A 40,539-nucleotide genomic window follows, 5' to 3' on the forward strand; every position below is an offset into this window, starting at 1 on the left:
CGGTCACCGGGGACACCGCGTGGCTCCAGGCCATGCTGGACGCGGAGGCGGCGCTGGCGCGAGTCCAGGCCGGGCCCGACGGGTGCGGCGGGCCTCGCCGCCCGCGGACTCGCCCTCGGCACGGGTGCCGCGCGGGGCGCCGGAGCGGGTGCCCTGGGCGTTCTCGGTGCGGGCGGCGCGGGGGGCGCCGGAGCGGGCACCGCGGGAGCCGTTGCCGCGGGAGCGGGCCGGGCGGGCCGGGGCGGCCTGCTGCGGGACCTCGATGACCACCGGCACGCCGGAGGGCTCGCGGGCCCCGGTCAGGCGGGCCAGCTCCTCGTCGGAGGACTTCACCTGGGCGCTGCGCGGGGAGATCCCGGCGTCCGACATCAGACGGCCGACCTCGCGCTTCTGCTCGGGGAGGACCAGGGTGACCACGGAGCCGGACTCGCCGGCACGGGCGGTGCGGCCGCCGCGGTGCAGGTAGTCCTTGTGGTCGGTGGGCGGGTCCACGTTGACCACGAGGTCGAGGTCGTCGATGTGGATGCCGCGGGCCGCGACGTTGGTCGCGATCAGCGCGGTGACCTGGCCGTTCTTGAACTGGTCCAGGGTGCGGTTGCGCTGCGGCTGGGAACGGCCGCCGTGCAGGCCGGAGGCCCGGACGCCGCTGGCCAGCAGGCGCTTGACCAGGCGGTCCACGGAGCGCTTGGTGTCCAGGAACATGATCACGCGGCCGTCGCGGGCGGCGATGCGCGCGGTGACGGCCTTCTTGTCGGTCTCGTCCTGGACGTAGAGCACGTGGTGCTCCATGGTGACCACCGCGCCCGCGGAGGGGTCCACGGAGTGCGTGACGGGGTCCGTCAGGAACTGCTTGACCAGCTTGTCGACGTTCTTGTCGAGGGTGGCCGAGAACAGCAGCCGCTGGCCGCCGGGCTGCACCTGCTTGATGAGGGCCGTGACCTGGGGCAGGAAGCCCATGTCGGTCATCTGGTCGGCCTCGTCGAGGACGGTGATGGCGACCTGGTCGAGGGAGACGTCACCGCGGTCGATGAGGTCCTTCAGGCGACCGGGGGTGGCCACGAGGACCTCGGCGCCGCGACCGAGCGCGTTGGACTGGCGGTTGATCGACATGCCGCCGACCACGGTGGCGATGCGCAGGTGGACCGCGGTCGCGTACGGGGTGAGGGCGTCGGTGACCTGCTGGGCCAGCTCGCGGGTCGGGACGAGGACCAGGGCCAGCGGGGCGCGGCCCTCGGCGCGGCGGCCGGCGGTACGGGCCAGCAGGGCGAGGCCGAAGGCGAGGGTCTTGCCGGAGCCGGTGCGCCCGCGGCCGAGGAGGTCGCGGCCCGCGAGGGAGTTCGGCAGGGTGGCGGCCTGGATCGGGAAGGGCTCGGTGACGCCCTGCGCGGTCAGCGTCTTCAGGAGCGCGGCCGGCATGTCGAGGTCGGCGAACGCGGCGACCGGCGGCAGCGCCGGGGTGAGGGTCTCCGGCATGGTGAATTCCTGCGGCCGCGCCACGGCCTTGGGGCGGCCCGCGGCGGCCTTGGGACGCCCGGCGGAGGCGCCGCGGCCACGGGCCGGGCGGCGCTGAGCGCGGGCGGGGGTGGAGCTGGACATGCGGGACGCCCTCCTGGAACCGGCGGTAGAGACGGGACAGCGCACGGCCGGGGCCCGCACCGTGTGGTGCGGACCCCGGCCGGGCCTGAAACAGATCAGGCGGGGAGGATGTTCTCCGCCTGCGGGCCCTTCTGGCCCTGGGTGACGTCGAAGGTCACGCGCTGGCCCTCGGTGAGCTCACGGAAGCCCTGGGTGGCGATGTTCGAGTAGTGGGCGAAGACGTCCGGGCCGCCGCCGTCCTGCTCGATGAAGCCGAAGCCCTTTTCCGAGTTGAACCACTTCACGGTGCCGTTGGCCATGTGAATCTCCTGAATAGGTGAGGGGCCCCATCCGGAGATGCCGGGAAAACAAATGATGCGCCTGAAGGAACATTCCCGTCAGGCGCACATAAAGTTCATGGGTACCACAACTGCAACTCGACAAAGCTAGCACACGGCTCCGCCGGCGGCTCGTCGAAGGGGACGCCGGCCGGGCGCGGCCCGCGTCGGGACCCCGGCGCGGGCCGGCGCCGGGGCCGCGCGGGCGGGCGCCTCAGAGCCGTTCGATGATCGTCACGTTGGCCTGGCCACCGCCCTCGCACATGGTCTGGAGCCCGTAGCGGCCGCCGGTGCGCTCCAGCTCGTGCAGGAGGGTGGTCATCAGGCGGACCCCGGTGGCCCCCAACGGATGTCCGAGGGCGATGGCGCCGCCGTTGACGTTGACGCGGTCCGGATCGGCGCCGGTCTCCTTCAGCCAGGCGAGGACCACCGGGGCGAAGGCCTCGTTGATCTCGACCAGGTCGACGGCGTCGAGGGTGAGGCCGGTCTTCTTCAGGGCGTGGGCGGTGGCCGGGATGGGGGCGGAGAGCATCCGGATGGGGTCCTCGCCGCGGACCGACAGGTGGTGGATCCGGGCCCGGGGAGTGAGGCCGTGTTCGCGGACGGCCCGTTCGGAGGCGAGGAGCATGGCGGCGGCCCCGTCGGACACCTGAGAGGAGACGGCGGCGGTGATGGTGCCGCCCTCGACCACGGGCCGGAGGGCGGCCATCTTCGCGGCGGTGGTGTCCCGGCGGGGCCCCTCGTCCCGGGTGACGGACCCGTACGGGACGGTCTCGCGGTCGAAGCGGCCCTCGTCGAAGGCGCGGACGGCCCGGCGGTGCGAGCGGAGGGCGTACTCCTCCATGTCCGCGCGGGTGATGCCCCACTTGCGGGCGATCAGTTCGGCGCCGTGGAACTGGTTGACGGGGGCGTCGCCGTAGCGGGCCCGCCAGCCTTCGGAGCCGAGGTACGGGCCCTCGGTGAGGCCGAGGGGTTCGGCGGCCTGCCGGGAGGCGAAGGCGATGGGGATCATCGACATGTTCTGGGTGCCGCCCGCGACCACCAGGTCCTGGGTGCCGGAGAGCACGCCCTGCGCGGCGAAGTGCACGGCCTGCTGGGAGGAGCCGCACTGGCGGTCCACGGTGACCCCGGGGACCTCCTCGGGGAGCCCGGCGGCCAGCCAGGCGGTCCGCGCGATGTCCCCGGCCTGCGGGCCGACGGTGTCCAGGCAGCCGAAGACCACGTCCTCCACGGCGGCCGGGTCGACGTCCGCGCGCGCGACGAGGGCCTTCAGGACGTGGGCGCCGAGGTCGGCCGGGTGCGCCCCGGCGAGTCCTCCCCCGCGGCGGCCCACCGGGGTGCGGACCGCTTCGACGATGAATGCCTCGGGCATGACGGCTCCTTGGTGGGGTCAGGTGCGGAGGGCGATCCCGTCCAGCACCATCGACAGGTACTGCCGGGCGATCTCCTCCGGGCTGTGGTGGCCGCCGGGCCGGTACCAGGAGGCCGCGACCCAGACGGTGTCGCGGACGAACCGGTAGGTGAGGCGGATGTCCAGGTCGGCCCGGAAGACCTTGGCGGCGACCCCCCGCTCCAGCGTGCCCAGCCATGCCTTCTCGAACTTCTGCTGGGAGTCGGCGAGGTAGTGGAAGCGCGGCTGCGCGGAGAGGTGCCGGGATTCCTTCTGGTAGATCGCGACGGCGGCGCGGTGCCGGTCGATCTCCCGGAAGGACTCGGTGACGAGGGCCTCGATGGTCTCCCGTGGGCCGAGCCCGGCGGCGAGCACGGCGTCGTAGCCGGCCCACAGCTCGTCCAGGAAGGCGGAGAGGATCTCGTCGAGCATCGATTCCTTGGAATCGAAGTGGTAGTAGAGGCTGCCGGCGAGCATGCCGGCCTCGTCGGCGATCTTGCGGACGGTGGTGGCGTTGTAGCCCTGGGCGGCGAACACCTCGGCGGCGAGGGCGAGGAGTTCGCGGCGGCGCTCGGGCGAGGGGGTCACCTGGGGCTTCTTCTTCGTTGGCACCCGCCCATTGTCGGTGCTCGCCTCAGGCCCGCTGGCTGCTGACGGACACCGTCTCGCCGGTCATGTAGGAGGAGTAGTCACCGGCCAGGAAGACGATGACGTTGGCCACCTCCCAGGGTTCGGCGTACCGGCCGAAGGCCTCCCGGGCGGTCAGTTCGGCGAGCAGTTCCTCGCTGGTGACCTTGGCCAGGTGCGGGTGCATGGCCAGGCTGGGGGCGACGGCGTTGACCCGGACCCCGAAGGCCGCCGCCTCCAGGGCCGCGCAGCGTGTCAGGGCCATCACCCCGGCCTTGGCGGCGGCGTAGTGGGCCTGGCCGGTCTGGGCTCGCCAGCCCACCACCGAGGCGTTGTTGACGACGACCCCGCCGTGCCCGGCGTCCCGCAGGTGGCGCAGGGCGGCCCGGGTGCAGCGGAAGGTGCCGCCGAGGGTGACGTCGAGGACCTTGTCCCACTGCTCGTCGGTCATGTCGACCAGGTCGGCGGTGCCGCCGAGACCGGCGTTGTTGACGACGACGTCCAGCCGTCCGTAGGTCCGGTCCGCGTGCGCGAACAGGGCCCGCACCTGGGTCTCGTCGGTGACGTCGCAGGGCAGGGAGGTGACCCGGTCGGGTCCGAACTCGGCGGCGAGCTGCTCCTCGGTCTCCTTCAGGCGGCGGGCGTGGGCGTCCCCGAGGACGACGCGGGCGCCCTCCTCCAGGAAGCGGCGGGCGGTCGCGCCGCCGATGCCGGCGCCGGCGGCGGCCGTGATCAGAGCGGTGCGGCCGTCGAGCAGGGCGTGCCCGGTGACGTACGCCGGTGCGCTCATGCCGGTGCCTCCTGGGGTCGGCGGTGGATCGGAGGGTGCGGGTGGGGAGGGGCGGCGGGCCGGGCGGTGGCGTCTCCCCGTTCCTCGACGGTGCTCGTGCCGGTACGTTAACCTACCAAACACTTGTTAGGGAAGGTTCGGACCACCGCGGGCCCCGGCCCCCCGGGCGGCCCGACGCGCCGGACGGCCCCGCCGCCCGGCGCCGTCCGAAGGAGACGACTGCCCGATGGAGCTCACGCACTCCCCCGCCACCGAGGCCCTGCGGGCCGAGGCCCGCGCCTGGCTGCGGGACCACGTGCCCGCGGAGCCGCTGCCCTCCCTGGAGACCCGGGAGGGCTTCGCCGCGCACCGGGAGTGGGAGGCCCGGCTCGCCGCGGACCGCTGGGCGACGGTGTCCTGGCCGGCCCGGTACGGGGGCCGGGACGCGGACCTGTACGCCTGGCTCGCCTTCGAGGAGGAGTACTGGGCGGCGGGCGCCCCCGGCCGGGTCTCGCAGAACGGCATCAGCCTGCTCGCCCCGACCCTCTTCGCCCACGGGACGCCGGAGCAGCGGGACCGGGTGCTGCCGGACATGGCCGCCGGACGGACCGTCTGGGCGCAGGCGTGGTCGGAGCCGGAGGCCGGATCGGACCTGGCGGCGCTGCGGTCCCGGGCGGTGCGCACCAGCGGCGGCTGGCTGCTGTCGGGACAGAAGACCTGGTCCTCGCGGGCCGCCTTCGCCGACCGGGCCTTCGGGCTGTTCCGGTCCGACCCGGGCGCGGACCGGCCGCACCGGGGCCTGACCTATCTGATGTTCGACCTGCGGGCACCGGGCGTGACGGTCCGGCCGATCGGACGGCTGGACGGCAAACCGGCCTTCGCGGAGCTGTTCCTGGACGAGGTGTTCGTCCCCGACGAGGACGTGATCGGCGAGCCCGGCCAGGGCTGGCGGATCGCGATGGCCGCCACCGGCGACGAGCGGGGTCTCACCCTGCGGTCCCCCGGCCGCTTCCTCGCCTCCGCGGACCGGCTCGCGGCGCTGTGGCGGAGCACGGCGGACGGGGCGGAGGGCGGTGCCGGGGTGGATCCGGCGCTGCGGGACCGGGTCGCGGACGCCCTCGTCGGGGCGCGGGCCTACCAGCTCTTCACCTGGAGCGCCGCCGCGCGGATCGCCGAGGGCGGCACCCTGGGCGCCGAGTCCAGCCTCAACAAGGTCTTCTGGTCCGAGTACGACCTCGCCCTCCACGAGACCGCCCTGGACCTGCTGGGGCCGGAGGCCGAGCGGGCCGACGGGGAATGGGCCGAGCCGTGGGTCTTCTCCCTGGCCGGGCCGGTGTACGCGGGCACCAACGAGATCCAGCGCGACATCATCGCCGAGCGGCTGCTCGGCCTGCCGAAGGGACGCCGCTGATGCGCCTGCTGCCCACCGCCGAGCAGGCGGCCTTCGCCGCCTCCCTGGACTCCCTGCTGGCCGCGTCCGACGTGCCGGGGGCGGTCCGGGCCCGGGCCGCCGGGGATCCGGCCCCCTCCGCCGCCCTGGCGGCCCGGCTGGCGGAGGCCGGGGTGCCCGCGCTCGCCGTGCCCGAGGCCCACGACGGGCTGGGCCCGCTCCCCACGGCGGCCGTGGTGGCCTTCACCGAGCTGGGCCGGCACGCGGTGCCCGGCCCGTGGGTGGAGGGCGCGGCCGCGGCGGTGCTGCTGGCCGGGGCCGGGGAGGAGGCCCTCGCGAAGCGGTTCCTGCCGGGGCTGGCCGGGGGCACCGCGCCGGCCACCCTGACCCTGCCCGGCGCTGGCCCCTACGCCCCGGACGCCGACACCGTCCGGCACTGCTTCACCGTGTCCGCCGCCGGTGAGCTGCGGCTGTCCCCCGGGCACGGCGACCCGCTGCCCTCCCTCGACCCGGCCCGACGGCTCTTCCGTCCCGACCCTGGCGGGGAACTCCTCGCGGACGGGCCCCGGGTGCTCGCCGCCGCCGCGGACGCCGCCCTCTGGGCCCGGCTGCTCACCGCCGCCCAGTGCGTGGGACTCGCCGAGGCCCTGCTCGCGCGGACCGTGGCGTACGTGCGGGAGCGGCGGCAGTTCGGCGTGCCGATCGGCTCCTTCCAGGCTGTCAAGCACCGGCTGGCGGACACCCTGATCGCGATCGAGTTCGCGAGGCCGCTGGTGTGGGGGGCGGCGGTGACCCTGGACCCGCGGGACGTGGCCGCCGCGAAGCTGGCGGCGGGCGGGGCCGCCCACGGAGCGGCGGCGACCGCCCTGCAGTCGCACGGGGCGATCGGCTACACCGAGGAGTTGGCGCTGTCGCTGTGGCTCCGCAAGGCGAGGCCCTTGCGCGAGGCGTGGGGCGGGCCCGGGGCGTGCCGGGCGGCCGTGCTGGCCTGACCGGACCGACCGCCGCGCGGGACCCGCACCCCGACCGCCCGCGCACGACGCGCCGGGTCGGGCCGGGCCGGGCCGGATCGGATCGGGCCACGGCCGGACGGCCGGACCGGCACACCGGCCCGGCCCGGCCCGGCGATTGGGCACCGTTCGGCAGCGGCACCGCGCCACGATGGGAGGCATGACGAACCCTTTCCGCGCCCGCTCGTTCGATTCCGCCGCCGCCCGGTACGCCACGCACCGGCCGAGCTACCCCGACGCCCTGTTCAGCACGCTGGAGTCGCTGACGGGGCACCCGCTCCGCGACGCGGACGTCGCGGACGTCGGAGCCGGCACCGGTATCGCGACGGCCCTGTTGCACGCCCGGGGCGCCCGGGTCCTCGGGGTGGAACCCGGACCGGGCATGGGGGCGGAGTTCCGCCGCCGGCTGCCCGGCGTCCCCCTGGTCCGCGGCGACGGCAACCGGCTCCCCCTGGCCTCCGGCTCCCTGGACCTGATCACGTACGCCCAGTCCTTCCACTGGACCGACCCGGCCCGGTCCGTCCCCGAGGCGCTGCGCGTCCTGCGACCGGGCGGGGCGCTGGCCCTGTTCTGGAACGAGCCGGACGTGTCCGTGCCCTGGACCGCCGCCCAGGACGCCCGGCTGCGCGCCCGGTTCGGGGACGGCTGGTACGCCTCGGACCACACCCTGCCGGACACCGGGACGGCATTCACCGACCGCTGGATCCGCTGGTCCCGGCGCATCAGCGTCGCGGACCACCTGGCGAAGCTGTCCACGCACTCGCTGTTCCTCGTCCCCGACCAGGAGGGCACCGCGGACTTCCTGGAGTCCGAACGGAGCGTCCTGGAGCGGGAGTTCCCGGACGGCTTCCTCGAAGAGCGGTACGTGGTCACGCTCCGGCTCGCCGTACGGTGAACGGATGACCGGCACCGCGCCCACCGACGGCGCCCCCACCGACCCCACTGCCCCGGACTGCTACACCTGCGCCCAGGAGGCCCGGTACCCGGAGCTGCCGCCCCGCGAGCGGATCGCCCTCGACGCCCACTGGCGGGTGGCGCACGCCGTGGGGACAGCCCTGCCCGGGTGGGTGGTGCTGGTGCCGCGCCGCCACGTGACGGCCGTGCACGAGCTGACCGACGCGGAGGCGGCCGCCCTGGGGCACTGGCAGGTGCGGCTGTCCCGGGCGCTGCGCGCGGAGACGGGCTGCGCGAAGACGTACGTGGTGCAGTTCGCCGAGGCCGAGGGCTTCTCGCACGTCCACTTCCACCTGGTGCCCCGGATGCCGGACCAGCCCGCCGAGTACCGGGGCCCGGCCGTCTTCGGGCTGCTGCGCCGTCCGGCGGAGGAGCGGGTCACGGACGTCGCGGCGGACGCGCTGGCCGGTCGGCTCGGCGCCCGCCTCGCCGCGGACGGCCCGGCGGCTCCGGGCGGGGCCGCCGGTCAGAGCAGCGGATCGTAATAGCTGGGGTCCTCCGTGGGCGGGGCGTGCTCGATGTCGCGGTAGCGGCGGGACCACAGGTGCCAGGCCCTGCTGCCCGCCACCCAGTGGGACATCGCGTCCAGGCAGCGCTCCAGGTAGGCGGTGGAGACCGGGGACTCGGCCAGGGCCCGCCGCGCCGCCAGGTAGTCCTGGGTGCGGACCGCCACCAGTCCGGCGGCCCGTTCCGCCGCCTCCGGCCAGCTCAGGGCGTGCGCGTGGCGGAGCACGGCCACGATGTTGTTCATGTCCCCGCGCGCGTACTCCTTGTTGAAGGAGACGATGTCGTTGGTCCAGCAGATGACGTCGGCGGCGGCCTCCCGCACGGCCCGGCACAGGGCGTGCCCGGCCACCGGCTCCGGCAGGCTCTCGCCCTGCGCCGCCTCGATCATGTCCCAGCAGGCGTCGGAGGCGCCGACCACCCGCCGGAAGGGCAGGTACTCCTCGAAGGAGGGCGGCGTCCCGAACCGGCGCTGGGACAACTCGGTGCCGTACACGGCCACGTAGGAGCACAGGTTGGCGGTGAACCGCTCCCGCCAGCCGACGCTCATCTGGCGGGCGGTACGCGGCCACATGTCGGCGAGGGCGGCGGTCAGCGGGTTCGAGGGGCGGACCGGGGGCGGCCGCAGGTCGGGGGTGAGCACGGCCCGGACCTCGGCGAGCACCCCGCCCACGAGGGCGCCGCGGTCCTGGGGGCGGCCCGCTTCGTCGAACTCGTCGTCGAAGACGAAGAACCAGGCCGCCCACTCCGCGCGCAGCTCGATGTCGCAGGCGGTGGGCGAGGTGCGGGCCGCGAACAGGCCGTACCCGGCCCGGTCGAAGCGCTCCTCCGAAGCGCTGGTGTTCACCAACCCGAACCTGCGCCCGTAGTAGCGGACGTGGGCCTCGGCCAGCTCGGCCGCCGGATGGACCAGCGCGGGGAACGGGCAGGGGATCGGCGGCAGGTGCGGCAGGACGGACCGGCCCTCGTACTCCATGGCGTGCCCCCCCCGGTTCGCTCGCTGCACCCAGTCATACCCGGCGGGACGGGGGCCCGTAACCCGGAGCGCGGGCCACCGCTCGGCCGGGCCCGCCGGACGGGCCGGTCGCACGCGCCCGGCCGGCCGGTGGTCGTCGGGGGGCGGTCGGCGGACCGTCGGCGGCCGGTCGGCGCGGCCGGTCAGCGCGTGGTCATGCCCCCGTCCACGGTGAACTCGGCGCCGGTGATGTAGGAGGCGGCGTCCGAGCAGAGGAACACCACCAGCCCGCCGACCTCCTCGGGGCGGCCGACCCGGCCCAGCGGTACGTGCGACCAGTCCCGGTTCCCGCGCCCGGTGACGACCGCCGTCATCGGCGTGTCGATGGCCCCGGGATGGACGGAGTTGACCCGGATCCCGGACCCGGCGAGGTCGAGGGCGGCGGAGCGGGTCAGCCCGCGCAGTCCGAACTTGGCGGAGCCGTAGGCCGCGTGGCCGGGGATCCCGACGAGTCCGGCGGTGGAGGAGATGTTGACGACCGAGCCGCCGCCCGCGGCCCGCAGCGTCGGAGCCACCGCGCGGATCCCCAGGAAGGGGCCCAACAGGTTGACTCGGAGCAGGAGTTCGAAGTTCTCCTCCGTCTCGCGCTCCACCGGGGCGGTGCGCCACAGGGCCGCGTTGTTGACGAGGGCGTCCAGACGACCGAAGGTGCCGAGCGCGGTCCGGACGACGGCCTCCCAGCCCTCGGCGCGGGACACGTCGTGGGCCACGAAGGCCCCCTGCTCCCCCAGTCCGGCGGCCACCGCGCGGCCCTCCTCCTCCCGCAGGTCCGTGACCAGCACCCGGGCCCCGGCCTCGGCGCAGAGCCGGGCCTCCACCGCCCCCTGCCCACGGGCCGCCCCGGTGATGACCACCACCTTGCCGTCGAGGACTCCGGGGGCGGAGGGGGTGGCGGCGAGCGGGCCGGGCGCCGGTCCCGGGGCGGGTTCCGGGGCGGATTCCGGGACGGGTTCCTGTTCGGGAACCGGCTGCGGGACGAAACGGCGGTGCGGGTGCGGATCTCCGGTTCGGGGGCGTGAGTCGCGGTGCGGGTCCGGTTGCACGGTGGGGCCTCCGCTCGGCTCGGCAGGGCGACGGGCCGGCCGGGACCGGGGCGCGCGAGGGGCAGGCGCTCCGGTATGCCGATCCGACACAGGTCCGGTCCGGCCCAGGTGTAGCAGTCGGATCCTGACGGAGGAAGGGGCACGGGGCGGGTCCGACCGTAGACTGCGGCCCGTGGCGGACAGGGCGGAAGACGCGGCGGCGGCTGACACGGCGGAGAACGCGGGAAGGGCCCCGTCGGGAGGCTCGACCGAGGGCCCGGGCGGGGGCACGGCCGAGGGCGCGGGCGGCGGACGCCCGCTCCCCGCGACGGGCTGGGCCGTCCTCGGACTGCTCTCCTTCGGGGAGGAACTCTCCGGCTACGACCTGAAGAAGTGGTCCGACGCCTCCCTCGGCTTCTTCTACTGGAGCCCCTCCTTCAGCCAGATCTACGGGGAGCTCAAGCGCCTGGAGGCCGCGGGCTACGCCTCCTCACGGCTGGTGGCCCCCGAGGCGGGCAGCCGGGACAAGCGGGTCTACCGGATCACGGAGTCCGGAACGGCGGCGGTGCGCGCCTGGGCCCGGGAGGCCCCCGTGGACCCGCCGGTCCTCAAGCACGGCCCGATGCTCCGGCTGTGGCTGGGCCACCTCCTGGACCCGCCGCGACTGCGTGAACTCCTCGACGGGCAGCGGGAGTACGCCGAGGGGATGCGGGTCCGGGCCGCCGCCGACGCCGAAGCGGCGCGGGCCGGGGAGCAGTGGGCGTACCCGGCGCTGACCCTGCGGTGGGCGGAGCGGTACTACGCCGCCCAACGGGACCTGGCCGAGTCGATGCTGGCGGACCTGCCGGAGGCGGCCGGGGACGAACCCCGGCACTGAGCCCCACCCGAACCGGAACCGGAACCGGACCTCGCCCAGGACCCCGAACCGGAACCCGCCCAGCAACCCGCGCCGAGCCCCGCACCGGACGGGCCCGCACCCCTCCCCCGGGCCCGACCCCGAACCGGAGATCCACCTTCCGGAACCCGCCCCGCCCCGGAACCCGCTGCCGTACCCTCGCCCCCATGACCCGAAGCGCCATCAGCCTCACCAAACTGACCGAAACCGCCCCGGGGCTGCGGGAGTCCTACGAGCGGGCCGGGGTCAGCCTGCGCAAGCGGGGTCTGGAAGGGCTGCGGGCGGCGGTGTACCTGGTCCTGGACCGGTCCGGCTCCATGCGCCCGTACTACGCGGACGGCAGCGTGCAGGCCCTCGCGGACCGGGTGCTGGGCCTCTCCGCGCACCTGGACGACGACGGCACGGTCCCGGTCGTCTTCTTCTCCACGGAGGTGGACGCCGTGGCCGAGGTCCCCCTGGCCCGGCACGAGGGGGCGGTGCGCCGCATCGAGGAGGGGCTCGGGCACCGGGGCCGCACCTCCTACCACGCGGCGATGGACGCCGTCCTGGACCACTACCTCGACAGCGGCTCCCGGGAGCCGGCCCTCGTGGTCTTCCAGACAGACGGCGGACCGGAGAGCCGGACGGCCGCGGAACGCCACCTCTGCAAGGCGGCCCGGCTGCCGCTGTTCTGGCAGTTCGTGGGCTTCGGGGACACGCACAGCACGCAGTTCGACTTCCTGCGGAAGCTGGACGACCTGCCGGTGCCGGCCCGGCGCCCCGTGGACAACGCCGGGTACTTCCACGCCGGAGCCGACCCCCGGACCGTCCCGGACGCCGTGCTGTACGACCGCCTCCTCGGGGAGTTCCCCGCCTGGCTGACCGCCGCCCGCGCGGCCGGCATCCTCCCCGCCCCCGAATGACCCGCGGGCCGCGACGCGCGTCCGGGGACCGGCCGGGGGCGATCCTGGACCGTCCGGAGGCCGACCCGGCTCCGTCCGGGGGCCGGTCCGGTCCGGTTCGGGGAGCATGAGGAGCATGACGAGGACGAACAACTGGGCCGCCTTCGAGGCGGTGGAGCCCGCCTTCGCGGAGGTCGCCCGGAGCCGCTTCGCCCGCCACCCCCACCAGGTCCTGGCCACGCTCCGCCGGGACGGCTCCCCCCGGGTGTCCGGCCAGACCGTCGAGATCCGCGGCGGGGAGCTGTGGCTCGGCATGATGCAGGGCTCCCGCAAGGCCCGGGACCTGCGGCACGACCCCCGGTTCGCGCTGCACTGCAATCCGGGTCCGGACGACCGGATGCCCGAGGGTGACGTACGGATCTCCGGACGGGCCCTGGAGGTGGTCGACCCTCCCGAGCTGCACCGCTTCGCGGAGGAGGCCGAGGAGCCGCACCCGTACCACCTGTTCCGGGTGGAGCTGGGCGAGGTGGTCCGCGTCGAGGTGTCCGGGGACGAGCTGCTCCTCACGGTCTGGCACCCGGGCGGCCCCGTACGCACCCTCCGCCGCGGGGACGACGACGAACCGCCCCGCGAAGCCTGATCCCCCGGCGGCCCGGGCGGCGGATCCGGCTCCGGGAATCCGGTTGACGGGCGGGCGCCGCTCCGGGTCTGCTGTCCCCGTGCCCCCGACCGATCATGAACGCCAGGCCCCCGCGCCCGCCCTGACCGTGCACCGCCCGGAGGACGAGCGCGCGCTCGCCGACTGGCGACACGTGCACAACGCGGTGATCCCGGCCCACCCGCTCTCCGCCGAGGAGGTCCGGGAGCGCGCCGGGCGCAACCACCTGGAGGTCGCCCACCTGGACGGGGTCCTGGTGGGCTGCACGACGGTCCGCCCACCCGCACCCGCAGCCCCCGGGAACGACGACGACACCGGTGACGGCGCGGGCGGGACGGCCACGGTCATCGCCCGGATCCTCCCCGAGCACCGTGGTCGGGGCCTCGGCACGCTCCTCTACGACCGGAGCCTGGCCCTCGCCCGCTCCCTGGGCGCGCGGGAGATCGAGACGGTCGTCCTCTCCTCCAACCCCGACGGCCTGCGCTTCGCCCTCCGCCAGGGCTTCACCGAGACGGAGCGGTACCTCCTGCCCGGCGACACGGTCCCCTGGATCGACCTCCGCCTGACCGACCCCCCGGCCCCCCGCCCCGCGCCTCCCGCCGATCCCACCCCTCCCGCCTGACCCACCCGGCCCGCCCGCCTCGCGGCGGGCCCCGGACGGGGCGAGAATCCGGCCATGGGACAGACGAGCGAGGTGTGGGTGGACCGCGAGATCGCGGCGCCCGCGGCGACCGTGTGGCGGATCCTGACCGACCTGGCCGGCTCCCCGCGACACCTGAGCGGCCTGGAGTCCGTGGAGGTGCTCACCCCGGGCGCCTTCGGCGTGGGCACCCGGTGGCGGGAGACCCGCCGCATGTTCGGCAAGTCCGCCACCGAGGAGATGTGGGTGACGGCCTGCGAGGCCCCCCACCGGTACGTCTGCGAGGCCGAGAACTCCGGCATGCACTACGTCACCGAGTTCCGCCTCACCGAGGACGCCCCGGACCGCACCACCGTCCGCATGACCTTCGGCGCGACCCCCCAGCACGGCGAGAAGCTCCCCCTGGCCGTCCGCCTCCTCGGCCCCCTCGGCACCCGGGCCGTCCGCAAGGCCATCACCAAGGACCTGGACGACGTGGCCCGAGCCGCCGAATCCCCCACGCCCTCCTGACCCACCCCACCCGGCCTCAACCGACCGGGCAGGTTTCAACAGGACGGCCGGGGCGCCCCCGCGTCCCGATCGGGCATCGCACCCTTGAAGGTGGCCCAGACCGACTTGCCCACCGCCTCGTCCAGGACCCCGAAGGCATCGGCGAGTCGACTGACGATCCACAGCCCCCTACCGGCGACATCCTGCGGTCCCACCCTTCGGAACTCGGGCATCGACCGTCCGCTGTCCCGCACTTCGACGACGACGCGGTCTCCCGAGCAAGAGATGCGGACCTGGAAGTCCCGACCGTCAGGGACTCCGTGACGCACGGCGTTGGCCGCGAGCTCGGACACGCACAGCCGGATGTCGTCCCACCTGTCCAGCGCCCTCCAGCCCGCGAGGACATCACCGGTGAACTGTCTGGCCGCACGCACGGACGCTGCCGACTTGGGGAACCGTTGCTCCCGAACACTGCACATGCGCACTCCAACTGACGAGCCGAAAGTGAGCAGAACCATATCGCTATTCGCGAATAGCGATGAGGTTTTCCCTGGAATGCACCCCACCGGTCGCATACCGTGGTCCCGCAGCGGCGCCGAGGGCAGGGAGGCAAGGGTGAGTGACCGAAGCTGGATCAGCAGTTCGTTGCCGTACGTGACCCCGCAGGCCGCGGGGGCCGCCGACGCCTGGACCCAGGAGGCCGCGGCCGGCGGGCGACGCGGCGGGCAGCGCGTCCTGTACGCGGGCGAGGAGCCCGCCCCGCCCGCGGCGGCGGCCCTGCTCGGCCTGGAGCCCGGCACCCTGGTGGTCGTACGCCGCCGCCTCATCGAGCTGGACGGGGAACCGGTCGAACTGACCGACACCCACTACCCCGCCGAGATCGCCGCCGGCACCGCCCTCGCCGCCACGGCGAAGATCCGCGGCGGCGCCGTCACCTTGCTCGCCGCCCTGGGCCACCGCCCCGCCCGCATCGTCGAAGAGGTCACCGCCCGCCTCCCCGACCCCACGGAGCAGGCCCTCCTGGCCCTCTCCGCCACCGACCCGGTCCTCCTGATCAGCCGCACCACCCACGGCCCCGACGGCCGCCCCTACCAGGCAGACCTGATGACCATGCCCGCCCACCGCCAACGCCTCCGCTACGAGACGACGATCGGATGACCTTGCCCACCTCCGGCCCGGACCCCATCGACCACCGGCCGCTGCACCAGCGGATCGCCGCCGATCTCCGCGAGGAGATCATGAACGGCGACCTCGCACCGGGCACGAACCTGCCGTCGACCACCCACCTCCGGACCCGGTTCGAGGCCTCCGCCGCCACCATCCAGAAGGCCCTGCACCTGCTGAAGGAGGAGCGGCTCGTCGTCGGCAGGCCGGGGTCCGCCGTCACGGTGCGGGAGAAGCGCCACCGGGTGGTACGGCCGGCCGGATCACTCACGTCCGCGACCGGCGGCGGCGCCTTCCCCTGGCTGGCCGAGACGGCGCGGCACGGCGGACGGGCCTCCGTCACCCTGCTCGACGTGCGTCCGGCCCCGGCCCCGGCGGACGTCGCCGCCGCCCTGGGCCTCCCCGGAGGGACTCGCGTACACGTCCGCAGCCAGCTGCTCACACTGGACGACGAGCCGGTGGAGCTGGTCACCTCGTACTACCCGTCCGAGATCGCCCGGGACACTCCGCTCGCACAGGCGAAGAAGATCCGTGGCGGCACCCCGACCCTGCTCACCGAGCTCGGCTTCCCGCCCCGCCGCAGTGTCGACCGCGTCTCGGCACGAGTACCGACGCAAGAGCAGTACGCACGCCTCCGGCTACCGAGCGACCTTCCGGTGCTGCGGACCCTGCGGACGGTCTACAGCGACGACGACCGCCCCGTGGAGGCGACCGTCATGGTCAAGGCCGGCCACCTCTACGAGCTCCAGTACGAGTTCGCCCCGGAGTAGCCCGGGAACGCCACAGCGCCCGCTCCCTGGTCGGGGACAGCGGGCGCCGTGTCGGGTGTTCCGCACGTCTTTGTGCGGACCGTATGAGGGGTCCTCCCCGGCGGGGAGGGGGCGCCGTCGCGGGGACGGCGGGGTGGGTCCTCCCAAGCGAGAGGGGGCGCCGTCGCGGGGACGGCTTCTGTCACATTACCTGGTAGTACGTTCCGGGAGGAAACGTCCGGTTCCGGCGGGCCCCCGGGAGGTGGGGCCCGCCGGGGCGGGTCAGACCAGGAGGGAGCGGTCGGTGGGCTTGACCGGGTACGGGAGGGTGCTGGTGCCCGTCAGGTAGCGGTCCACGCCGCGCGCCGCGGAGCGGCCCTCGGCGATGGCCCACACGATCAGGGACTGGCCGCGGCCCGCGTCACCGGCGACGAAGACCCCGTCCACGTCGGTGGCGTAGGCGGCGTCGCGGGCGATGTTGCCGCGCTCGTCCAGGGAGACCCCGAACTGCTCGACCAGGCCGTTGCCGCGGTCGGTGCCGGTGAAGCCCATGGCCAGGGTGACCAGCTGGGCCGGGATGCGGCGCTCGGTGCCGGGCTTCTGGACCAGCTTGCCCTCGACGAACTCGACCTCGGCCAGGTGCAGGGCCTGGACGTTGCCGTCCTCGTCGCCCTCGAAGTGGGTGGTGGAGACGGAGTAGATCCGCTCGCCGCCCTCCTCGTGGGCCGAGGTGACCTTGTACAGCATGGGGAAGGTCGGCCAGGGCTGGGAGACGGCGTTCCGCTCCTCGTTGGGCCGCGGCATGATCTCCAGCTGGGTGACCGAGAGGGCGCCCTGCCGGTGGGCGGTGCCGACGCAGTCGGCGCCGGTGTCGCCGCCGCCGATGACCACGACGTGCTTGCCCTCGGCCGTGATCGGCGGGGCCAGGAAGTCGCCCTCCTGGACCTTGTTCGCGAGCGGCAGGTACTCCATGGCGAAGTGCACGCCGTTGAGCTCGCGGCCGGGGACCGGCAGGTCGCGGGAGACGGTGGCGCCCGCCGCGACGACCACCGCGTCGAACCGCTTCCGCAGGTCCGTGGCTGTGATGTCGCGGCCGACCTCGATGCCGGTGCGGAACTTGGTGCCCTCCGCGCGCATCTGCTCGATGCGGCGGTTGATGTGCACCTTCTCCATCTTGAACTCGGGGATGCCGTACCGCAGCAGCCCGCCGATGCGGTCGGCGCGCTCGTACACGACCACGGTGTGGCCGGCCCGGGTCAGCTGCTGGGCGGCGGCCAGGCCGGCCGGGCCCGAGCCGATCACGGCGACGGTCTTGCCCGACAGGCGCTCGGGGACCTGCGGGGTGACGTCCCCGTTGTCCCACGCCTTGTCGATGATCGAGACCTCGACGTTCTTGATGGTGACGGCCGGCTGGTTGATGCCGAGCACGCAGGCCGACTCGCACGGGGCCGGGCACAGCCGCCCGGTGAACTCCGGGAAGTTGTTGGTCGCGTGCAGCCGCTCCGACGCCGCCTGCCAGTCCTCGCGGTAGGCGTAGTCGTTCCACTCGGGGATCAGGTTCCCCAGCGGGCAGCCGTTGTGGCAGAACGGGATGCCGCAGTCCATGCAACGACCGGCCTGCTTGCTGATGATCGGCAGCAGGGAGCCGGGGACGTAGACCTCGTTCCAGTCCTTGAGCCGCTCCTCGACGGGACGGGAGCAGGCGGTCTGGCGGGGGGTGGTGAGGAAGCCCTTCGGGTCAGCCATGGGTCGCCGCCTCCATCATCTTCTCGGTGGTCTCGGACTCGGAGAGTCCGGCCAGCTCAGCGGCGTCCTTGGCGGCGAGCACTGCCTTGTACGTGGTCGGAATGATCTTGCTGAACCGGTTCACCGCGGTGTCCCAGTCGGCGAGGAGCTTCTCCGCGACCGTGGAACCGGTCTCCTCGTGGTGGCGGCGCACGACGTCGTGCAGCCACGTGCGGTCCTCGTCGCCGAGGCCCTCGATCGCGCCCTGGTTGCCGATGTTGACGTGGTCGCGGTCGAGGTCGATCACGTACGCGACGCCACCGGACATGCCCGCCGCGAAGTTGCGGCCGGTCTCGCCGAGGACGACGGCGCGGCCACCGGTCATGTACTCGCAGCCGTGGTCACCGACGCCTTCGGAGACCACCAGGGCACCGGAGTTGCGGACGCAGAAGCGTTCGCCGGTGCGGCCCCGCAGGAAGATCTCGCCGCCGGTCGAGCCGTAGCCGATGGTGTTGCCCGCGATGACGGAGTACTCGGCGAGGTGGTCGGCACCCCGGTCCGGGCGGACGATCACGCGGCCGCCGGAGAGGCCCTTGCCCACGTAGTCGTTGGCGTCGCCCTCCAGGCGGAGGGTGACACCGGCCGGCAGGAAGGCCCCGAAGGACTGCCCGGCGGAGCCGGTGAAGGTGAGGTCGATGGTGTCGGTGGGCAGGCCCGCTCCACCGAACTTCTTCGTGACCTCGTGGCCGAGCATGGTGCCGACGGTCCGGTTGATGTTCCGGATGGCGACCCGGCCGCGGACCGGCTGGGCCTCCTCGGCCGTGGCCGCGGAGAGGGCGTCGGCGGCGAGCTTGATCAGCTCGTTGTCGAGGGCCTTCTCCAGGCCGTGGTCCTGGGCGACCAGCGCGTGGCGGACGGCGCCCTCGGGCAGGTCCGGCACGTGGAACAGCGGCTCCAGGTCCAGGCCCTGCGCCTTCCAGTGCGTGACGGCCGCGGCGGTGTCGAGGAGCTCGGCGTGACCGACGGCCTCCTCCAGGGTGCGGAAGCCCAGCTCGGCGAGGAGCTCGCGGACCTCCTCCGCGATGAACTCGAAGAAGTTCACGACGAACTCGGGCTTGCCGGCGAAGCGGTCGCGCAGCACCGGGTTCTGGGTGGCGATGCCGACCGGGCAGGTGTCCAGGTGGCAGACGCGCATCATGACGCAGCCGGAGACGACGAGCGGCGCGGTCGCGAAACCGAACTCCTCGGCGCCCAGCAGCGCGGCGATGACGACGTCGCGACCGGTCTTGAGCTGGCCGTCGGTCTGGACGACGATCCGGTCCCGCAGGCCGTTGAGCAGCAGGGTCTGCTGGGTCTCGGCGAGGCCGAGCTCCCAGGGGCCGCCCGCGTGCTTGAGCGAGGTCAGCGGGGAGGCGCCGGTGCCGCCGTCGTGGCCGGAGATCAGGACCACGTCCGCGTGCGCCTTGGAGACACCCGCGGCGACCGTGCCGACGCCGACCTCGGAGACCAGCTTCACGTGGATGCGGGCGACCGGGTTGGCGTTCTTGAGGTCGTGGATCAGCTGGGCCAGGTCCTCGATGGAGTAGATGTCGTGGTGCGGCGGCGGGGAGATCAGGCCCACGCCCGGGGTGGAGTGCCGGGTCTTGGCGACCCACGGGTACACCTTGTGGCCGGGCAGCTGGCCGCCCTCGCCGGGCTTGGCGCCCTGCGCCATCTTGATCTGGATGTCGTCCGCGTTGACCAGGTACTCGCTGGTGACACCGAACCGGCCGGAGGCGACCTGCTTGATCGAGGACCGGCGGGCCGGGTCGTACAGGCGGTCCGGGTCCTCGCCGCCCTCACCGGTGTTGGACTTGCCGCCCAGCCGGTTCATGGCGATGGCGAGGTTCTCGTGCGCCTCCTTGGAGATGGAGCCGTACGACATGGCGCCGGTGGAGAAGCGCTTGACGATCTCGGAGACGGGCTCGACCTCGTCCACGGAGATCGCGGGCCGGTCGCTCTTGAAGGAGAACAGGCCGCGGAGCGTCATCAGGCGCTCGGACTGCTCGTTCACCCGGTCCGTGTACTGCTTGAAGATGTCGTACCGGCGGTTGCGGGTGGCGTGCTGCAGCCGGAAGACCGTCTCGGGGTCGAACAGGTGCGGCTCGCCCTCGCGGCGCCACTGGTACTCGCCGCCGATCTCCAGGGCGCGGTGCGCCGGGGCGATCCCGGAGGCCGGGTACGCCTTGGCGTGGCGGGCGGCCACCTCCTTGGCGATGACCTCCAGGCCCGCGCCGCCGATCTTGGTGGCGGTGCCGTTGAAGTACCGGGCGACGAACTCCTCGTCGAGGCCGACGGCCTCGAAGACCTGGGCGCCGCGGTACGAGGCCACGGTGGAGATGCCCATCTTGGACATGACCTTCAGGACGCCCTTGCCGAGGGCGTAGATCAGGTTCCGGAGGGCCTGCTCGGGCTCGACGTCCTGGAGGAAGGTGCCCGCGCGCAGCAGGTCCTCGACGGACTCCATGGCCAGGTACGGGTTGACCGCGGCGGCGCCGAAGCCGATGAGGAGGGCCACGTGGTGGACCTCGCGGACGTCGCCGGCCTCGACCAGCAGGCCCACCTGGGTGCGCTGCTTGGTGCGGATGAGGTGGTGGTGCACGGCGGAGGTGAGCAGCAGCGAGGGGATCGGCGCGTGCTCGGCGTCCGAGTGGCGGTCCGAGAGGACGATGAGGCGGGCGCCGTTGTCGATGGCGGCGTCGGCCTCGGCGCAGATCTCCTCCAGGCGGGCGGCGAGGGCGTCGCCGCCGCCGGAGACCCGGTAGAGGCCGGCCAGGGTGGCGGCCTTCATGCCGGGCATGTCGCCGTCGGCGTTGATGTGGATGAGCTTGGCCAGCTCGTCGTTGTCGATCACCGGGAAGGGCAGGGAGACCGAGCGGCAGGAGGCCGCGGTGGGCTCCAGCAGGTTGGACTGCGGGCCGAGGGAGGAGCGCAGCGAGGTGACGAGCTCCTCGCGGATGGCGTCCAGCGGCGGGTTGGTGACCTGTGCGAAGAGCTGGGTGAAGTAGTCGAAGAGCAGCCGGGGGCGCTCGGACAGGGCGGCGATCGGCGAGTCCGTGCCCATGGAGCCGATGGGCTCGGCGGCGGAGCGGGCCATCGGCGCGAGGATGATCTTGAGCTCTTCCTCGGTGTAGCCGAAGGTCTGCTGGCGGCGGGTGACCGAGGCGTGGGTGTGGACGATGTGCTCCCGCTCGGGGAGGTCCTCCAGCTCGATCTCGCCGGTCTCCAGCCACTCGGCGTACGGGGCGGCTCCGGCGAGCTCCGCCTTGATCTCGTCGTCCTCGACGATGCGCTTGCGCGCGGTGTCGACGAGGAACATCCGGCCGGGCTGGAGGCGGCCCTTGCGGACGACCTTGGCGGGGTCGATGTCGAGGACGCCGACCTCGGAGCCGAGCACGACGAGGCCGTCGTCGGTGACCCAGTAGCGGCCGGGGCGCAGGCCGTTGCGGTCGAGGACCGCGCCGACCTGGGTGCCGTCGGTGAAGGTGACGCAGGCCGGTCCGTCCCAGGGCTCCATCATCGTGGAGTGGTACTGGTAGAAGGCGCGGCGGTCCGGGTCCATGGAGGTGTGGTTCTCCCACGCCTCCGGGATCATCATCAGGACCGCGTGGGGCAGGGACCGGCCGCCGAGGTGGAGCAGCTCCAGGACCTCGTCGAAGGAGGCCGAGTCGGAGGCGTCGGGGGTGCAGATCGGGAAGATCCGCTCCAGGGTGTCCGCCTGCCCGAAGAGGTCCGAGGCGAGCTGGGACTCGCGGGCGCGCATCCAGTTGCGGTTGCCCTTGACGGTGTTGATCTCGCCGTTGTGGGCGACGAACCGGTAGGGGTGCGCGAGCGGCCAGCTCGGGAAGGTGTTGGTGGAGAACCGGGAGTGGACCAGGGCGATCGCGGAGGCGAAGCGGCGGTCGGAGAGGTCCGGGAAGAAGGGTTCCAGCTGCCCGGTGGTCAGCATGCCCTTGTAGACGAGGGTGCGGGCCGACAGGGAGGGGAAGTAGGTGGCCGCCTCGCGTTCGGCGCGCTTGCGCAGCACGAACGCCTTGCGGTCCAGCTCCAGGCCGCTCGCGCCGTTGCTCACGAAGAGCTGGCGGAAGGCCGGCATGGTGGCGCGGGCGCCGTTGCCGAGGAGGCCCGGGGTGACGGGGACCTCGCGCCAGCCGAGGACGGTGAGGTCCTCTTCGGCGGCGATGGCCTCGATCTTCGCCACGGCCTCGGCCTGTCCGGCCTCGTCGGCGGGGAGGAAGGCGATGCCCACGGCGTAGGAGCCGGCGGCGGGGAGCTCGAAGCCGGCCACCTCGCGGAGGAAGGCGTCGGGGACCTGCGACAGGATGCCCGCGCCGTCACCGGAGTCCGGCTCGGAGCCGGTGGCGCCGCGGTGCTCGAGGTTCCGCAGTACGGTCAGTGCCTGCTCGACGAGGGTGTGGCTGGCCTCGCCGGTGAGGTTGGCCACGAATCCGACGCCACAGGCGTCCTTCTCGTTGCGCGGGTCGTACATGCCCTGCGGGGCGGGGCGACCGTCCATGGGCGACCAGGCCGTGGTGCTGGGGCCGGTCGCGGAGTGCGTGGATGCGGAACGCATCGGCTCTCCCGTCGTCGTCGTGACTGGGGGCACCTCCCAGCGGGGCTGGGGGCAAGTGCCGAGGGACGACGTTGGCCCTCTGCGAAATTTGCGTGCAGGTTACATGATGGCCGCAATCCCGGGAACCGGATATTGCGTTCCACCATGCGGACACGGCACGTGGTGTGAAAGGGGACCGCGGCGGACGGATCGCCGGTGATGGGTCCTGACGCGGGGCGGGCATCCTTGCCCGAGCGCCTTGCTGTCATGCCCGTCGTACATGTGATTGAAACGACGAGGCAACAGACTACTTATGTTGCGTCATGCATAGTGTCTCACTTCCCTGCCCCCGCGCCAGAGCACAAGGGCCCGGTCGGCCGGGGCGTGCGTCACATCTGTACCCCCAAAACACCCGTCCCTCCCGCCTCGGCGACGGAAGGGACGAAGGGGCACGGAGTGACACGGAACGGACGGCCCGGATCCGGGCCGGGACGCGCCGTCGACGCCCCGGGGCACGGGGTGCCGGCAGCCCGCCCCGCGACCGCGACCGCCCCGGCACCCGCCGCCCCGGACGGACCCGGGAACGACCGGATCGGCCGGGACCGAGGGGACGGCCGGATCGGACGGGGCGGCCGGGTCAGCCGACGGCGCGGCCGATCGCCGCGCCGATGCCGTACGTGACGGCCGCCGCGGCCCCGCCGAGGAGGAACTGCCGCAGACCGCTGTACCACCAGCTGCTGGCGGTCACCCGGGCCACCACGGCCCCGCACAGGAAGAGGCCGAGCAGGGCCAGCGCGACGGCGGGCCACAGGGCGGTGGCCCCGAGCAGGTACGGCAGCAGGGGCAGCAGGGCGCCGAGGGCGAAGGAGCCGAAGGAGGACACCGCCGCCACCATCGGCGAGGGCAGGTCGTCCGGGTCGATGCCCAGCTCCTCGCGGGCGTGGATCTCCAGGGCCTGGTCCGGGTCCTTGGACAGCTGCATGGCCACCTCGCGGGCGAGGGCGGGCTCCACGCCGCGGGAGACGTAGAGCTCGGCGAGCTCCTCCATCTCGTCCACCGGGTGCTTGCGCAACTGCTGCCGTTCCACGTCCAGTTCGGCGAGCACCAGCTCCCGCTGCGAGGCCACCGAGGTGTACTCGCCGGCCGCCATCGAGAAGGCACCGGCGGCCAGTCCGGCGAGTCCGGTGACGACCACGGTCTGCGGGGACACGGCACCGCCCGCGACACCGGTCATGAGCGCCAGGTTGGAGACGAGCCCGTCCATGGCACCGAACACCGCGGGTCGCAGCCAGCCGCCGTTCACATCGCGGTGCGTGTGGTTGTCGCGGTGGTGTTCGTGCAGCGGTGCTTCGACGTCGATGATGGACATGCGGCTTCGCTCCCCTTTCGTGCAAGTTCCGTGCAGGCGGCGGCCCGAGGAGCCCGCCTCCCCCCTGATGCCTCGAAACTACGCACGATTTTCGCCGCCCGCCAGCAAGCCAGGCCGTACTTACCTGCGGTTTCGGCCGCCGGCGACCGGGTGACGGGAGGTGTTTCGCGCCACCCCGCGCACCCCTCCGCATGGCACAAATCCCCCATGGGCCCGTGACGGGCCCCACGACCGGCCCCGCGGCGGAATCCCCCGCGGGCGCGGACGGTTCCACGACACGGAGAGGTGTCGCCATGGCGCTGATTGCATGCGATCCGCAGGTCCGGCTGGAACGGGCCCGGGGCGCCCTGCTGGGCCTCGCCGTCGGGGACGCGCTGGGCGCGCCCGCGGAGAACATGAGGCCCTCCGAGATCCGGGCCCGGTGGGGGCGGATCGAGGGCTTCGTCTCCGAGGACCCGGCGGGCACGGACGACACCGAGTACGCCGTGTTCTCGGGCCTGTTGCTGGCCCGCTACGGATCGGCCCTGACGGTCGCGCACGTGGAACGGGCCTGGCACCGCTGGATCGCCGACCGGGACGAAGGTCCCTTCCGCGGCGCCGGGTTCTCGGAGCGGGGCACCCTGGAGAACCTCCGGCGGGGCCTCGCCGCCCCGATCTCCGCACAGCACCGGCACGCCTGGAGCGACGGACTGGCCATGCGGGCGGCCCCGTTCGGGGTGTTCGCGGCGGGCCGCCCCGCGGAGGCGGCCCGGCTGGTCGCCGTGGACGGCACCGTCAGCCACGAGGGCGAGGGCATCTACGGGGGTCAGGCCGTCGCGGCCGGAGTGGCCGCGGCCATGGCCGGGGGCAGCCCGGCCTCGGTGGTCTCCGCGGCCCTGTCCGTGATCCCGTCCGACTCGTGGACGGCCCGCTCGCTGCGCCGGGCGGTCACGGCCGCGCCGCGCGGGGAGCGGGCGGTCCGCTCCGCGGTGGTCATCGGCGGCTACCCGTGGACCGATCTGGCCCCCGAGGCCGTGGGGCTGGCCTTCGGCGCCTTCGCCGCGGCGGAAGGGGAGTTCACCCGCGCCGTGCTGACCGCCGTGAACATGGGCCGCGACGCGGACACCACCGCGGCGGTCGCCGGCGCCCTGGCCGGCGCGCTGTCCGGGGTGGGGGCCATCCCCGCGGACTGGGCGGCGGCCATCGGCCCGGTGCGCGGCAGTTGCCTGCCCGCGATGCGCGGGCACCACGTCCTGGACATCGCGGACCTCCTCACCCCCGACCCCGCCCCGGAAAGCGAGCCCGCCCCGTGACCCGGACCCCGCGTCCCGCCCCCACCACGGCCCCCGCCCCGACCCCGGCTCCGACTCCGGGCCGGGACCCGGGCCCGACCGGGGCCGCGGCCCCGGCGCCCGTCCCCGTGCTCGTGCCGGTACCCGTCCCCGTGGTCGTCCCCGTGGTCCGCTCCACGGTCGATTCCGCGATCGGTGCCGTGGCCGCCGGTCCCGTGGCCGCCGAAGGGCTCTCCCCGGTGTCGGCCGCCTCCGCCCCCGCCACCGCTCCCCCGCCCGTCCCGGTGCCCGCCAAGGGCCCCGCGGGCCGGGCTCCGGGGCCCGCCCGCCCCACCCGGCCCGCCCACCGGACGGACACGGGCGGGAACGATTCCGCACGCCGGACCGGAACCACCCGTACCGGCACCGCGCCGACCTCGCCCCCGGACCCGACCCCGGGATCCGTGGCGGCCCCCGCCCCGGGGCCGCGGCGGACCGAGGGGCTGCTGCTGGGGCTGGCCGCCGGGGACGCGGCGGGCTGGCCCGCGGCCCGGCACCGGGCCGCCCGGATGCCCGAGTGGACCCGGCGCCTCACCCGCGAACTGGACACCTTCGCCGAGCAGAACGCCACCACCACCCTGCCGGTGCCCATCGCCCTCAACCAGCCGCCCGAACCGCTCCGCCTCGGCCCCTCCGACGACGCCGAATGGGCCGCGTTCGCGGCCGAGTCGGTGCTCACCGCGGCCGGTTCCCCGCTCAGCGACCTCAGCCGGGCCCGCCGCATGCGGGCCGCCCTCGACCTGGCCTGGAACGCCCTGGCCGCCGAGGTCGCGGCGGCCTCGGACCGCGCCCCCGAGGTGGAGTCCGCGGTGCTGCCCCTGCGCGCCCGGATCTCCGTCCGCGCGGGCCTGGGCAACCTCGCCGCCGGACTCCGCCCGCCCGCCACCGGCCACGACAACCCGCACTACTTCGACGACGCGGCCTGCGTCCGGGCGGCCGTCCTGGCCCTGGTGCACCCCGGGGACCCGGAGGCCGCCGCCGACCTCGCCGAGTTCGACGCCCGCTACACCCAGGACGGCGACGGAGTGCACGGGGCCCGCGCCATCGCCGCAGCCGTGGCCGCCGCGCTCGGCGGGGCCGGGATCGACGCCGGGGTGGACGCCGCCCTGGCGCAGCTCCCCGAGGGCACCGAGATCGGCCGCAACGCGCGCGAGGCGGTCCGGTTGGCCCGCGCCGGCACCGACGGGGCCTTCGCCCTGGTGCCGGTCCTGGAGCACCGGATCGTCGACCACGTCTACAGCTACGGCGTGGCCGCCGCCGAGACCGTACCGGTGGCCCTCGCCCTGGCCACGGCCGCCCGCGGCCGGGTCACCGAGGCCGTACCGGCCGCCGCCTGCCTCTCCCGGGTCGCGGACTCCGCCCCCGCCCTCGCGGGCGCCCTCACCGGCGCCCTCGGCGGCGGCGACTCCCTCCCCGCCACCTGGCGGGAGGCCTGCCGCACGCTCTCCGGCTGCGCCCTGCCCCGCCTGGCCGGCACCGACCTGGTGGAACTCGCCGCGCTCCTCGACAGCACCGGACTCACCACCCCCGAAGGGAATCGATCCTCATGACGCCCACCGTGACGCCCACCCTGGAGGAGAGGGCCGCCGGCTGCCTGGTCGGGGCCGCCGTCGGCGACGCCCTCGGCGGCCCCGTGGAGGGCTGGACCCCCGAACAGATCAACGAACGGCACGGCGGGCCGGTCCGCGGGATCGTCGGCCCCTTCCACCCGGACTGGCGCACCGCCCGCCCCATCGCGCCGTACCACAAGGGCGACGGGCACGTCACCGACGACACCCTGATGACCCACGCCCTGGTCCGGGTCTACGAGAAGGTCCGCGGCCACCTCGACGCCTACGCGGTGGCCGAGCACCTGGTGCCCGACCTCATGGGCACCCCCCGCTGGATCCCCGAACTGGAGGCCGAGGCCCTGCCGCTCCAGCGGATCTTCCTCGCCGAGAAGTGGATCGTGGCCCGGCTCCACTACGGGCACGTGGACCCCCGCGAGGCGGGCACCGGCAACATCGTGAACTGCGGGGCCGCGATGTACATGGCGCCCGTCGGCCTCGTCAACGCCGGGAACCCGCACGGGGCCTACGCCGAGGCCCTGGACCTCGCCGGCGCCCACCAGTCCTCCTACGGCCGGGAGGCCGCCGGGGTGTTCGCGGCGGCGGTGGCCGCGGCCTGCCTGCCCGGCGCCACCGCGGGCTCGGTGGTGGACACCGCCCTCGCCCTCGCCAAGGACGGCACCCGCGCCGCCGTCGAGGCGGTCCGCGAGACCGCCCAGCGGCACCGGGACCCGGAGGCCGCCATCGGTCCGCTGCGGGCCGCCGTGGCCCCCTTCGACCAGGTCGGCCCGGACTACCGCAACCCCTCCCTCGGCGCCCGCCGCCCCTCCCGGCTGCACTCCATCGAGGAACTGCCGATCGCCCTCGGCATGCTGCTCGTGGCGGACGGCCGCTACGAGCCGGCGGTCCTCGGCGCCGTCAACTACGGCCGGGACTGCGATTCCATCGCCACCATGGCCGGAGCCCTCGCCGGCGCCCTCGCCGGGGACTCCGTGATCCCGGCCGCCTGGGCGAAGCGGGTCGGCGAGGCCAGCCGGCTGGACCTGTACGCCCCCGCCGCCGCCCTCGCCGCCGTGGCCCGCGAGGTCCACGCCGCGGACCTCGCCCGCCGCCGCGCCCACGAGGCCGCCTTCACCGCCCTGACCGCCCCGGACCGGCCGTGACCGACACCCTCGCACCCGCACCCACGCCCGAGGCGGGTCACGGGACCGGCGCCCTCCGGCTGACCTGGGCGCAGCCCGAGGACCTCGTCGGGCACGAGCTGCGGCAGGCCGGCGAGGACGGGCGGGACCCGGCCGCCGTGGCCCGGATCGCGGCGGCCTGGCGGGCCGCCGGCGGCGCCCTCGCCCCGGAGCGGGCCGGGGCCTCCCCCGCCCCGGCCTCCCCCGCCCTGCGCGCCCTCGCCCCTCGGCTGCTCGCCGCACTGGCGGCGCTGCCCTCCCCGCTGGCCGCCCTGGAACCCTCCGACCTGGCCGGGATCACGGCGGCCCGCGGCGGCGCGCCGGAACCGCCGGCCGTGCCGCGGCGGGCCGATCCGGGGCTCACCGCCCGACTGGAGGCCGCCTGGCTGGGCCGGGCCGTCGGCTGCGTCCTCGGCAAACCGGTGGAGAAGCTGCCGCTGGAGGGCATCCGGGCGCTGGCCCGCTCGACCGGCAACTGGCCGCTGGACGACTGGTTCACGGCCCGCGGGGTGCCGCCCGCGCTGCTCGCCGCGTACCCGTGGAACCGGCGCAGCGCCGCCACCTCCCTCGCCGAGAACATCGACGGCGCCCCCGAGGACGACGATCTGGACCACCCGCTGCTGGGCCTGGTCCTGCTGCGCCGGTACGGGCGCGGGTTCCGCACCGAGGACCTCGCCCGGGTCTGGCTGGACGAACTCCCCGCGGGCCGCGCCTTCACCGCCGAGCGGATCGCGTACCGCAATCTGCTCCTCGGCCTGGAACCCCCGGAGACCGCCACCCACCAGAACCCGTTCCGGGAGTGGATCGGGGCGCTGATCCGCGCCGACCTGCACGGCTGGACCAACCCCGGGGACCCGGAGGCCGCGGCCCGGCAGGCGTACCGGGACGCCCGGCTGACGCACACCGCGAACGGGCTGTACGCGGCGATGTTCGCGGCCGCCGCGCTGGCCGAGGCCGCGGGCGGCGGCAGCGACGTGCACCGGGCGCTGCGGGCCGGACTGGCCGTGGTGCCGCCCCGGTCCCGGCTGGCGGCCGCGGTCCGCTTCGGCGTGGACGCGGCCGCCGCCCACGCGGACTTCGACCGGGTGGTGGACCTGCTGCACGCCGAGTACGGCAGGCTGCACTGGGTGCACGCGCTGCCCAACACGGCCCTGTTGGCCGCCGCCCTGACCCACGCCGACGGGGACTTCACGGCTTCCGTCTGCCGGGTGGTGTCCGGCGGCTGGGACACCGATTCCAACGGGGCCACCGCCGGTTCCCTGGCCGGGCTCCTCGCCGGGAGCCCCGCCGCGCTCCCGGCCCGCTGGACGGCGCCGCTCCGCAACCGGCTCGCCACGACCGTGGCGGGCTTCGACGGGACCGGCTTCGACACCCTGGCCGTCCTCACCGCACAGGAGGCAGTACGCCCGTGAACGCCACCGCTCCGCGCCCCGCCGCCGCCCGGATCGCCGTCCTCGGCAGCACCAACATGGACCTGGTCGCGTACGTGGCCCGGGCCCCGCGCCTCGGGGAGACGGTCACCGGGCGCGAGTTCCGGACCGTGCCCGGCGGCAAGGGCGCCAACCAGGCCGTGGCCGCGGCCCGTTCCGGCGGTGCCGTGACCATGGTGGGCGCCGTGGGCGAGGACGCCTTCGGGGAACTACTGCGGGCCGCGCTGGCGGAGGCCGGGGTGGACACGGCCGGGCTGCGGACGGTGCCGGGGGCGAGCGGCACCGCGCACATCACGGTGGACGACGAGGGCGGCAACGCGATCGTGGTGGTGCCCGGGGCCAACGCCTCCGTGACCGGCCTGGTGGCGGGGGACGCGGCGAGGATCGCGGCCGCGGACGCGCTGCTGCTCCAGCTGGAGCTTCCCCCGGAGGGGGTGCTCGCCGGGGCCCGGGCGGCCCGCGACCACGGGGTCCGTACGGTGCTCACCCCGGCCCCCGTGCGGCCGTTGTCCGAGGAACTCCTCTCCCTGGTGGACCTGCTGGTGCCCAACGAGCACGAGGCGGCCGCCCTCACCGGTCTCGCGGATCCGGCGGCGGCGGCCGGGGCACTGCTGGAGCGGGTGCCCGAGGTGGTGGTGACGCTGGGCGCGGCGGGTTGCCTGTACGCGGCCCGGGGCCGGGAGCCGCTGCGGGTGCCGACGCCACGGGTGCGGGCCGTGGACACGACGGCGGCCGGTGACACGTTCACCGGGGCCCTCGCGGTGGCCCTCGCGGAGGGCCGCCCGGTCGGGGAGGCCCTGGCCTGGGCCTCGGCCGCCGCGGCCGTCTCCGTCCGGCGGCCCGGGGCGACCGCCTCGATGCCGACCCGCCGGGAGATCGATGCGATGGCGTCGACGGTGTAGGCCCTCGGGGCTCCGCCCCGACCCCGCGCGGCGGCAACGGCAAAGGCCGGTCCCCCTCGGGGACCGGCCTCACCGCACGCGGAACGTCAGAGCTTCTTGGCCTCCGGAGCCGCGGGCCCCTCGGCGCCTTCGGCCGCTCCGGCCGAGGCCCCGGCACCGCCGGACTCCCCGGACTCGGACTCGGATTCGGCCGCATCGGCCTCGGCCGACTTCGTCCCGCCCGAGGTCGACTCCGACTCCGACTTCGTCTCGCCGGACTCCGGCTCGGCCGGCTCGGCCCCCGGCTCCACGACGGCCTCCCGCCCGGGCCGCAGCCGGGCCGAGAGGACGAAGTAGGTCACCGCGAGGAGGAACACCACGATGGCGGTCCACACGTTGAGGCGGAGCCCCAGCACGTGGTGCGCCTCGTCCACCCGCATGTACTCGATCCAGCCGCGCCCCGCGCAGTAGCCGGCGACGTACAGGGCGAAGGCCCGCCCGTGGCCGAGGGTGAAGCGGCGGTCGGCCCAGATGACGAGCAGGGCGACGCCCACGCACCACAGGGACTCGTAGAGGAAGGTCGGGTGGTAGGTGCCCGCGACCCGGTTCGGGCCCTCGGAGATCTTCAGGGCCCAGGGCAGGTCGGTGGCCCGGCCGTACAGCTCCTGGTTGAACCAGTTGCCCCAGCGGCCGATGGCCTGGGCCAGGGCGATGCCGGGGGCCAGGGCGTCGGCCCAGGCGGGCAGCGGGATGCCGCGGCGGCGGCAGCCGATCCACGCGCCGACCGCGCCCAGCGCGATCGCTCCCCAGATGCCGAGGCCGCCCTCCCAGATCTTGAAGGCGTCGACCCAGTTCTCACCCTCGCCGAAGTACAGCTGGTAGTCGGTGATCACGTGGTAGAGGCGTCCGCCGACCAGGCCGAAGGGCACGGCCCAGACCGCGATGTCGGCGACCGTGCCGGCCTTGCCGCCGCGCGCGATCCAGCGCTTGTTGCCGAGCCAGACGGCGACGAAGACGCCGATGATGATGCAGAAGGCGTAGCCGCGCAGGGGCACCGGTCCGAGGTGGAGGACGCCGGTCGACGGGCTGGGGATGTAAGCAAGTTCCATGGCAGGGTCGACGCTACCTTGCCGGGCGGTACCGAAGGCAAGCCGCCCGGCAATCCTGAAACCAAATCCACACGCGACCCGCCCGTCCCCCGCGCACCGGGTGCGGGGCGGGTCGCGGCCCGGTCAGCCCTGACCGGCCGCCGCCGCCTTCGCCTCGACCTGCTGCTTGAGCTTCGCGGGGGTGAGCGGGTTCGCCTGGTCGGAGAAGATGTCCTTGCCGTCGAGGAGGACGGTGGGGGTGCCGCGGAAGGACCCGGCACGGAAGGCCTGGTACGACTTGTCCACCCAGGAGTTGTGGGTGCCGTCCTCGACGCAGCTGCGGAAGGCGGGGGTGTCGAGCCCGGGGACCTTGGCGGCGAGCTCGATCAGCTTGGCGTTCCGGCCGTAAGCGTCGTCGACCTCCTGCGGCTGGTTCACGAAGAGCACGTCGTGGTAGGCGGGGAACTTCCCGACGTCCTGGGCACAGGCCGCGGCGTTGGCGGCCTTGAGGGAGCCGGTGCCGCCCATGTTGTTGTCGATGAGGGTGACCAGGTGGTACTCCACCTTCAGCTGCCCCTTGGCCTCCAGCTCGTGGACGGTCTGGCGGTAGGTGTCCTCGAAGGCCTTGCAGGCCGGGCAGCGGAAGTCCTCCCAGACGGTCAGCGTGGACGGGGCGCCGTCCTTGCCGGTCTGCACGGCCAGGGCGTCCTTGCCGGTGGCTCCGGAGGGGGCCACCACCGGGCCGGCGGTGGACTTGCCGCCGTCCTTCCCCGCGTTGGCCGCGATCAGGCCGACCACGGCGGCCAGGCCGAGGACGCCGACCACGGCCCCGGCCACGACCAGGGTCCGGCGGCGCTTCTCCTTGGCCTTGTCCCGCTCGCGCTGCTCTAGGAGCCGCTCCCGGGCCGACCGCTTCGCATCAGGGTTGTTCTCGCTCACGCCCCGCAAACGAACCGGGGAGGCACTCGCGTGCCTCCCCGGTGCCGGTTCCACCCGAACGGGCTACGGAACCCGTCGGCGGTTGCCGCTCGGCCGTTCCATGCCCGTCTCCCGCACGGGCGTCCCGGCGTCCGTCGCGGGCTCAGCCGCGGCGCACGCCCGCGGCGAGCTCGGCGGCCAGGGCCCGCACGGATTCCAGACCCGTGGGCAGGTCGGGGGCGTCCAGCAGGCGCTGCACGAAGGCCGAGCCGACGATGACGCCGTCGGCGAAGGCGGCGACCTCCTTGGCCTGGGTGGCGTTGGAGACGCCGAGGCCGACGCAGACCGGGGTGTCGGTGGTGGCGCGGGTGCGCCGGACCAGGTCCTCGGCCTGGGCGCCCACGGACTCGCGGGTGCCGGTGACGCCCATCAGGGAGGCCGCGTACACGAAGCCGGTGCCGACGGAGGTGATGGTGGCGAGGCGCTCGTCCTTGCTGCTGGGCGCGACCACGAAGACGGTGGCGAGACCGTGCTTCGCGGCCTGCTCGCGCCACAGCGCGGACTCCTGGACGGGCAGGTCGGGCAGGATGCACCCGGCGCCGCCCGCGGCGGCCAGCTCGGCGGTGAAGCGTTCCACGCCGTACCGGTCGATGGGGTTCCAGTAGGTCATCACCAGGACCGGGGCGCCGGTGGCGGCGTGCGCCTCGCGGACGGTGCGGAGCACGTCGGCGATCCGGACGCCGCCGCGGAGGGCGATGTCGTCGGCGGTCTGGATGACGGGGCCGTCGAGGACGGGGTCGGAGTGGGGCAGGCCCACCTCGACGATGTCGGCGCCGCCGGCGATGACGGCCTTCACGGCCTCGATGCCGCCGTCCACGGTGGGGAACCCGGCCGGGAGGTAGGCCACCAGGGCGGCCCGGTCCTCCGCCTTCGCCTTCGCGAGGGTGGCGCTCAACAGCTCGATGTTGCCGGTGCCGGTGGTGCCGGCGGTGCCGGTCGTTTCGGTGCTCACTTCGCTTCCCCCTCCGCGCCCTCGCCGCGCTCGCCGTCGTACAGCCCGAAGTAGCGGGCCGCGGTGTCCATGTCCTTGTCGCCGCGTCCGGACAGGTTGACGACCAGCAGGCCGTCCGGTCCCAGTTCCCGGCCGAGTTCCAGGGCGCCCGCGAGGGCGTGCGCGGACTCGATGGCCGGGATGATGCCCTCGGTGCGGGAGAGCAGGCGGAGCGCCCGCATGGCGGCGTCGTCGGTGACCGCGCGGTACTCGCCGCGGCCGCTGTCCTTGAGGTAGGAGTGCTCCGGGCCGATGCCCGGGTAGTCCAGGCCGGCGGAGATCGAGTAGGGCTCGGTGATCTGGCCCTCCTCGTCCTGGAGGACGTACGAGCGGGAGCCGTGCAGGATGCCGGGCTCGCCCGCGGTGAGGGTGGCGGCGTGCTCGCCGGTCTCCACCCCGTGTCCGGCGGGCTCGAAGCCGACCAGGCGGACGGAGGCGTCGGGGACGAAGGCGTGGAACAGGCCGATGGCGTTGGAGCCGCCGCCGACGCAGGCCGCGACGGCGTCGGGCAGCCGGCCGGCGCGCTCCAGGATCTGGCGGCGGGCCTCGACGCCGATCACCCGGTGGAAGTCGCGGACCATGGCCGGGAAGGGGTGCGGTCCGGCCACGGTGCCGAAGAGGTAGTGGGTGCGGTCCACGTTGGCGACCCAGTCGCGGAACGCCTCGTTGATGGCGTCCTTGAGGGTGCGGGAGCCGGACTTCACCGCGATGACCTCGGCGCCCAGCATCCGCATCCGGGCCACGTTCAGGGCCTGGCGCTGGGTGTCGATCTCGCCCATGTAGACGGTGCACTCCAGGCCGAACAGGGCGCAGGCGGTGGCGGTGGCCACGCCGTGCTGTCCGGCGCCGGTCTCGGCGATGACGCGGGTCTTGCCCATCCGCTTGGTGAGGAGGGCCTGGCCCAGCACGTTGTTGATCTTGTGCGAGCCGGTGTGGTTGAGGTCCTCGCGCTTGAGGAAGATCCGGGCGCCGCCCGCGTGCTCGGCGAAGCGGGGGACCTCGGTGAGGGCGCTGGGCCGCCCGGTGTAGTTGACCATCAGGTCGCCCAGTTCGGCGGCGAAGGCCGGGTCCTGCTTGGCCTTCTCGTACTCGACGGCGACCTCGTCCACGGCGGCGACGAGGGCCTCGGGGATGAACTTGCCGCCGAAGTCGCCGAAGTAGCCCTCGGCGTTCGGAACGTGACCCTCCGGGTCCGGGATGAAGAACTCGCTGGGCATGCCAGTACCTCTCGGGAGCAACGGGTGCTGTCACCGTATGCGCCGTCCGTCCGGCGGGCGCGCACCCGGCGGGTGCGGGCGCGGCCGGGCCGCGAGGGAACGGGGGCTCCCGGCACCTGCCGGGGCCGGTCCGGACGCGCGGTCCGGGCGGGCCGCGGTACCCGGGGGTACGCGGCCGCGCGGACGGGGGCGTCAGGCCGTGGGGCCGGGCGGCGCGGGCCGCCCGGTGTCGTTCCTCGCTACGGCGCCGTGCGGGGGCGCCATCGCATGCCGTTGACCTGGCCGGGCTCGGAGCCGATCACGTACCGGACCCGTCGCCCGTGCACGCGCCGGGCCGGGGCGCGGCAGCCGCGGGGGCGGCAGCCGCGCGCCAGGGGCGCGTGCGCCGTCGGCACCGCGGCCAGGCGCAGGAGGCCCGGTCGGGTGGCGGCGGTGGGGCGGGCGGGGGTCACGGTCGGGTCAGCTCCTGCCGTGGCGCAGGGCGGGGTGGGCCCCGGCGGCGACGAGGTCGGCCACGGCCGCCTTCGGGTCGCGGCCGGTGACCAGGGATTCGCCGACGAGCACGGCGTCGGCACCCTCGTTGGCGTAGGCGATCAGGTCGTGGGGTCCGCGGATGCCGGACTCGGCGACCTTGACGATGCCCGCGGGGATCTCGGGGGCGACCCGCTCGAAGGTCGAGCGGTCCACCTTGAGGTCCTTCAGGTTGCGCGCGTTGACGCCGATGATCTTGGCGCCGGCGGCCACGGCCCGCTCGACCTCGTCCTCGTCGTGGACCTCGACCAGCGGGGTCAGGCCGATGGACTCGGCGCGCTCGATGAGGGAGACGAGGGCCTCCTGCTCCAGGGCCGCGACGATCAGCAGGGCGAGGTCGGCGCCGTAGGCGCGGGCCTCCCACAGCTGGTACGCCGTGACGATGAAGTCCTTGCGGAGGATCGGGACGTCGACGCGGGCGCGTACGGCTTCCAGGTCGGCCAGGGATCCGCCGAAACGTCGCTGCTCGGTGAGGACCGAGATGACGGCCGCGCCGCCCGCTTCGTAGTCGGCGGCCAGTGCGGCCGGGTCGGCGATCGCGGCCAGGGCGCCCTTGGAGGGGCTGGACCGCTTGACCTCACAGATCACCTTGACGCCGTCGCCGCGCAGGGCCGCGACGCCGTCCTTCGCCTGGGGCGCCTTGGCGGCACGCTCCTTGAGCTCGTCGAGGCTGACGCGCGCCTGCCGTTCTGCGAGGTCGGCGCGGACCCCTTCGATGATCTCGTCGAGCACACTCACGCGAGCGGCCCCCTTCCGGGTCGGTGACGATGCCGGCGGGTGAGCCGGCTGTTTGCTCCGGCGGTTCCGGCCGGTGGATGTGGCCGGCTGCCGGCCCTCAAATGGTATCCGCAGGAGGCCGCGCCTTCCGCACCAGGAGCCCGCACGTCCCAGTGGCTGGACATTCGGAGTACTGCGTTCAGCTGCACGGACGTCGTCGGGGAGGCCCTTTTCACGGGGCCAGCGCGGCGCCCGCGGGCAGGTTGCGGAGCACCGAGAACGCCAGCACCAGCGCGCCGACCGCCCACCAGCCCGCCGCGGGCAGCAGGCGGGTCGGTTCCGGTCGGGGACGGCCCTGCCAGGCCCGCAGCAGCCACAGCGCGGTGAAGCCGGCGAACAGGAAGTAGCCGAGGACGGCGACGGCGTTGGCCCCGAGGGCGCCCGCGAGGTCGCCGGTGGCGAAGGAGTGGGCGCTGCGCAGTCCGCCGCAGCCGGGGCAGAGCAGGCCGGTCAGCCGGAAGAGCGGGCAGACGGGGTAGTGGCCGGGCTCGTACGGGTCGACCGTGGCCACGTAGCCGAAGGCCGCGGCCACGCCCGCGAAGGTGAACACGGGGGCCGCCATCCGGCGGAGCCGGGAGCCGGCCGGCGCGGGGGCCGGGGGGCCGGGCGCGGCGGCGGGCGGTGCGGGGAGGTCAGCGGAGGCGTCCACGCGGTGATTGTGCCCGTTGGCGCGCGAAGGCGCAGCCCGGACGGGCCGCGCCTTCGGCGGGTGTCGGTGCGGGGGGCCGTGGCGGCGGGCCGTGGCCCCGCACCGGGGTCTCAGGCCCGGACCGGCTTCTTGGCCCCGTAGCCCGCGGCCCGCATGCCCATGCCGACGACGCCGCCGAGCGCGACCACGACCAGGCCGGCCCAGAAACCGAGCGGGTTGGCCAAGACCATGAAGGCGCCCGAGACGCAGAAACCGATGAAGGCGATGATGACACCGGTCCAGGCGGCCGGGGTGTGTCCGTGGCTAGTGCCCGCCATGAGTTAGCTCCTCGTTGCTCTGTCGAACGTGCTGTGTCGAACGCTCGGATGCCATTGTCCCGCACGGGCACCCCGGCACGTGCGCGGGGGGGTGATCGGCGGAGCGCCCCTCCCCGGCCGGTCCGGGGCGGTGCGCGGGGCCCGTCCCGGGGCGGGACGGGCGGGGCCGGGCGGCCGGGCGGCCGGGGCCGGGTTCAGCCGGTGGGGTCCTCGCCGCGGTCGAGGGCCTTCCACAGGTCCTCGGGCCGGTCGGGATCCACCCGTGCGGGTGCCTTGCGGCCGTTCGCCCCGCCGCGTTCGTAGCGGCCGCCCATGGCGGGCCAGGTCCGGCCGAAGCGGAGGGCGAGCAGTCCCGCGAGGAGGATCAGCAGGCCGCCGGCCGCGGTGACGTACGGCCAGGCGGTGTGCGCGAGGGCGCCCGCGGTGGCCGCCGCGTCGGCGGTGGTACGGGCCGCCTCGGCGTCGAGGGCGCTGCTGTCGGAGGCTCCGGCGAGGGCCGCGGCCACCGCTCCGGCGCCGCTCAGCGCGAGCAGTCCGGAGACCGCGAGGCGGCCCGGGCCGCGCACGGCGAAGACGGCGACGAGGGCGGCCAGGCCGACGATGGCCAGCGCGGCGGGCACACCGGTGACGGCGGTGCCGTCGGCGGACAGCGGGAGGTTCCCGCCGCCCGCCGCGGCCGTGCCGCGGGCCCAGGTGCGGCCGGAGGCCAACAGGACGACGGTGGCGCCGAGGGCGCCGAGCAGCAGGGCGACGGCGACGCTGCGGCGGCCACCGCGCGGACCGGCGTCGGCTCCGGCGGCGACGGCGGGGTCTCCGCCGTCCGCCGCCGCGTTCTTCGCGGGCCCGGCATCGGATCGGGGCTGGGGTACGGCACTCACGCCCTCCACTATCCCCTACCGCCTTCCGGGCCCTCCGCTCAGCCCTGGCGGAGCCGGTTGGCGGCGCCCACGGCACGGAGGACGGCGGCCGCCTTGTTGCGGCATTCGGTGTCCTCCGCGACGGGGTCGGAGTCGGCCACGACCCCCGCCCCGGCCTGCACGTACGCGGTGCCGTCGCGCAGCAGGGCGGTGCGGATGGCGATGGCGGTGTCGGAGTCCCCGGCGAAGTCGAGGTAGCCCACGCAGCCGCCGTACAGGCCGCGCCGGGAGGGCTCCAGCTCCTCGATGATCTGCATGGCGCGGGGCTTGGGCGCCCCGGAGAGGGTGCCCGCGGGGAAGCAGGCGGTGAGCACGTCGAAGGCGGTCCGGCCCTCGGCGACCCGGCCGGTGACCGTGGACACGATGTGCATGACGTGCGAGTACCGCTCGATGGACATGAAGTCCACGACCTCCACGGAGCCCGGCTCGCAGACCCGTCCGAGGTCGTTGCGCCCCAGGTCGACGAGCATCAGGTGCTCGGCGCGTTCCTTGGGGTCGGCGAGCAGCTCCTCCGCGAGGTCGTGGTCCTCCTGCGGGGTGGCGCCGCGGTGCCGGGTGCCCGCGATGGGGTGCACCATGGCCCGGCCGTCCTCGACCTTGACCAGGGCCTCCGGGCTGGAGCCGACCACGTCGAAGCCCTCGAAGCGGAACAGGTACATGTACGGGGACGGGTTCGTGGCGCGCAGCACCCGGTAGACGTCCAGCGCGGAGGCGGTGCAGGGGGTCTCGAACCGCTGCGAGGGCACCACCTGGAAGGCCTCGCCCGCGCGGATCCGCTCCTTGATGTCCTCGACGGCCGCCTGGTACGCCTCGCCGCCCCACAGCGCCGAGAACTCGGGCAGCTCGGAGGCCGGCAGCGGCGCGGGGACGTAGGGGGCGGGGCGGGCCAGGTCCGCCTCCATGGCGTCCAGGCGGGCCACGGCGTCGGCGTACGCCTCGTCCACCCCGGACTCGAGGTCGTTGTGGTTGATGGCGTTGGCGATCAGCAGCACGGTGCCGTCCCAGTGGTCGAGGACCGCCAGGTCGGAGGTGAGGAGCATGGTCAGCTCGGGGAGCCGCAGGTCGTCACGGCCGTGCTCGCCGATCTTCTCCAGCCGGCGGACGACGTCGTAGCCGAGGTAGCCGACCATGCCGCCGGTGAAGGGGGGCAGGCCGCCCGCCAGGTCGCGGGGGGTGTGCAGGGCCTCGACGGTGCGGCGCAGCGCCTGGAGCGGGTCCCCGTCCACGGGGACGCCCACGGGCGGGGTGCCGATCCAGTGGGCCTGCCCGTCGCGGGCCGTCAGGGTGGCGTCGCTGCGGACTCCGACGAAGGAGTACCGGGACCAGGAGCGGCCGTTCTCCGCGGATTCCAGCAGGAAGGTGCCGGTGCGCTCGGCCGCGAGCTTGCGGTACAGGGCCACCGGGGTGTCCCCGTCGGCGAGCAGCCGGCGGCTCACGGGGATGACGCGGCGGTCCGCGGCCAGCTTGCGGAAGGTGTCGAGATCCATGGGGAGGCCCTGTCTAGTACGAGAGCGGGAGCTGGTCGGCGTCGAAGCAGGTGCGGTCGCCGGTGTGGCAGGCGGCGCCCACCTGGTCCACCTTCACCAGCAGGGTGTCGCCGTCGCAGTCGAGGGCGACGGACTTCACGTGCTGGACGTGACCGGAGGTGTCGCCCTTGACCCAGTACTCGGAGCGGCTGCGGGACCAGTAGGTGCAGCGGCCGGTGGTCAGGGTGCGGTGCAGGGCCTCGTCGTCCATCCAGCCGAGCATGAGCACCTCACCGGTGTCGTACTGCTGGGCGATGGCGGGCACCAGCCCGTCGGAGGAGCGCTTGAGCCGGGCGGCGATCGCCGGGTCGAGGCCGCTCGGGGGGCGTCCGGGGGTGTCGGGCGTGCTCATGGGGCCATTGTGCCGGGCCCGGGAGGCGGTCCGGACGGTCCGTCCGCCTGGTGGGCGGGCACGGGGCGGCCCCGGGCCGTAGGGTGGCCGGCATGTCTACCCATGCCAAGCGTGAACGACTGCTCCTCGCCGATCTGTTGGAACAGGCGGGCCCCGAGGCCCCCACCCTGTGCGAGGGCTGGACCTGCCGTGACCTGGCCGCGCACGTGGTGGTGCGGGAGCGGCGCCCGGACGCCGCCGGGGGGCTGCTGCTGGGGGTGCTGAAGGCCCGCCTGGACAAGGCGATGGCGGAGTACGCGGCCAAGCCGTACGAGGAGCTGATCCAGCTGATCAGGACGGGGCCGCCGAAGGCTTCGGTGTACGCGCTGAAGCAGGTGGACGAGGCGGCGAACGCCGTGGAGTTCTACGTGCACGCCGAGGACGTGCGGCGGGCGCAGCCGGACTGGAGCCCGCGGGAGCTGGATCCGGTGTTCTCGGACTCGCTGTGGTCGCGGCTGGAGAAGCTGGCCCGGCTGACGGGCCGCCGGTCCCCCGTGGGCCTGGTGATGCGCCGTCCGAACGGGCAGACGGCGGTGGCCCACAAGGGCACCCCGGTGGTGACGGTCACGGGCGAGCCGGGCGAGCTGACCCTGTTCCTGTTCGGGCGGCAGGACGCGGCCCGGATCGAGCTGGACGGGGAGAAGTCCGCGGTGGCCGCGCTGACGGCGGCGAAGCTGGGCATCTGAGGCCGCGGGGCGCCGGGCGCCGGGTCCGCCGCCCGGCGCCCCGCAGCTCAGGGTCGGCCGGGACCGGTGCCGGTGAGGCAGTGCCGCACGGAGTCCCCGGTCCAGGAGGCCCCCATGGGCACCACGGCCAGCTCCTGTACGCACACCCCGGCGGCGGCGAACTGCCAGTGGTTCCCCGCGGCGGCCGCCCCGCCGCCGAAGCCGCTGTCGGCGTGGGCGGGCGCGGCGAGCCCGAGGGCGGCCGCGGCCAGCGCGGCGGGCATCACGATCTTCTTCATGCCCGGAGCAACGATCCTCCCCGGCCCCGGATGCGCCGCCCGCGCCCCGGTCACCTGTCCGGGGCGCCCGGGGCCGGGCGGGAGGGGTC

Annotated in this window: 40 protein-coding genes; 17 read left to right on the top strand and 23 right to left on the bottom strand. The window is 74.7% G+C overall.

All coding sequences use genetic code 11. The annotated features are described in order from the left end of the window. Positions 1-3: 3 nt before the first annotated feature. The 5 genes from ABTZ17_RS19280 to ABTZ17_RS19300 form a co-directional block, all read right to left on the bottom strand. On the bottom strand, positions 4-1,596 hold the full coding sequence (locus ABTZ17_RS19280; protein WP_352196854.1) for a DEAD/DEAH box helicase: 1,593 nt from the start codon (positions 1,594-1,596) through the stop codon (positions 4-6). Between the two features lie 95 nt (positions 1,597-1,691). Then, positions 1,692-1,895, bottom strand: coding sequence for a cold-shock protein (locus tag ABTZ17_RS19285; protein WP_007263537.1), 204 nt, complete (start codon positions 1,893-1,895; stop codon positions 1,692-1,694). A 232-nt stretch (positions 1,896-2,127) separates the two neighbouring features. After that, complete coding sequence (locus tag ABTZ17_RS19290; RefSeq protein WP_352196855.1) at positions 2,128-3,285, bottom strand: acetyl-CoA C-acetyltransferase; 1,158 nt, start codon at positions 3,283-3,285, stop codon at positions 2,128-2,130. Positions 3,286-3,303: 18 nt separating this feature from the next. Further along, positions 3,304-3,915 carry a TetR/AcrR family transcriptional regulator gene (locus tag ABTZ17_RS19295; protein WP_352196856.1) on the bottom strand — a complete coding sequence of 204 codons (612 nt, stop codon included), beginning with the start codon at positions 3,913-3,915 and terminating at the stop codon, positions 3,304-3,306. Positions 3,916-3,937: 22 nt separating this feature from the next. Then, positions 3,938-4,720 carry an SDR family oxidoreductase gene (locus ABTZ17_RS19300; protein WP_352196857.1) on the bottom strand — a complete coding sequence of 261 codons (783 nt, stop codon included), beginning with the start codon at positions 4,718-4,720 and terminating at the stop codon, positions 3,938-3,940. A gap of 226 nt (positions 4,721-4,946) precedes the next feature. On the opposite strand from ABTZ17_RS19300, the gene ABTZ17_RS19305 reads away from it, so the two are divergent. From ABTZ17_RS19305 to ABTZ17_RS19320, 4 genes are all read left to right on the top strand, one after another. Further along, positions 4,947-6,110: an acyl-CoA dehydrogenase family protein gene (locus ABTZ17_RS19305; protein ID WP_352196858.1), complete on the top strand. Its 1,164-nt coding sequence runs from the start codon at positions 4,947-4,949 to the stop codon at positions 6,108-6,110. Beyond that, on the top strand, positions 6,110-7,081 hold the full coding sequence (locus tag ABTZ17_RS19310) for an acyl-CoA dehydrogenase family protein (RefSeq protein WP_352196859.1): 972 nt from the start codon (positions 6,110-6,112) through the stop codon (positions 7,079-7,081). The genes ABTZ17_RS19305 and ABTZ17_RS19310 overlap by 1 nt, the downstream gene beginning before the upstream one ends. Before the next feature lie 178 nt (positions 7,082-7,259). After that, positions 7,260-7,994 carry a class I SAM-dependent methyltransferase gene (locus tag ABTZ17_RS19315; RefSeq protein ID WP_352196860.1) on the top strand — a complete coding sequence of 245 codons (735 nt, stop codon included), beginning with the start codon at positions 7,260-7,262 and terminating at the stop codon, positions 7,992-7,994. 4 nt (positions 7,995-7,998) lie between these two features. Next, positions 7,999-8,538 carry an HIT family protein gene (locus tag ABTZ17_RS19320; RefSeq protein WP_352196861.1) on the top strand — a complete coding sequence of 180 codons (540 nt, stop codon included), beginning with the start codon at positions 7,999-8,001 and terminating at the stop codon, positions 8,536-8,538. On the opposite strand, the gene ABTZ17_RS19325 is transcribed toward ABTZ17_RS19320, so the two are convergent. After that, positions 8,520-9,533 (bottom strand): terpene synthase family protein, encoded by a 1,014-nt coding sequence (locus tag ABTZ17_RS19325; protein WP_352196862.1) that lies wholly within the window; start codon positions 9,531-9,533, stop codon positions 8,520-8,522. The two genes, ABTZ17_RS19320 and ABTZ17_RS19325, sit on opposite strands and share 19 nt — an antisense overlap. Before the next feature lie 182 nt (positions 9,534-9,715). After that, complete coding sequence (locus ABTZ17_RS19330) at positions 9,716-10,429, bottom strand: SDR family NAD(P)-dependent oxidoreductase (protein WP_352196889.1); 714 nt, start codon at positions 10,427-10,429, stop codon at positions 9,716-9,718. 514 nt (positions 10,430-10,943) lie between these two features. On the opposite strand from ABTZ17_RS19330, the gene ABTZ17_RS19335 reads away from it, so the two are divergent. The 5 genes from ABTZ17_RS19335 to ABTZ17_RS19355 all read left to right on the top strand — a co-directional run bounded on the left by ABTZ17_RS19335 (position 10,944) and on the right by ABTZ17_RS19355 (position 14,178). Then, positions 10,944-11,471, top strand: coding sequence for a helix-turn-helix transcriptional regulator (locus ABTZ17_RS19335; protein WP_352196890.1), 528 nt, complete (start codon positions 10,944-10,946; stop codon positions 11,469-11,471). A 185-nt stretch (positions 11,472-11,656) separates the two neighbouring features. Further along, on the top strand, positions 11,657-12,391 hold the full coding sequence (locus ABTZ17_RS19340; RefSeq protein WP_352196863.1) for a vWA domain-containing protein: 735 nt from the start codon (positions 11,657-11,659) through the stop codon (positions 12,389-12,391). Positions 12,392-12,506: 115 nt separating this feature from the next. Next, positions 12,507-13,010, top strand: coding sequence for a pyridoxamine 5'-phosphate oxidase family protein (locus ABTZ17_RS19345; protein WP_352196864.1), 504 nt, complete (start codon positions 12,507-12,509; stop codon positions 13,008-13,010). A gap of 79 nt (positions 13,011-13,089) precedes the next feature. Next, on the top strand, positions 13,090-13,650 hold the full coding sequence (locus ABTZ17_RS19350) for a GNAT family N-acetyltransferase (protein WP_352196865.1): 561 nt from the start codon (positions 13,090-13,092) through the stop codon (positions 13,648-13,650). 54 nt (positions 13,651-13,704) lie between these two features. Further along, on the top strand, positions 13,705-14,178 hold the full coding sequence (locus tag ABTZ17_RS19355) for an SRPBCC family protein (RefSeq protein ID WP_352196866.1): 474 nt from the start codon (positions 13,705-13,707) through the stop codon (positions 14,176-14,178). A 35-nt stretch (positions 14,179-14,213) separates the two neighbouring features. Here ABTZ17_RS19355 and ABTZ17_RS19360 read toward each other — a convergent pair whose 3' ends face one another. Further along, positions 14,214-14,732 (bottom strand): ATP-binding protein, encoded by a 519-nt coding sequence (locus ABTZ17_RS19360; RefSeq protein ID WP_352196867.1) that lies wholly within the window; start codon positions 14,730-14,732, stop codon positions 14,214-14,216. Between the two features lie 40 nt (positions 14,733-14,772). Here ABTZ17_RS19360 and ABTZ17_RS19365 point away from each other — a divergent pair, with 40 nt between their 5' ends. Together ABTZ17_RS19365 and ABTZ17_RS19370 are read left to right on the top strand one after the other, a co-directional pair. Beyond that, the gene (locus ABTZ17_RS19365) at positions 14,773-15,315 is read left to right on the top strand and encodes a UTRA domain-containing protein (RefSeq protein WP_352196868.1); all 543 of its coding nucleotides are present in this window, start codon (positions 14,773-14,775) and stop codon (positions 15,313-15,315) included. After that, positions 15,312-16,091 (top strand): GntR family transcriptional regulator, encoded by a 780-nt coding sequence (locus ABTZ17_RS19370; protein WP_352196869.1) that lies wholly within the window; start codon positions 15,312-15,314, stop codon positions 16,089-16,091. Before ABTZ17_RS19365 ends, ABTZ17_RS19370 begins: the two co-directional genes overlap by 4 nt. Before the next feature lie 261 nt (positions 16,092-16,352). On the opposite strand, the gene ABTZ17_RS19375 is transcribed toward ABTZ17_RS19370, so the two are convergent. The 3 genes from ABTZ17_RS19375 to ABTZ17_RS19385 form a co-directional block, all read right to left on the bottom strand. Next, a complete protein-coding gene (locus ABTZ17_RS19375; protein WP_352196870.1) occupies positions 16,353-17,816 on the bottom strand; it encodes a glutamate synthase subunit beta in 1,464 nt (487 codons plus the stop codon). Further along, positions 17,809-22,350, bottom strand: a complete 4,542-nt coding sequence (gltB, locus tag ABTZ17_RS19380; protein ID WP_502994739.1) for a glutamate synthase large subunit — start codon at positions 22,348-22,350, stop codon at positions 17,809-17,811. Before gltB ends, ABTZ17_RS19375 begins: the two co-directional genes overlap by 8 nt. Before the next feature lie 673 nt (positions 22,351-23,023). Further along, positions 23,024-23,755 carry a VIT1/CCC1 transporter family protein gene (locus ABTZ17_RS19385; protein ID WP_352196872.1) on the bottom strand — a complete coding sequence of 244 codons (732 nt, stop codon included), beginning with the start codon at positions 23,753-23,755 and terminating at the stop codon, positions 23,024-23,026. A gap of 293 nt (positions 23,756-24,048) precedes the next feature. Here ABTZ17_RS19385 and ABTZ17_RS19390 point away from each other — a divergent pair, with 293 nt between their 5' ends. The 5 genes from ABTZ17_RS19390 (at position 24,049) to ABTZ17_RS19410 (ending at position 30,125) form a co-directional block, all read left to right on the top strand. Further along, entirely contained in the window at positions 24,049-25,047 is a 999-nt protein-coding gene (locus ABTZ17_RS19390) for an ADP-ribosylglycohydrolase family protein (RefSeq protein WP_352196873.1), read from the top strand. A gap of 218 nt (positions 25,048-25,265) precedes the next feature. After that, a complete protein-coding gene (locus ABTZ17_RS19395) occupies positions 25,266-26,615 on the top strand; it encodes an ADP-ribosylglycohydrolase family protein (RefSeq protein ID WP_502994740.1) in 1,350 nt (449 codons plus the stop codon). Then, on the top strand, positions 26,612-27,775 hold the full coding sequence (locus tag ABTZ17_RS19400; RefSeq protein WP_352196874.1) for an ADP-ribosylglycohydrolase family protein: 1,164 nt from the start codon (positions 26,612-26,614) through the stop codon (positions 27,773-27,775). Before ABTZ17_RS19395 ends, ABTZ17_RS19400 begins: the two co-directional genes overlap by 4 nt. Continuing rightward, the gene (locus ABTZ17_RS19405; RefSeq protein WP_352196875.1) at positions 27,772-29,205 is read left to right on the top strand and encodes an ADP-ribosylglycohydrolase family protein; all 1,434 of its coding nucleotides are present in this window, start codon (positions 27,772-27,774) and stop codon (positions 29,203-29,205) included. The genes ABTZ17_RS19400 and ABTZ17_RS19405 overlap by 4 nt, the downstream gene beginning before the upstream one ends. Before the next feature lie 56 nt (positions 29,206-29,261). Continuing rightward, positions 29,262-30,125, top strand: coding sequence for a ribokinase (locus ABTZ17_RS19410; RefSeq protein ID WP_502994741.1), 864 nt, complete (start codon positions 29,262-29,264; stop codon positions 30,123-30,125). Between the two features lie 86 nt (positions 30,126-30,211). On the opposite strand, the gene lgt is transcribed toward ABTZ17_RS19410, so the two are convergent. From lgt to hisI, 11 genes are all read right to left on the bottom strand, one after another. After that, positions 30,212-31,213, bottom strand: coding sequence for a prolipoprotein diacylglyceryl transferase (lgt, locus tag ABTZ17_RS19415; protein WP_352196877.1), 1,002 nt, complete (start codon positions 31,211-31,213; stop codon positions 30,212-30,214). Between the two features lie 123 nt (positions 31,214-31,336). Then, positions 31,337-32,131, bottom strand: a complete 795-nt coding sequence (locus tag ABTZ17_RS19420) for a DsbA family protein (RefSeq protein WP_352196878.1) — start codon at positions 32,129-32,131, stop codon at positions 31,337-31,339. A 142-nt stretch (positions 32,132-32,273) separates the two neighbouring features. Beyond that, positions 32,274-33,122 carry a tryptophan synthase subunit alpha gene (gene trpA, locus ABTZ17_RS19425; RefSeq protein ID WP_352196879.1) on the bottom strand — a complete coding sequence of 283 codons (849 nt, stop codon included), beginning with the start codon at positions 33,120-33,122 and terminating at the stop codon, positions 32,274-32,276. After that, a complete protein-coding gene (gene trpB / locus ABTZ17_RS19430) occupies positions 33,119-34,378 on the bottom strand; it encodes a tryptophan synthase subunit beta (protein ID WP_352196880.1) in 1,260 nt (419 codons plus the stop codon). The genes trpA and trpB overlap by 4 nt, the downstream gene beginning before the upstream one ends. Before the next feature lie 239 nt (positions 34,379-34,617). Beyond that, complete coding sequence (gene trpM, locus ABTZ17_RS19435; protein ID WP_352196892.1) at positions 34,618-34,830, bottom strand: tryptophan biosynthesis modulator TrpM; 213 nt, start codon at positions 34,828-34,830, stop codon at positions 34,618-34,620. Positions 34,831-34,837: 7 nt separating this feature from the next. Continuing rightward, complete coding sequence (gene trpC / locus ABTZ17_RS19440) at positions 34,838-35,647, bottom strand: indole-3-glycerol phosphate synthase TrpC (protein WP_352196881.1); 810 nt, start codon at positions 35,645-35,647, stop codon at positions 34,838-34,840. Between the two features lie 211 nt (positions 35,648-35,858). Further along, a complete protein-coding gene (locus ABTZ17_RS19445; protein ID WP_352196882.1) occupies positions 35,859-36,335 on the bottom strand; it encodes a DUF2752 domain-containing protein in 477 nt (158 codons plus the stop codon). A gap of 110 nt (positions 36,336-36,445) precedes the next feature. After that, positions 36,446-36,652: an HGxxPAAW family protein gene (locus ABTZ17_RS19450; protein WP_352196883.1), complete on the bottom strand. Its 207-nt coding sequence runs from the start codon at positions 36,650-36,652 to the stop codon at positions 36,446-36,448. A gap of 194 nt (positions 36,653-36,846) precedes the next feature. Next, positions 36,847-37,539: a TIGR02234 family membrane protein gene (locus tag ABTZ17_RS19455; protein ID WP_352196884.1), complete on the bottom strand. Its 693-nt coding sequence runs from the start codon at positions 37,537-37,539 to the stop codon at positions 36,847-36,849. 29 nt (positions 37,540-37,568) lie between these two features. Continuing rightward, positions 37,569-39,056: an anthranilate synthase component I gene (locus ABTZ17_RS19460; protein WP_352196885.1), complete on the bottom strand. Its 1,488-nt coding sequence runs from the start codon at positions 39,054-39,056 to the stop codon at positions 37,569-37,571. A 13-nt stretch (positions 39,057-39,069) separates the two neighbouring features. Continuing rightward, positions 39,070-39,447 carry a phosphoribosyl-AMP cyclohydrolase gene (gene hisI / locus ABTZ17_RS19465; RefSeq protein ID WP_352196886.1) on the bottom strand — a complete coding sequence of 126 codons (378 nt, stop codon included), beginning with the start codon at positions 39,445-39,447 and terminating at the stop codon, positions 39,070-39,072. Positions 39,448-39,539: 92 nt separating this feature from the next. Here hisI and ABTZ17_RS19470 point away from each other — a divergent pair, with 92 nt between their 5' ends. Then, positions 39,540-40,172, top strand: a complete 633-nt coding sequence (locus tag ABTZ17_RS19470) for a TIGR03085 family metal-binding protein (RefSeq protein WP_352196887.1) — start codon at positions 39,540-39,542, stop codon at positions 40,170-40,172. A gap of 47 nt (positions 40,173-40,219) precedes the next feature. Here ABTZ17_RS19470 and ABTZ17_RS19475 read toward each other — a convergent pair whose 3' ends face one another. Beyond that, positions 40,220-40,450, bottom strand: coding sequence for a hypothetical protein (locus tag ABTZ17_RS19475; protein ID WP_352196888.1), 231 nt, complete (start codon positions 40,448-40,450; stop codon positions 40,220-40,222). Positions 40,451-40,539 lie beyond the last annotated feature (89 nt).

The sequence above is a fragment of the Streptomyces sp. NPDC097619 genome, from assembly GCF_040302735.1.
GTDB lineage: Bacteria > Actinomycetota > Actinomycetes > Streptomycetales > Streptomycetaceae > Streptomyces.

Coding starts and splice junctions, on each gene's coding strand:
- ABTZ17_RS19280 (WP_352196854.1), bottom strand. CDS start 1,596: ATGTCCAGCTCCACCCCCGCCCGCGCTCAGCGCCGCCCGGCCCGTGGC.
- ABTZ17_RS19285 (WP_007263537.1), bottom strand. CDS start 1,895: ATGGCCAACGGCACCGTGAAGTGGTTCAACTCGGAAAAGGGCTTCGGC.
- ABTZ17_RS19290 (WP_352196855.1), bottom strand. CDS start 3,285: ATGCCCGAGGCATTCATCGTCGAAGCGGTCCGCACCCCGGTGGGCCGC.
- ABTZ17_RS19300 (WP_352196857.1), bottom strand. CDS start 4,720: ATGAGCGCACCGGCGTACGTCACCGGGCACGCCCTGCTCGACGGCCGC.
- ABTZ17_RS19305 (WP_352196858.1), top strand. CDS start 4,947: ATGGAGCTCACGCACTCCCCCGCCACCGAGGCCCTGCGGGCCGAGGCC.
- ABTZ17_RS19310 (WP_352196859.1), top strand. CDS start 6,110: ATGCGCCTGCTGCCCACCGCCGAGCAGGCGGCCTTCGCCGCCTCCCTG.
- ABTZ17_RS19315 (WP_352196860.1), top strand. CDS start 7,260: ATGACGAACCCTTTCCGCGCCCGCTCGTTCGATTCCGCCGCCGCCCGG.
- ABTZ17_RS19320 (WP_352196861.1), top strand. CDS start 7,999: ATGACCGGCACCGCGCCCACCGACGGCGCCCCCACCGACCCCACTGCC.
- ABTZ17_RS19325 (WP_352196862.1), bottom strand. CDS start 9,533: ATGGAGTACGAGGGCCGGTCCGTCCTGCCGCACCTGCCGCCGATCCCC.
- ABTZ17_RS19340 (WP_352196863.1), top strand. CDS start 11,657: ATGACCCGAAGCGCCATCAGCCTCACCAAACTGACCGAAACCGCCCCG.
- ABTZ17_RS19345 (WP_352196864.1), top strand. CDS start 12,507: ATGACGAGGACGAACAACTGGGCCGCCTTCGAGGCGGTGGAGCCCGCC.
- ABTZ17_RS19355 (WP_352196866.1), top strand. CDS start 13,705: ATGGGACAGACGAGCGAGGTGTGGGTGGACCGCGAGATCGCGGCGCCC.
- ABTZ17_RS19360 (WP_352196867.1), bottom strand. CDS start 14,732: ATGCGACCGGTGGGGTGCATTCCAGGGAAAACCTCATCGCTATTCGCG.
- ABTZ17_RS19370 (WP_352196869.1), top strand. CDS start 15,312: ATGACCTTGCCCACCTCCGGCCCGGACCCCATCGACCACCGGCCGCTG.
- ABTZ17_RS19375 (WP_352196870.1), bottom strand. CDS start 17,816: ATGGCTGACCCGAAGGGCTTCCTCACCACCCCCCGCCAGACCGCCTGC.
- gltB (WP_502994739.1), bottom strand. CDS start 22,350: ATGGACGGTCGCCCCGCCCCGCAGGGCATGTACGACCCGCGCAACGAG.
- ABTZ17_RS19385 (WP_352196872.1), bottom strand. CDS start 23,755: ATGTCCATCATCGACGTCGAAGCACCGCTGCACGAACACCACCGCGAC.
- ABTZ17_RS19390 (WP_352196873.1), top strand. CDS start 24,049: ATGGCGCTGATTGCATGCGATCCGCAGGTCCGGCTGGAACGGGCCCGG.
- ABTZ17_RS19400 (WP_352196874.1), top strand. CDS start 26,612: ATGACGCCCACCGTGACGCCCACCCTGGAGGAGAGGGCCGCCGGCTGC.
- ABTZ17_RS19410 (WP_502994741.1), top strand. CDS start 29,262: ATGGACCTGGTCGCGTACGTGGCCCGGGCCCCGCGCCTCGGGGAGACG.
- lgt (WP_352196877.1), bottom strand. CDS start 31,213: ATGGAACTTGCTTACATCCCCAGCCCGTCGACCGGCGTCCTCCACCTC.
- trpB (WP_352196880.1), bottom strand. CDS start 34,378: ATGCCCAGCGAGTTCTTCATCCCGGACCCGGAGGGTCACGTTCCGAAC.
- ABTZ17_RS19450 (WP_352196883.1), bottom strand. CDS start 36,652: ATGGCGGGCACTAGCCACGGACACACCCCGGCCGCCTGGACCGGTGTC.
- ABTZ17_RS19460 (WP_352196885.1), bottom strand. CDS start 39,056: ATGGATCTCGACACCTTCCGCAAGCTGGCCGCGGACCGCCGCGTCATC.
- hisI (WP_352196886.1), bottom strand. CDS start 39,447: ATGAGCACGCCCGACACCCCCGGACGCCCCCCGAGCGGCCTCGACCCG.
- ABTZ17_RS19470 (WP_352196887.1), top strand. CDS start 39,540: ATGTCTACCCATGCCAAGCGTGAACGACTGCTCCTCGCCGATCTGTTG.
- ABTZ17_RS19475 (WP_352196888.1), bottom strand. CDS start 40,450: ATGAAGAAGATCGTGATGCCCGCCGCGCTGGCCGCGGCCGCCCTCGGG.